General features: G+C 67.3%; 51 protein-coding genes (2 of these 51 cut by a window edge). 19 read left to right on the top strand and 32 right to left on the bottom strand.

Going from position 1 to position 56,439, the window contains the following annotated elements; genetic code table 11:
• A protein-coding gene (locus RCO27_RS03260) for a L,D-transpeptidase family protein (RefSeq protein WP_309001206.1) crosses the window boundary here: on the bottom strand, positions 1–564 show its 5' portion. The gene continues 90 nt to the left of window position 1, outside the view; only the first 564 of its 654 coding nucleotides appear in the window; the start codon lies at positions 562–564; its stop codon lies off the left edge, out of view.
• 321 nt (positions 565–885) lie between these two features.
• Between RCO27_RS03260 and RCO27_RS03255 the strand changes: the two genes are divergently transcribed.
• From RCO27_RS03255 to RCO27_RS03245, 3 genes are all read left to right on the top strand, one after another.
• Positions 886–5,370, top strand: coding sequence for a Calx-beta domain-containing protein (locus RCO27_RS03255; protein ID WP_309001205.1), 4,485 nt, complete (start codon positions 886–888; stop codon positions 5,368–5,370).
• Between the two features lie 215 nt (positions 5,371–5,585).
• On the top strand, positions 5,586–6,836 hold the full coding sequence (locus RCO27_RS03250; protein WP_309001204.1) for a cyclopropane-fatty-acyl-phospholipid synthase family protein: 1,251 nt from the start codon (positions 5,586–5,588) through the stop codon (positions 6,834–6,836).
• A gap of 78 nt (positions 6,837–6,914) precedes the next feature.
• Positions 6,915–8,141 carry an SGNH/GDSL hydrolase family protein gene (locus tag RCO27_RS03245; RefSeq protein WP_309001203.1) on the top strand — a complete coding sequence of 409 codons (1,227 nt, stop codon included), beginning with the start codon at positions 6,915–6,917 and terminating at the stop codon, positions 8,139–8,141.
• On the opposite strand, the gene RCO27_RS03240 is transcribed toward RCO27_RS03245, so the two are convergent.
• The 9 genes from RCO27_RS03240 to RCO27_RS03200 all read right to left on the bottom strand — a co-directional run bounded on the left by RCO27_RS03240 (position 8,138) and on the right by RCO27_RS03200 (position 15,257).
• The gene (locus RCO27_RS03240) at positions 8,138–9,058 is read right to left on the bottom strand and encodes a transposase (RefSeq protein ID WP_309001202.1); all 921 of its coding nucleotides are present in this window, start codon (positions 9,056–9,058) and stop codon (positions 8,138–8,140) included. The two genes, RCO27_RS03245 and RCO27_RS03240, sit on opposite strands and share 4 nt — an antisense overlap.
• Positions 9,058–9,834, bottom strand: coding sequence for a HEAT repeat domain-containing protein (locus RCO27_RS03235; RefSeq protein WP_309001201.1), 777 nt, complete (start codon positions 9,832–9,834; stop codon positions 9,058–9,060). The genes RCO27_RS03240 and RCO27_RS03235 overlap by 1 nt, the downstream gene beginning before the upstream one ends.
• A gap of 318 nt (positions 9,835–10,152) precedes the next feature.
• Complete coding sequence (locus RCO27_RS03230; RefSeq protein WP_309001200.1) at positions 10,153–10,308, bottom strand: hypothetical protein; 156 nt, start codon at positions 10,306–10,308, stop codon at positions 10,153–10,155.
• An 81-nt stretch (positions 10,309–10,389) separates the two neighbouring features.
• Positions 10,390–11,010 (bottom strand): hypothetical protein, encoded by a 621-nt coding sequence (locus RCO27_RS03225; RefSeq protein WP_309001199.1) that lies wholly within the window; start codon positions 11,008–11,010, stop codon positions 10,390–10,392.
• Complete coding sequence (locus RCO27_RS03220; RefSeq protein WP_309001198.1) at positions 11,007–11,528, bottom strand: sigma-70 family RNA polymerase sigma factor; 522 nt, start codon at positions 11,526–11,528, stop codon at positions 11,007–11,009. Before RCO27_RS03220 ends, RCO27_RS03225 begins: the two co-directional genes overlap by 4 nt.
• A 108-nt stretch (positions 11,529–11,636) precedes the next feature.
• Positions 11,637–11,843, bottom strand: a complete 207-nt coding sequence (locus tag RCO27_RS03215; protein WP_309001197.1) for a hypothetical protein — start codon at positions 11,841–11,843, stop codon at positions 11,637–11,639.
• On the bottom strand, positions 11,840–12,124 hold the full coding sequence (locus RCO27_RS03210) for a hypothetical protein (protein WP_309001196.1): 285 nt from the start codon (positions 12,122–12,124) through the stop codon (positions 11,840–11,842). The genes RCO27_RS03215 and RCO27_RS03210 overlap by 4 nt, the downstream gene beginning before the upstream one ends.
• 77 nt (positions 12,125–12,201) lie before the next feature.
• Positions 12,202–14,406 (bottom strand): catalase/peroxidase HPI, encoded by a 2,205-nt coding sequence (katG, locus tag RCO27_RS03205; RefSeq protein WP_309001195.1) that lies wholly within the window; start codon positions 14,404–14,406, stop codon positions 12,202–12,204.
• A 302-nt stretch (positions 14,407–14,708) separates the two neighbouring features.
• Positions 14,709–15,257 carry a hypothetical protein gene (locus tag RCO27_RS03200; protein WP_309001194.1) on the bottom strand — a complete coding sequence of 183 codons (549 nt, stop codon included), beginning with the start codon at positions 15,255–15,257 and terminating at the stop codon, positions 14,709–14,711.
• Between the two features lie 397 nt (positions 15,258–15,654).
• On the opposite strand from RCO27_RS03200, the gene epsC reads away from it, so the two are divergent.
• From epsC to RCO27_RS03185, 3 genes are all read left to right on the top strand, one after another.
• Positions 15,655–16,362 (top strand): serine O-acetyltransferase EpsC, encoded by a 708-nt coding sequence (epsC, locus tag RCO27_RS03195; protein WP_309001193.1) that lies wholly within the window; start codon positions 15,655–15,657, stop codon positions 16,360–16,362.
• Positions 16,362–16,706, top strand: coding sequence for a DUF2794 domain-containing protein (locus RCO27_RS03190; RefSeq protein WP_309001192.1), 345 nt, complete (start codon positions 16,362–16,364; stop codon positions 16,704–16,706). Before epsC ends, RCO27_RS03190 begins: the two co-directional genes overlap by 1 nt.
• 82 nt (positions 16,707–16,788) lie before the next feature.
• Entirely contained in the window at positions 16,789–18,597 is a 1,809-nt protein-coding gene (locus tag RCO27_RS03185; protein ID WP_309001191.1) for a gamma-glutamyltransferase family protein, read from the top strand.
• On the opposite strand, the gene RCO27_RS03180 is transcribed toward RCO27_RS03185, so the two are convergent.
• Complete coding sequence (locus tag RCO27_RS03180) at positions 18,594–19,505, bottom strand: LytTR family DNA-binding domain-containing protein (protein ID WP_309001190.1); 912 nt, start codon at positions 19,503–19,505, stop codon at positions 18,594–18,596. The two genes, RCO27_RS03185 and RCO27_RS03180, sit on opposite strands and share 4 nt — an antisense overlap.
• Before the next feature lie 16 nt (positions 19,506–19,521).
• Here RCO27_RS03180 and RCO27_RS03175 point away from each other — a divergent pair, with 16 nt between their 5' ends.
• Positions 19,522–20,493 carry a dienelactone hydrolase gene (locus tag RCO27_RS03175; RefSeq protein ID WP_309001189.1) on the top strand — a complete coding sequence of 324 codons (972 nt, stop codon included), beginning with the start codon at positions 19,522–19,524 and terminating at the stop codon, positions 20,491–20,493.
• Positions 20,494–20,561: 68 nt separating this feature from the next.
• On the top strand, positions 20,562–21,221 hold the full coding sequence (locus tag RCO27_RS03170; RefSeq protein WP_309001188.1) for an NAD(P)-binding domain-containing protein: 660 nt from the start codon (positions 20,562–20,564) through the stop codon (positions 21,219–21,221).
• A gap of 104 nt (positions 21,222–21,325) precedes the next feature.
• On the opposite strand, the gene clpA is transcribed toward RCO27_RS03170, so the two are convergent.
• On the bottom strand, positions 21,326–23,650 hold the full coding sequence (gene clpA, locus RCO27_RS03165; protein WP_309001187.1) for an ATP-dependent Clp protease ATP-binding subunit ClpA: 2,325 nt from the start codon (positions 23,648–23,650) through the stop codon (positions 21,326–21,328).
• A 127-nt stretch (positions 23,651–23,777) separates the two neighbouring features.
• Positions 23,778–23,978 (bottom strand): DUF1192 domain-containing protein, encoded by a 201-nt coding sequence (locus RCO27_RS03160; protein ID WP_309001186.1) that lies wholly within the window; start codon positions 23,976–23,978, stop codon positions 23,778–23,780.
• A gap of 73 nt (positions 23,979–24,051) precedes the next feature.
• On the opposite strand from RCO27_RS03160, the gene RCO27_RS03155 reads away from it, so the two are divergent.
• A complete protein-coding gene (locus RCO27_RS03155) occupies positions 24,052–25,053 on the top strand; it encodes an NAD(P)H-quinone oxidoreductase (protein WP_309001185.1) in 1,002 nt (333 codons plus the stop codon).
• 87 nt (positions 25,054–25,140) lie between these two features.
• Positions 25,141–25,758: a glutathione S-transferase family protein gene (locus RCO27_RS03150; protein ID WP_309001184.1), complete on the top strand. Its 618-nt coding sequence runs from the start codon at positions 25,141–25,143 to the stop codon at positions 25,756–25,758.
• A gap of 108 nt (positions 25,759–25,866) precedes the next feature.
• Here RCO27_RS03150 and RCO27_RS03145 read toward each other — a convergent pair whose 3' ends face one another.
• From RCO27_RS03145 to RCO27_RS03110, 8 genes are all read right to left on the bottom strand, one after another.
• Positions 25,867–27,450: an AMP-binding protein gene (locus RCO27_RS03145; protein WP_309001183.1), complete on the bottom strand. Its 1,584-nt coding sequence runs from the start codon at positions 27,448–27,450 to the stop codon at positions 25,867–25,869.
• A 115-nt stretch (positions 27,451–27,565) separates the two neighbouring features.
• Positions 27,566–27,958: a RidA family protein gene (locus tag RCO27_RS03140; protein WP_309001182.1), complete on the bottom strand. Its 393-nt coding sequence runs from the start codon at positions 27,956–27,958 to the stop codon at positions 27,566–27,568.
• Complete coding sequence (locus RCO27_RS03135) at positions 27,955–29,121, bottom strand: acyl-CoA dehydrogenase family protein (protein ID WP_309001181.1); 1,167 nt, start codon at positions 29,119–29,121, stop codon at positions 27,955–27,957. The genes RCO27_RS03140 and RCO27_RS03135 overlap by 4 nt, the downstream gene beginning before the upstream one ends.
• Positions 29,118–29,528, bottom strand: a complete 411-nt coding sequence (locus tag RCO27_RS03130; RefSeq protein ID WP_309001180.1) for a DUF559 domain-containing protein — start codon at positions 29,526–29,528, stop codon at positions 29,118–29,120. The genes RCO27_RS03135 and RCO27_RS03130 overlap by 4 nt, the downstream gene beginning before the upstream one ends.
• A gap of 63 nt (positions 29,529–29,591) precedes the next feature.
• A complete protein-coding gene (locus RCO27_RS03125) occupies positions 29,592–30,401 on the bottom strand; it encodes an enoyl-CoA hydratase family protein (protein ID WP_309001179.1) in 810 nt (269 codons plus the stop codon).
• Complete coding sequence (locus RCO27_RS03120; RefSeq protein WP_309001178.1) at positions 30,398–30,895, bottom strand: MarR family transcriptional regulator; 498 nt, start codon at positions 30,893–30,895, stop codon at positions 30,398–30,400. The genes RCO27_RS03125 and RCO27_RS03120 overlap by 4 nt, the downstream gene beginning before the upstream one ends.
• Positions 30,892–31,653, bottom strand: a complete 762-nt coding sequence (locus RCO27_RS03115; protein ID WP_309001177.1) for an SDR family NAD(P)-dependent oxidoreductase — start codon at positions 31,651–31,653, stop codon at positions 30,892–30,894. Before RCO27_RS03115 ends, RCO27_RS03120 begins: the two co-directional genes overlap by 4 nt.
• The gene (locus RCO27_RS03110; RefSeq protein ID WP_309001176.1) at positions 31,650–33,941 is read right to left on the bottom strand and encodes a bifunctional salicylyl-CoA 5-hydroxylase/oxidoreductase; all 2,292 of its coding nucleotides are present in this window, start codon (positions 33,939–33,941) and stop codon (positions 31,650–31,652) included. Before RCO27_RS03110 ends, RCO27_RS03115 begins: the two co-directional genes overlap by 4 nt.
• A gap of 274 nt (positions 33,942–34,215) precedes the next feature.
• On the opposite strand from RCO27_RS03110, the gene phoB reads away from it, so the two are divergent.
• The 4 genes from phoB to RCO27_RS03090 all read left to right on the top strand — a co-directional run bounded on the left by phoB (position 34,216) and on the right by RCO27_RS03090 (position 40,245).
• Positions 34,216–34,911, top strand: a complete 696-nt coding sequence (gene phoB, locus RCO27_RS03105; protein WP_309001175.1) for a phosphate regulon transcriptional regulator PhoB — start codon at positions 34,216–34,218, stop codon at positions 34,909–34,911.
• A gap of 40 nt (positions 34,912–34,951) precedes the next feature.
• The gene (locus RCO27_RS03100; RefSeq protein ID WP_309001174.1) at positions 34,952–35,614 is read left to right on the top strand and encodes a hypothetical protein; all 663 of its coding nucleotides are present in this window, start codon (positions 34,952–34,954) and stop codon (positions 35,612–35,614) included.
• 188 nt (positions 35,615–35,802) lie between these two features.
• The gene (locus RCO27_RS03095) at positions 35,803–37,380 is read left to right on the top strand and encodes a hypothetical protein (protein ID WP_309001173.1); all 1,578 of its coding nucleotides are present in this window, start codon (positions 35,803–35,805) and stop codon (positions 37,378–37,380) included.
• 75 nt (positions 37,381–37,455) lie between these two features.
• Positions 37,456–40,245 (top strand): TonB-dependent receptor domain-containing protein, encoded by a 2,790-nt coding sequence (locus tag RCO27_RS03090; protein WP_309001172.1) that lies wholly within the window; start codon positions 37,456–37,458, stop codon positions 40,243–40,245.
• A 36-nt stretch (positions 40,246–40,281) separates the two neighbouring features.
• Here RCO27_RS03090 and RCO27_RS03085 read toward each other — a convergent pair whose 3' ends face one another.
• On the bottom strand, positions 40,282–41,763 hold the full coding sequence (locus RCO27_RS03085) for a CHAD domain-containing protein (RefSeq protein WP_309001171.1): 1,482 nt from the start codon (positions 41,761–41,763) through the stop codon (positions 40,282–40,284).
• A gap of 80 nt (positions 41,764–41,843) precedes the next feature.
• Here RCO27_RS03085 and RCO27_RS03080 point away from each other — a divergent pair, with 80 nt between their 5' ends.
• Positions 41,844–42,344, top strand: coding sequence for a sterol desaturase family protein (locus RCO27_RS03080; RefSeq protein WP_309001170.1), 501 nt, complete (start codon positions 41,844–41,846; stop codon positions 42,342–42,344).
• Here the strand turns inward: RCO27_RS03080 and RCO27_RS03075 are convergent.
• The 3 genes from RCO27_RS03075 to crtY are packed head-to-tail and all read right to left on the bottom strand — an operon-like array spanning position 42,341 to position 45,796.
• Complete coding sequence (locus tag RCO27_RS03075; protein WP_309001169.1) at positions 42,341–43,246, bottom strand: phytoene/squalene synthase family protein; 906 nt, start codon at positions 43,244–43,246, stop codon at positions 42,341–42,343. The two genes, RCO27_RS03080 and RCO27_RS03075, sit on opposite strands and share 4 nt — an antisense overlap.
• Positions 43,230–44,711 carry a phytoene desaturase gene (locus RCO27_RS03070; protein WP_309001168.1) on the bottom strand — a complete coding sequence of 494 codons (1,482 nt, stop codon included), beginning with the start codon at positions 44,709–44,711 and terminating at the stop codon, positions 43,230–43,232. Before RCO27_RS03070 ends, RCO27_RS03075 begins: the two co-directional genes overlap by 17 nt.
• Positions 44,708–45,796, bottom strand: coding sequence for a lycopene beta-cyclase CrtY (gene crtY, locus RCO27_RS03065; RefSeq protein ID WP_309001167.1), 1,089 nt, complete (start codon positions 45,794–45,796; stop codon positions 44,708–44,710). The genes RCO27_RS03070 and crtY overlap by 4 nt, the downstream gene beginning before the upstream one ends.
• 97 nt (positions 45,797–45,893) lie before the next feature.
• Between crtY and RCO27_RS03060 the strand changes: the two genes are divergently transcribed.
• Together RCO27_RS03060 and RCO27_RS03055 are read left to right on the top strand one after the other, a co-directional pair.
• Positions 45,894–46,637 (top strand): sterol desaturase family protein, encoded by a 744-nt coding sequence (locus tag RCO27_RS03060; protein WP_374990362.1) that lies wholly within the window; start codon positions 45,894–45,896, stop codon positions 46,635–46,637.
• Positions 46,576–46,998, top strand: coding sequence for a DUF2141 domain-containing protein (locus tag RCO27_RS03055; RefSeq protein WP_309001166.1), 423 nt, complete (start codon positions 46,576–46,578; stop codon positions 46,996–46,998). Before RCO27_RS03060 ends, RCO27_RS03055 begins: the two co-directional genes overlap by 62 nt.
• On the opposite strand, the gene RCO27_RS03050 is transcribed toward RCO27_RS03055, so the two are convergent.
• Entirely contained in the window at positions 46,995–47,375 is a 381-nt protein-coding gene (locus RCO27_RS03050) for a YbaN family protein (protein ID WP_309001165.1), read from the bottom strand. The two genes, RCO27_RS03055 and RCO27_RS03050, sit on opposite strands and share 4 nt — an antisense overlap.
• Before the next feature lie 201 nt (positions 47,376–47,576).
• Between RCO27_RS03050 and ispH the strand changes: the two genes are divergently transcribed.
• Positions 47,577–48,566, top strand: coding sequence for a 4-hydroxy-3-methylbut-2-enyl diphosphate reductase (gene ispH / locus RCO27_RS03045; RefSeq protein WP_309001164.1), 990 nt, complete (start codon positions 47,577–47,579; stop codon positions 48,564–48,566).
• Between the two features lie 107 nt (positions 48,567–48,673).
• Here ispH and RCO27_RS03040 read toward each other — a convergent pair whose 3' ends face one another.
• The 3 genes from RCO27_RS03040 to RCO27_RS03030 all read right to left on the bottom strand — a co-directional run bounded on the left by RCO27_RS03040 (position 48,674) and on the right by RCO27_RS03030 (position 51,281).
• Positions 48,674–48,856 carry a hypothetical protein gene (locus tag RCO27_RS03040; RefSeq protein ID WP_309001163.1) on the bottom strand — a complete coding sequence of 61 codons (183 nt, stop codon included), beginning with the start codon at positions 48,854–48,856 and terminating at the stop codon, positions 48,674–48,676.
• A gap of 60 nt (positions 48,857–48,916) precedes the next feature.
• Positions 48,917–49,969, bottom strand: coding sequence for a deoxyhypusine synthase (locus RCO27_RS03035; RefSeq protein ID WP_309001162.1), 1,053 nt, complete (start codon positions 49,967–49,969; stop codon positions 48,917–48,919).
• A gap of 109 nt (positions 49,970–50,078) precedes the next feature.
• On the bottom strand, positions 50,079–51,281 hold the full coding sequence (locus RCO27_RS03030) for a type III PLP-dependent enzyme (protein WP_309001161.1): 1,203 nt from the start codon (positions 51,279–51,281) through the stop codon (positions 50,079–50,081).
• Between the two features lie 138 nt (positions 51,282–51,419).
• Here RCO27_RS03030 and RCO27_RS03025 point away from each other — a divergent pair, with 138 nt between their 5' ends.
• Positions 51,420–52,379, top strand: coding sequence for a pyridoxal-phosphate dependent enzyme (locus RCO27_RS03025; protein WP_309001160.1), 960 nt, complete (start codon positions 51,420–51,422; stop codon positions 52,377–52,379).
• Here RCO27_RS03025 and RCO27_RS03020 read toward each other — a convergent pair.
• The 3 genes from RCO27_RS03020 to RCO27_RS03010 all read right to left on the bottom strand — a co-directional run.
• Positions 52,360–53,736, bottom strand: a complete 1,377-nt coding sequence (locus tag RCO27_RS03020) for a glycoside hydrolase family 27 protein (protein ID WP_309001159.1) — start codon at positions 53,734–53,736, stop codon at positions 52,360–52,362. The two genes, RCO27_RS03025 and RCO27_RS03020, sit on opposite strands and share 20 nt — an antisense overlap.
• Entirely contained in the window at positions 53,733–55,979 is a 2,247-nt protein-coding gene (locus RCO27_RS03015; RefSeq protein WP_309001158.1) for a beta-L-arabinofuranosidase domain-containing protein, read from the bottom strand. Before RCO27_RS03015 ends, RCO27_RS03020 begins: the two co-directional genes overlap by 4 nt.
• Positions 55,980–56,074: 95 nt before the next feature.
• A protein-coding gene (locus RCO27_RS03010; RefSeq protein ID WP_309001157.1) for an alpha-L-arabinofuranosidase C-terminal domain-containing protein crosses the window boundary here: on the bottom strand, positions 56,075–56,439 show its final stretch. It continues 1,207 nt past the right edge of the window; the window shows 365 of its 1,572 coding nt (coding positions 1,208–1,572); its start codon lies beyond the right edge, outside the window — the gene reads right to left on this strand; it ends in the stop codon at positions 56,075–56,077.

Below are 56,439 nucleotides of genomic sequence, written 5' to 3'. Positions count from 1 at the left end.
CCGGGTCACCTGGAACAGCTCCCGGGCGAACGCCATCGGCAGGCGGATGCAGCCGTGCGAGGCGGGGCGGCCGGGGATCTGGCCGGCATGGAGTGCGATCCCGTCCCAGGTCAGCCGCTGCATGAACGGCATCGGCGCGTTGTTGTAGAGGTTGGAATAATGCTCGCGCCGCTTCTCGAGAATGTCGAAGCGGCCGATCGGCGTGGCGTGCCCGGGACGCCCGGTGGACACGGTGGTGACGCCGATCAGGGTACCGCTACGATACACATAGGCGCGCTGGAGCGGGATCGAGACGACGACCTCGACCGCGCCGCTCGGCGCCAGCTCGGGTCGCCAGGCGAACTCGCCCGGATCGAGATCCGATCCGTCGGCGAAGATCACCGGCCGCTGCGCGGTCTCGACGAAGTCCTGCAGCCCCGCGGCCGGGGCGCCCAGTGTCTCGGACAGCGCATGCATCTGGACGGACCGGTCGCCGCTTCCGTCCGCGGCGCTCGACTGAACGGGCGCGGCGCCGAGCAGCAGCGCGGCAACGGTCCCCAACGACAATAACTTTGCGAACTTCATCCCTTTTCTCCCTGAGACGGGGGCCCGGCCTCGCGTCTTCGGAAGCGATCGCTAGTCGTTTCGGCGGGGGATGCAGGCGCCGCGCGGCGAAGGCCGCGGAGTCGTCGTCGAAGCCGCCGCGCAGCGACGAACCGGGCGATTCGCACGATGAACGAAGGTCGCCGAAGCGCCACAAATCGTTAATGCCGCGGTAACCCTCCTATCGCCCGGCAGTCATGCGGGCCCGCTAAGCCTCTTCCCCAGCGGCGGCCGAATCGGCATGCTGGCCCGATGTCCGGCATCCGCCGGGCCTCGCATTTTCGGATCTATCGGGGGGAATCGATGAGCAACGCCTATTTTTCGCTGGCTTCGGGCAATTTCGCGCAGGACTGGTCGGACACCGGTCTGATCACCGCCAATGACCAATGGGCGGCCGTCGCCAGCATCATGGGCTATCTCGGCGACATCAATTCAGGATCGCCCAGCAATGTCGATCCGCGCACGCTCACCCAGCCGGCGCTCGGCGCGCTCGACGTGATCGCCAACCAGACGAACACGACGATCAACAATGGCGGCATCGCCGAATTCCAGATCGCCAATCCGACGATCGCGCTGCAGGGCTCCGGCACCGCCGATGCGCCCAGCCTCGTCCTCTACATGGACGCGAGCGGCCGCTCCGACATCCGCCTGCAGGCGAACCTGCGCGACATCGACGCCACCGCCGGCGAGGACGCGGTGCAGCAGGTCAACGTCCAGTACCGCACCGCCGAGGGCGCGGAGTGGATCAACGTCCCCGGCGGCTATTTCGCCGACGTGACCGGCCCGGGCGCGACGCTGGTGACCGCGCTCGACGTGATCCTGCCGCCCGGCGCGAACGATGCCGCGACGCTGCAGATCCGGATCATGACGACCAATGCCGGCGGCAATGACGAATGGGTCGGCGTCGACGACATTGTGGTCAGCAGCGACCCTCTGTCGGGCGGCGATCCCGGCGTGCTGTCGATCGCGGATGCGAGCATTGTGGAAGACGATGCCGGCGCGCTCACCTTCACCGTGACCCGCAGCGGCGGTGATACCGGCGAGGTTTCGGCGACCTGGACGCTCAACTTTACGGGCAGCGCCGACGCGTCCGACATCGAGAGCGATCCGCCGTTCACGGGCACCATCACCTTCGCCGACGGCGAGACGGAAAGGACGATCGCCATCGAGATCGCCGACGACGCCGATTTCGAGCCGGACGAGACGTTCACGATCACGCTCTCCGCGCCGACCGGCGGCGCGGTGCTCGGCGACGCCGAGGCGACCGGCACGATCCTCAACGACGACACCCCGCCGACGCCCGGCGGCGGCGTCTTTATCAACGAGATCCATTACGACAATGCCGGCACCGATGCGGGCGAGGCGATCGAGATCGCCGCGTCTGCCGGCACCGACCTCGCCGGCTGGACGATCGTGCTCTACAACGGCAGCAACGATCCCGGCGCCGCCGTAAGCTACAACACCAGGGCCCTGAGCGGCATCGTCCCCGACCAGGACGACGGCTATGGGACGATCAGCTTCTCCTATCCGGCCAACGGCATCCAGAACGGCGCGTTCGACGGCTTCGCGCTGGTCGATCCCGAAGGCAATGTCGTCCAGTTCCTGTCGATCGAGGGGACGATCACCGCCGCCAACGGCCCGGCCGCGGGCCTCACCAGCCAGGACATCGGCGTCTCCCAGGGCGGCAGCGACCCGATCGGCTCGTCGCTGCAACTCGTCGGCACCGGCGCGAGCTACGAGGACTTCACCTGGATCGCCTCGAACGACGACAGCTTCGGCGGGGTCAATGCCGGCCAGGACTTCATCAGCCCGACCGGCACCGGCCTGATCAGCGTCGCCGATGCCAGCGTCGTCGAGGGCGACGGCGGCGTGCAGCAGCTCGTCTTTACCGTGCGCCGCGCCGGCGGTACCGACCAGGCCGCCGCCGTCGACTATGTCCTCAACCTCGACGGCAGCGCCGACGTCGCCGACCTTGCGCCGGGCCAGCCGCTGACCGGCACGGTTATTTTCGCGGTCGGCGACACCAGCGCGCAGATCGTCATCGGCATCGCCGGCGACACGGTCGGCGAGGGCAACGAAACCTTCAACCTCCTGCTCGCGAATCCGCAGGGCAATATCGCCATCATCGACGGCGCGGCGACGGGCACGATCGTCAACGACGACCCGATCACCCTCAAGACCTACGAGATCCAGGGCGAGGGCCATCGCTCTGGCTATGAGGGCCAAGTGGTGACCACCGGGGGCATTGTCACTGCGGTCGCCACGAATGGCTTCTACCTCCAGGACGCGACCGGCGACGGCAACGCCCGCACGTCCGACGCCCTGTTCGTTTTCACCGGCGCAGCGCCGGGCGTGCTGATCGGCGACGCGGTGTCGGTGAACGGCACAGTCGCCGAGTTCCTGCCGGGCGGCGACACCACCAACCTCACCGTGACGCAGGTGACCGCGGCAGCGGTGACGCTGCAATCGACCGGCAATGCGCTGCCGGCGGCGACGGTGATCGGCGCGGGCGGCGTACTGCCGCCGAGCCAGGTGATCGATGACGACGGCTTCGCCAGCTACGATCCGGCGAGCGACGGCATCGACTTCTACGAATCGCTTGAAGGCATGCGGGTCACCATCGATCAGCCGCTGGTCGTCGCCGAGACCAATAGCTTCGGCGAGACCTTCGTCGTCGCCTCGGGCGGTGCCGGCGCCTCCGGAGTCAACGACCGTGGCGGCATCACCGTCTCGGACGGCGACTTCAACCCGGAGCGGATCCAGATCGACCAGACCCCGGCGCTGTTCCCCGGCTATGATCCGGCGCACAGCCAGGGCGACCGGCTGTCCGACGTGACCGGCATCGTCTCCTACAGCTTCAACAGCTACGAGGTGCTGGTCACCGGCCCGGTGACGGTGACCGAGGACGTGACCGTTTCGCGCGAGACCACCAACCTGGCCGGCGACGCGAACCATCTCACCGTCGCCAGCTACAATGTCGAGAATCTCGATCCCGGCGACGGCCCGGCCAAGTTCAACCTGCTCGCCAGCGACATCGTCTACAGCCTTGCCGCGCCGGACATCATCGGCCTGCAGGAAGTCCAGGACGCCAACGGACTCAACGGCAGCGATCCGCTGTCGGGCACCGAGACCGCGCAGCTGCTGATCGACGCGATCGCGGCGCTCGGCGGCCCCAATTACGTCTATGTCGAGATCGCGCCGACGAGCGCGGGCTCGACCGGGGGCGAGCCGGGCGGCAACATCCGCAATGGCTTCCTCTTCAATGCCGACCGGGTCGACTATGTCGAGGGCAGCGCCGAGCTGATCGAGGGGCCGGCGTTCAACGGCAGCCGCCGGCCGCTTGTCGCCGACTTCACCTTCAACGGCGAGACGGTGACTCTGATCAACGTCCATTCCACCTCGCGCCTCGGCAGCGATCCGTTGTTCGGTTCGACCCAGCCGCCGGCCGATGCGGGCGATGCCCAGCGCACCGCCCAGGCCAATGCAGTCCGCGCCTATGTCAACGACGCGCTCGCGACCGATCCGTCGCTGAAACTCGGCGTGCTCGGCGACTTCAACGGCTTCTGGTTCGAGGACGCGATCGGCGCGCTCGAGGCGGGCGGGGTGATGACCGACCTGCACCGGCTGCTGCCGGAGGCGGAGCGCTACTCCTACCTGTTCGAGGGCAACCTGCAGGCGCTCGACCATATCGTCGTGACCGGCGGGCTGGCCTCCGGCGCCCAGTTCGACGCGGTTCACATCAACGCCGAGCAGGCCAGCGGCACGCCGCGCGCCACCGATCACGATCCCGTCCTCGGCCGCTTCTTCATCCCGGCGCCGAATGCCGCGCCGGTCGCGAGGGACGATGCGATTGCGGTGGCGGAGGACGCCACCAGCGACAACCTCTGGGGCCTGCTGCTCGGCAATGACAGCGATCCGGATGCCGGTGACACGCTGGCGATCGTCGGTGTGGACGCGACCGGCACGCTCGGCAGCCTCGTCTTCGATCCGGCCACCGGCACGTTGCGCTATGTCGCGAACGGTGAGGTCATCAACGAGCTCGGTGCCGGCGAGACGTTGGTCGACCGCTTTGCCTACACGGTCAGCGATGGCCGCGGCGGCAGCGATACCGCGACGGTCGAGGTCACCGTCTCGGGCGCCAGCGACCCGGGCGTGACCCGCAATGGGGGCAACGGCAACGACCAGATCGACGGGACGGCGGGCGCCGACACCTTGTCGGGCGGAAATGGCAGCGACGTGCTCTACGGCTTTGGCGACGCCGATACGCTTTCGGGCGGCAACGGCGCCGACGTGATCGACGGCGGGCGCGGCAACGACTGGATCAGCGGCGGCAATGACGACGACATCCTGCTCGGCGGGCTCGGCAACGACGTCCTCGACGGTGGCAACGGCAATGACTGGCTGTTCGGCGGGGAGGGCGCCGACACGCTCAGCGGCGGCAATGGCAACGACCTGATCGACGGCGGCGCCGGCGATGATCTGCTGACCGGCGGCAACGGCAACGACGTCTTCCGCGTCAGCGAGATCGGCGGCGACGACCGGATCGCCGATTTCCGCCGCGGCCAGGACAAGGTCGACGTCAGCGGCCTCGACGCGATCGAGGGCGGCGGCCATGACGGCTTCGCCTGGATCGGCGGCGCGGCGTTCAGCGGCGCGGCGGGTCAGCTGCGCGCCTACACGTCCGGCGGATCCTCCTATCTGGCCGGCGATGTCGACGGTGACGGCGCCGCCGACTTCACGATCCAGACCGGGGTGCTGCTGACCAGCGCCGACGTGATCTTCGCCTGAGCTTTCTCACAGTCACCGATCGTCATTGCGAGCGAAGCGAAGCAATCCAGGGCTGCCTCCGCTGGATTGCTTCGTCGCTCCACTCCTCGCAATGACAGCCGGTCGCGGTTGTTCGACCGTCGCTGGCCTCCCACCCGGAACCGATGCCGGATTGAAACGCTTCTGTCATGGAGGCAGAAGGGATCGGTTGATGCCGTGGAGACGAGGGAGGGGCGATGTTCCTTCTTGACCGGATGCTGCGCGCGCTCGTGAAAACCGGGCCGCTGACGGTCGTCGATCCGTCCGGCAAGGCACACAGCTACGGCGCGCCGCGCGAAGGCGTTCGGCCGGTGACGGTGCGCCTGTTCGGGCGCGCGACGCCCTGGTGGATCGCGCGCGATCCCGCACTCGGCGCGGGCGAGGCCTATATGGACGGGCGACTGGTCGTCGAGGACGGCGACGTCCGCGACTTCATCGATCTCGTCGGCTACAACGGACGCTGGGATGCCGACAATCGGACGCGGCGCATCCTCAAGCGCCATCAAGGCGTCGCGGCCTGGTTCGACACCTGGAACTGGCGGCGTCGCGCCAGGCGCAATGTCGCCCATCACTACGACCTGTCCGGCCGGCTCTACGACCTCTTCCTCGACCGCGACCGGCAGTATAGCTGCGCCTATTTCGCAGGGCCGGACGTTGGGCTCGATCAGGCGCAGCTCGACAAGAAGGCCCATATCGCCGCCAAGCTCCGGCTCGAGCGCGGCCAGCGGGTGCTCGACATCGGCTGCGGTTGGGGCGGGCTCGCCCTCTATCTCAACCGCGTCGCCGACGTGGACGTGCTCGGCATCACTCTCTCGGAGGAACAGCTCAGGGTTGCGCGCCGGCGGGCCGAGGAAGCGGGTGTCGCCGACCGGGTGAAGTTCGAGCTGATCGACTATCGCGACGTTGCGGGACAATTCGACCGGATCGTCTCGGTCGGCATGTTCGAGCATGTCGGGCCGCCCTATTACGGCGCTTTCTTCGACCATTGCCGCGAGCTGCTGACGCCCGAGGGGGTGATGCTGCTCCATACGATCGGTCGCGCCGACGGGCCCGGCGCCACCGACGGCTGGACCACAAAATATATCTTCCCCGGCGGCTATGTGCCGTCGCTCAGCCAGGTGATGCCGGCGGTGGAGAAGTCCTGGCTGTGGCTCACCGACCTCGAGGTGCTGCGCCTCCATTATGCCCGCACGCTCGAACACTGGTACGATCGCAGCGTCGCGGCACGGGACGAGATCGTCTCGCTCTACGACGAGCGCTTCTACCGGATGTGGCTCTTCTACCTCGCCGGTTCGCGCAGCGCCTTCGTCCATGACGGCCACGTCGTCTTCCAGTTTCAGCTGACCCGCAAGCGGGACGCGGCGCCGCTGACCCGCGACTATCTGTTCGAGGAGGAGCGGCGGCTGCGCGGATTGGAGACGGTCCGGTCGAGCTCGATCGCGGCCTGATCCGCCATCGTTCGACCCTATTGCGATTGCCGTGCCGACGTTTCATGTTAGCGCTAACGAAACTTCGGCGGGGGAGGCATGATGCGCTGGTGGTTGTCACGGTTGACGGCGGTCCTGCTGGCGGCATCGCTCGGTGCAACGCCTGCCGCCGCGCAGCGCTGGGTCGGGAGCTGGGCGACCTCGCAGCAAATACCCGAGCCGCACAACATGCTTCCCGACGACCAGCTGCGCGACATGACGTTGCGCCAGGTGGTGCGCCTGACGCTGGGCGGCGAGAGCATCCGGGTCCGCCTGTCCAACGCCTTCGGAACCGAACCCCTGGCGGTCGACAACGTACATGTCGCCCTGAGCGACGGCGGCGGCGCGCGGATCGTCGCCGGGACGGGGCGGGCGGTGACTTTTGCCGGCCATCGCACGGTCGTGATCCCGGCGGGTGCCGACTATCTCTCCGATCCCGTCGACCTCGCCGTGCCTGCGCTGACCAGCCTCGCGGTGACGATGCACCTGCCCGAGCCGCCGGCGCGGCAGACCGGCCATCCGGGCTCGCGCATCGACTCCTGGCTGCTGCGCGGCGTGCACAGCGACGCGGTCGACCTGCCGGGCGCCGCGAAGATCGACCACTGGTATCAGCTTGGCGGCATCGACGTCGAAGCGCGAGGTCGGGAGGCGGCGATCGTGCTGTTCGGCGATTCGATCACCGACGGCTATGGCGTGACCGGCGGGGCCAACAACCGCTGGCCGGATTTCCTCGCCCAGCGGCTCCAGGCCGCCCCGCAGACGCGGCATCTGTCGGTGCTCAACCATGGCATCAGCGGCAACCGGATGCTGCGCGACGGGCTCGGCCCCAGCGCGCTGGCCCGCTTCGACCGCGACGTGCTCTCGCAGGCCGGCGTGCGCTACCTCGTGATCCTCGAAGGCGTGAACGATCTCGGCGTGCTGACCCGAGGCGCGCCGGCGACGCCCGAGCAGCACGAGGCGCTCGTGCGGGGCGTCGTCGGCGCCTATGCCCAGATGGTCCGAAGGGCGCGCGAGCGCGGCATCCGGGTGATCGGCGCGACGATCCTGCCGTTCGCCGGGTCCGATTATTATCATCCCGGCCCGCCGACCGAGGCGAGCCGGCAGGCGATCAACGCCTGGATCCGGACGCCTGGCAATTTCGACGCGGTGATCGATTTCGATGCGGCGATGCGCGATCCGGACCGGCCGGACCGGATACGGCCGGACTATGACCTGGACGGACTGCACCCATCGATCGCCGGTTACCGGGCGATGGCCGACGCGGTGCCGCTGGAGCTGTTCCGCTAGCGCTCGAGCCAGCCGCGGCCGGCCTGGACGCGGGCAATCTCCCGCACGCTCATCGCCGCGATGAAAGGGCTCGGCGAGGCCGCGCCGCGATCCAGCACGGCGAGACCCTCATCGACGCCGGGCGCGGCCGCAGCGAGCTCGCGCAGGGCGGCGAACCGGATGCGCTCGGACGGATGGTGCGCCGCGAAGCTTTCGACCAGGTCGCGGGCATTGCCGCCCGTCTGGGTGGCGGCGATCGCCAGCAGGGCTTCCGTCGCCGTCCGGTTCAGGATCTCGGCGATCTCGCATCGTTTCACGTCGAAGCGGTACTGGTCGAGGAACGGCTGGCGCGGCGAGGCCTCCATGATGTTGATCGAGATCGACATCTCGTCGGCGGGGAGCTGGTCGTGCACGTCGCGATGGGCGCGGTAGAGCATGACCTTGCCCAGATCGAGCTTCGCCTTTTCGACGAAGCGCAGGTTCACCTTCTCGCCGGGAACGCCGACCACGCCCTCCCGGTCATATTCGTAATAGTCGCTCCAATAGCCCGGTCCCAGATAGCCGACGGTCAGGAACGAGAAATTGTGGTCGTGCGGCACGTGGTAGAAGAAGGGCGAGGTGCCGCTGGCCTTGAACAGGCTGTCGCGCGGGCTCGGCCAGAAATTGGCGCGGATGAAATATTTCTCGCTGGCGCGGTGCAGCATGATGACCTGCGAGCTGTACTTGTTCTCCCGGGTCTGACGCACGCAGCGGTCCTTGAGCTCGGCGACCGCGATGTCGGCGAGGAACTGTCGATTGGCAGCCAGCCCCTTGAGCAGCACCCCGGCCGCCGCGAAGCTGTCCTCGTCAGCGGGATCGAAGGCCGGATCGTTGAGTGCGGCGATGACATCGCCGAGCTCGAGAGGGGCCGTTTCCGGGCAATCGATGATCCGGGGCATCAGGCGGCCTTCCGGTCGCCGACGACCTGCTCGAGATGCGCCAGCGTCGCGCCCGCCGTCGCGCGAACATCGTCATGCGGGTCGAGTGCAGCCATGGTGCGCAGGTGAGGCAGCGCGGCGCGGGCATCGATGCCGATCAGCTCGCGCATCACATGCCAGCGCACGAAGAAGTCCGGATGGTCGAGAAGCGCGGCCATGACGGGGAAGGCCGCGCTGCAATCGAGCTTGCGCAGCAACGTCGCCATCATCTGGATGCGCGATGCGCCGTCGTCATTCGCATTGCAGCCGACATAGGACAGGCTCCCGGAATCATATTCGACGCCCACCGGCGCCTGATCGCGCGCGATCTCCGCCTGAAGCAGCAGGATGTTCGCGCGGGCCTGTTCGATCACATAGGCCTGCCGGCGCCCGTCGACGACGAGCACGTCGCCATCGGCCAGCCGGCGCTCGCCGGTCCGGACGCAGCGGCCGGCCGATGTCGCGGAGAAGCCGGCGCCGATCGGCGGCGCTTCCCAGAACGACAGCAGCGCATCGCCCGCATCGACGAACTTGAGGACCGACATCCGGCCGGTGAAGCCGATCGAGGTTGCGCCGCGGTGCGCGCTCTTCTTGGCGGCAAGCTGGGCGATGTTGATGGCGCCGATCGCAAGCGAAACGTCCGGACTCTCGTAGACCATGAGTCCTTTATGGATGTCGCTGTAGATCGCGGGGAAGGGCGGTTCCGCAAACGGATCGCTCCTGAGCATGTCGGCGAGACCGACGATCAAACTATCCAACCAATCACCCTCAAGTAGCGATCGGACGGCCTCGGCGGTCACCTCCGCGCTCCGATCGGGCGCCGTCGCGAAGGCCGCGTCCAAACGTCGATGCAAACCGCCGCTTCGCCAGTCGGTTGCGAACGCGTCGACTGTCTGTTGCGTCTGGCGCTGGGCTTCGCGGTCTGCGAGCCAGGCCAGCGACTTTGCGCGATCCGCGGGCGCGGGCGCTCCAGTTCGATTGGCTTCACTGGTCACGCGTATGACGCTCCGGCCTTGACTTGCCGGCGACCACCACGGGGGCAGAGCGCCTCCGTACGTGCCGCCGGCAGATTTGCTTCAAGCTGCTATGTAGATGGCAAGGCCGGCTGCAACGCCGAGACAAGCCGCACCGCCAACCTCTTGCTGCTTTGCCGCGCCCGCGACAGCCACCTGTGTGCAGAGCTCCGGAAGAGCTTCCACTTCGAACCGGATCGTTTCAAATTCTTTGGCCATTTTTGCCTCCCATCTTAGCTTTTAGGGAGGTGGCTTGTCGCACCGATTGATTTATACTTTGCTAAACGGAATTCCATTTGATCAGTCGGACGCGGGCTCTCCATCTTCTCGCCGATACGCGTCACGCAAGACGGTCAGGCTTTTGAGCTCGCGCCGGCTGCGCCGCATCATGACGAAAAGATAGATGTAAAGCGCGGCGACGATGATCACCAGATGGACGGCCACCGAATGCGGCCCCGCGAGCCTCTCCCCGATGTCCGCGAGAATACCGTCGACCGAGCCGCTCTCGAGGGCGGCGCCAAAGGCCAGGCCCAGGATCACGCCCGGCAAGCCGCCGAGCAGTCCCGTACGGACCCGTTTCAGCGTCGCATGGGCGCGGGCGATGGATTGGTCGAGCATCTGCTCGGCCGTGCCTGTGAGCGATTTTAGCTCGAGCGCACGCAATTTGCGTTGGCGAATGCTGCTTCCCAGCATCAGCGCGATGGCAGCGCCGCCGATCAGCAAGGTCGCCGGCCTCGGATTGGAAATGGCGAGTATCAGCACGACGATCGAAACGAGGATGGCGAATGCCGCATCGGCAAACTGGGCGCGTCGCGCATGTCGTGCGACCCGGTCGGCGGTCCGGCGGAGCTTTTCGATCTCCGCCGGATCGGGATCCTGGCGCCACATGTCGCCGAGGCGTTCGAGATCGAAATCTGTCATCGCCCCCTCTCCAGCATAGATTTGAGCGCCGCCTTCGCCCGTGAAAGCCTCAACGCCAAAGCATTGGGCGCGATTCCCAACATTTCGGCGATTTCCGCATAGCTGAAACCTTCGAGAACCAAAACGATAACTTCACGTTGTGGTACTGGAAGGCGACGTGTTGCTTCAATCAACGCGCGCCGCTCGCTTGCGTCAATTGCGCTTTGTTCCGGATCTGGGTCACCGGCTTCGAGTTTTTCAGGAATTTCCGCAGTCGGCAGCTGGCGTACTTGCTTGGCAACAAAGGAAATAGCCCGATTCTGGGCGATCCGCGCGATGAAGGTCTTCAGCGAGGCGTCGGCGCGAAAGCTCGGCAGCGCCTGCCAGACGGCGAGGAGGATCTGCTGGACCAGGTCTTCGCGCAGGGCGGGGTCGGCTTCATAGGACATGGCGATGCGCGTGATGAGTGCGCCGTGTTCGGCGACGATGCGCTCGAACGGCGGCGTCTCATCTCCAGCCATGCCGGTTGCTGTGGCCATAAGCGGCCGACTCCCCACTCACTGTTTCTCGCACGAAACGGCGAACAATCACATGGGTCTGAAGACGGGGTAAACGCTCGCGACCCGAGCGCGTCAATGTGGATACGATCAGGCGGCCCGGCGGGTCATCCATCTGATCTCCGTGCAACGCGAGCAGCGGTGGTGGATGCGCTGAAATCCGATCACCTTGCCCAGCATCGCGGCAGCCCAATGGACGCGGCGGGTCGGCAACGCGAGATCCGCCGCGATGCATGCGTCGCAGAGGCCATCACGCCGCGCGCGGATAAGTCGAGCGACGTCCTCCGTCCCGCTCATCCCTCGATCCCCAGCAGCCAATGGGCGAGGCTGACCGGCGCGACGTTCGCATCGGGGGCGGTCCGCACCAGCGCGGTGCGATGGGCCATGATCCATTGCAGGCAGTCGATGCGGTTCTCGAACAGAGGATAATTGTCGCGCGCCGGCCGGAGCGACTCCTCGTCGATCAGGAAGCGCGCACCACGCCGGCAGCCGGGCATGCCCGCCCAGTCGCGCATCGGTGCGGTCACCGCCGGCACCCACCAGGTCCTTGCGCCGTCGAGTGTGTCGACGTCGGACATCTGCATCGGCCCCGTCCTCTCCTCGGACATTGTCGAAGCCGGCGCGGGGAAGGGGCGGCCCCGCGCCGGCGAGATCGTCACTTCAAATCGAAACGATCAGCATTCATCACCTTGGTCCAGGCCGCGACAAAATCGCGGACGAACTTCTCGCCCGCATCGGCCGCGGCATAGACCTCGGAAAGCGCCCGGAGCTGCGAGTTCGAACCGAAGACAAGATCGGTTCGCGTCGCCGTCCACTTCTGCCGGTCGGTCTTGCGATCTGTGCCGGCGAACACCTCGTCGCCTGCCGGATCGAGTTCCTTCCACGCCGTGCCCATGTCGAGCAGGTTGACGAAGAAGTCATTGGTGAGCTGGCCCGGCCGGTCGGTGAACACGCCATGCTGCGACCCGCCATGGTTGGCGCCGAGCACGCGCAGGCCGCCGACCAGCACCGTCATCTCCGGCGCGCTGAGGCCGAGCAGCTGCGAGCGGTCGATCAGCAGCTCCTCGGTCGGCACGCTGAAACGGACCGCGAGATAATTGCGGAAGCCTTCCGCCCGCGGCTCGAGCGGCTCGAAGCTGTGCGCGTCGGTCTGCTCCTGCGACGCGTCGCCGCGGCCGGAGGAGAAGGGCACGGTGACACTATGCCCCGCATCCTTCGCCGCCTTCTCGACGCCGACATTGCCACCGAGCACGATCAGATCGGCGATGCTGACCTTGCCGCCGAAATCGGCCTGAATGCCCTCATAGACCTTGAGCGCCTTGGCGAGCTCGGCGGGCTCGTTGACCGCCCAGTCCTTCTGCGGCGCGAGCCGGATGCGCGCGCCGTTGGCGCCGCCGCGCTTGTCGGAATCGCGGAAGGTCGAGGCCGAGGCCCAGGCGGTCTTGACCAGCTGGCTGACGCTGAGGCCGGAGTCCGCGATCTTGCCCTTGAGCGTCGCGACGTCGCCGTCGCTGAGCTTCGGGCCGGCCGGGATCGGATCCTGCCAGATCAGATCCTCCGCCGGCACTTCCGGGCCGAGATAACGGGCCTTGGGCCCCATGTCGCGGTGGGTGAGCTTGAACCAGGCGCGGGCGAAGGCGTCGGCGAACTGGTCTGGATTCCGGTAGAAGCGCTCGGAGATTTCCCGGTATTTGGGATCCATCTTGAACGCCATGTCGGCGGTGGTCATCATCGTCGGCAGACGCCGGTCCGGACTGTGCGCGCCGGGCGCCATGTCCTCCGGCTTCTGGTTCACCGGCTGCCATTGCGGCGCACCGGCCGGGCTCTTCACCAGCTCGTATTCATAGTCCATCAGCATGCGGAAATAGTTGTGCGTCCACTGGACCGGCGTCGGCGTCCAGGCGCCTTCGAGGCCGCTGGTGATGGTGTGATCGCCGACGCCGCTCTCGTGGCCGCTTTGCCAGCCGAGGCCCTGCTGGGCGATGTCAGCGCCCTCCGGCTCCGCGCCGACCTTGGACGCATCGCCCGCGCCGTGGCACTTGCCGAACGTGTGGCCGCCGGCGGTGAGCGCGACAGTCTCCTCGTCGTTCATCGCCATCCGCGCGAACGTCTCGCGGATGTCCCGGGCCGACAACAGGGGATCGGGATTGCCGCCCGGGCCGGTCGGATTGACGTAGATCAGGCCCATCTGGATCGCCGCGAGCGGCTCCTCCAGCACCATCTGCTCCTCGGGCCGGATGCGGGTCTGATTCTTTTCGTGCCCGACCCAGTACTCCTCGGTGCCCCAGTAGACGTCCTTCTGCGGCTCGTAGATGTCCTCGCGGCCACCCCCGAAGCCGAACACCGGGCCGCCCATCGATTCGATCGCGACGTTGCCGGTGAGGATCAGCAGATCCGCCCAGGAGAGCTTGCGGCCATATTTCTGCTTGATGGGCCAGAGCAGCCGGCGCGCCTTGTCGAGATTGGCATTGTCGGGCCAGGAGTTGAGCGGCGCAAAGCGCTGGTCGCCCGAGGAGGCGCCACCGCGGCCATCCCCCGTTCGATAGGTGCCGGCCGCGTGCCATGCCATGCGGATGAAGAAGGGGCCGTAATGGCCGTAGTCGGCCGGCCACCAGGGCTGGCTGTCGGTCATCAGCGCGGTAAGGTCGGCCTTCAGCTGCTGATAGTCGATCGACTGGAATTCCTTCGCATAGTCGAAGTCGTCCCCCATCGGATTGCCGTGCCGGCCATGCTGATGGAGAATGTCGAGGCTGAGCTGGTTCGGCCACCAGTCGCGGTTGGTGCGGCCCAGCAGGGACCGCAACGCCGCGGGTTCCTTCGCGGGATCGCTGAGGGGGCTGCCACTGGTCTTTGCGTCCATTGTCTCTCTCCGATGTCTAGTTCGCGTTTCGAGTCGGCCGGCCCACTGCGGCGTCCAGGACGACGGCATTCGTGACGAACTCGAGGGGGTTCGTGGCAGCCATGATGCTCCCTTCTGCGACGGGTAAGCAACATGACCCTACGACCGGAGAGCGAAAGTCAAAAACGATTAAAAGCGGTAAGACTGATCGAGCAGGGCGATGTTATTGCGGTGCAAAAGTCGCCAGACGACTGGTCCGGCCCGGCCGGGGCATGAAAAAAGGGGAGGGCGGTTCGTGCCTCCCCTCCCCTCCCTGAGAACCTCTAATTGTGTCGACCGCGTCCGCAACGCGCCGGATCGGCCCAACTGCCGCTGTCGCTGTCGGTGAGGCCACTGCAGCGATTGCCGCGCCGGCCGCGCCCATTGCCCGCCGGATCCGCGTTGCCGCCGGAATCGCCGTCGGTCAGGCCGGTCCGCCCGCGCCCGCGCCGGCCGCCGCGCCCATTGCCGGCGGGATCGGCATAGCGACCGGTGTCGTTGTCGGTGATGCCGCTGCGTCCGCGCCGGCCACGGCCGTCACCGGCCGGATCGGCATTGGGACCCGTGTCATTGTCGGTGATTCCCGAACGCCCGCCGCGCCGGCCGCGGCCGTTGCCCGCCGGATCGGCGTTGGGACCAGTGTCGTTGTCGGTGATTCCGGAGCGGCCGCGCCCACGGCCGACCGGGTCCGCATTCGGGCCGGTATCATTGTCGGTCACCTGGAACGCCTCGGCACGTCCGCCGAGAATGGTCAGTGCCGCGCCCCCCGCGATCGCACCCCCCGCCACACGTCCCAGAAAGGACCGGCGGGTCAGTTTTCTTGTGGTTTTCATGCAATCACCCCTTCCACATGCCCCGGGGGCCGGGCAGACCTTTCGGTGCCGCCGGTCCGCAAAAGGCGGATACGCGGTTCTGTGCCGGGTTGGATGCGTGGGAAAGGCGCGCCGACATGCGCCGAAGAGATCGGCGCGCACCGGCGGTGCATGGACAGCAGGAGCCCAAAGGCCGGGCGCAAGGTCAATGTGCGATTCCTCGTGCAGCCATGTCCGCGAAAGGGGCAACAGGCCCATTCCCCGGACAACTCAGAACGCAATGATGTGCATAGCTTAAAGAGGAGCGTCCTCCAAGCAGTCGCGTGGTGATCGCCGCGTCCGTGCGATCGCGCCGTGCGCACTGGAAATCCGCGTGCGGCCGGACTATTTCTGGCGCTGCAACGAACAAGGGCACGCCATGGCTTCCGGCCTCCTGGCCTATCTGGATTCGATCAAGGCGCGCGATCCGGCGCCGCGATCGCGGTGGGAAATCCTGCTTTATCCCGGCGTGTGGGCGGTCGGCTTCCACCGAATCGCCCATTGGCTGTTCAACGGCGAGCTCTTCTTCCTCGCCCGGCTGGTCAATCACATCTCGCGGATGCTGACCGCGATCGACATCCATCCGGGCGCCGAGATCGGCCGGAACTTCTTCATCGATCACGGCTTCGTCGTGATCGGCGAGACAGCGACGATCGGCGACGACGTCACAATCTACCAGCAGGTGACTCTGGGCGGCACCAACCCGACCAACGGCATCGCCGGCAAGCGCCATCCGTCCATCCGGGACGGCGTCATCATCGGGTCCGGCGCGCAGATTCTGGGGCCGATCATCGTCGGCCCGCACGCCCGGATCGGCGCCAACAGCGTCGTCACCAAGGACGTGCCCGAAGGGGCCACCATGATCGGCATTCCGGCGCGTTCGACGCTGGTCGACGCGCAGGAGAGCGCCCGGGCGCGCTTCCTGCCCTATGGCACGCCCTGCTCGGAGACGTTCGATCCGGCGACGCAGAAGCTCGAGATCCTCCAGTGCGAGATCGAGTTGCTGCGCAAGCGCCTCGCCGAGCTCATCGAGGAGCGGGATCACGCCGCCGGGGAGCTGCCCGTCAAAGAGCAGGGCCGCGCCTGATGGGGACGGTCCTGCAGTTTCCAGGACCGGACTCCAAAGCGCAGGTGGGTTTCGACAGGTTCGAATTGAACCGGATCGTGGACCTCTACGGTCGCATGGTCGCCGCCGGCCTGTGGAAGGACTATGCGATCGAGTTCCGCCCCGATGCGGCAAGCTTCTGGGCCTTCCGCCGCGCCGCCGAGCGGCCCGAATACCGCATCGAGAAGCGCCCGGCGCTGCGCGGCAGGCAGGGGCAGTGGGCGCTGATCGGCGAGGCCGGGCAGGTGCTGAAGCGCGGCCATGAGCTCGGGCCGGTGCTGGCCTCGATCGAGCGGCGGCTGCTGAAGCTGGTCGGCGATCTGTAAGCGCTGCGGCGCATCTCCCAAGGTTGCCAAACCGGCCCGTCCGCTTAGGGTTCGGCGAAACCGGAATTCAGGGGAGATTCGCATGCGCCGCCGCACCTTCCTCGCTGCCGCCCCGTTTGCTGCAGCAGGCCTTGCCGTCCGGACGGAAGCGCAGGCGCGGCCGACTTCGATTCCCGGGTTCCAGCCCGCGGGCGAGGAGACCTATGCACGCCCCGACCTACGCGCCGGGGATCGCCCGGTCGGGGCCAGCTTCGCCTCGCGCTCGGCCGTGTACGGGCGTTCGGGCGCGGCCGGGACGGCGCACCCGCTGGCGACGCAGGCGGGGATCGAGATCCTCAAGGCCGGCGGCTCGGCCGTGGACGCGGCGATCGCGATCAATGCCTGCCTCGGCTTCCTCGAGCCGACGGCCTGCGGGATCGGCGGCGACGTCTATGCGATGCTGTGGGACCCGGCGCGGCGCAAGGTCGTCGGCCTGGCCGGCTCCGGCCGCTCGCCGCGCGGCCTCAGCCTCGAAACGGTCCGGTCCCGCGCCCGGAACGGCGTGCTGCCGCCTTATGGCGCGGTCACGGTCTCGGTGCCGGGGGCGGTCGACGGCTGGTGGGCCCTGCACCAGCGTTACGGCCGGCTGCCCTGGCGCGATCTGTTCGCTCCGGCGATCGCGCTGGCCAGCGAGGGCGCACCGGTGCCGGAGATCATCAGTCACTACATGCGCCGGTCCATGGCGAACTTCGCCCGCCGGGCGAGCGAGATGGAGGAGGCCGCCAATGCCCGCGCCGTCTGGGGCGAGGGGCCGGGGGTCGGCGAGGTCTTCCGCAATCCCGATCTCGCCCGCACCTACCGGATGATCGCCGAGGGCGGCCGCGACGCTTATTATGATGGGCCGATCGCCGACACGATCGAGCGCTATTTCCGCCGGATCGGCGGCTGGATGACGCGCGCGGATCTTGCCGCCCATCGTGCCGAATGGTCCGAGCCGTTCGCCACCGATTATCGCGGCGTCACCGTCCACGCGCTCGGCGCCAACACGCAAGGCGTCGCGACGCTGCAGATGCTCAACATGATCGAGCGGTTCGACATGCGCGCGGCCGGCTTCCAGTCGGCGCGGGCGATCCACATCGCCGCCGAGGCCAAGCGCCTCGCCTACGAGGACCGCGCCCGCTATTACGCCGACCCGGCCTTCTCGCGCGTGCCGTTCGAATGGCTGGTCTCCAAGGACTATGCCGCCGAGCGGGCCCGGCTGATCCGGCCGGACCGAGTCAACCCGAGCGTGCAGCCCGGCACCGCGCCGAGCCGTGGCGACACCACCTATTTCACCGCGTCGGATCGCTGGGGGATGATGGTCTCGATGATCCAGTCCAACTTCCGCGGCATGGGCTCAGGCCTCGTCGCGGACGGCCTGGGCTTCATGTTCCAGGACCGCGGCCAGCTCTTCGCGCTCGAGGACGGCCATCCCAATGTCTACGCGCCGGGCAAGCGGCCCTTCCAGACGATCATCCCGGGCTTCGCGACGAAGGACGGCGGGCCCTGGCTCTCGTTCGGCGTGATGGGCGGCGACATGCAGCCGCAGGGCCAGTCGCAGATCGTCATGAACTGCGTGGATTTCGGCCTCGACATCCAGGCGGCTGGCGATTCCCCGCGCTGGCACCATGAAGGGTCGTCGCAGCGCATGGGCGAGGATTCACCCGATCTCGGGCCGACCGGCGTGCTGCGGCTGGAGAGCGGCGTTCCGGCTGCCACCCGGCAGGCGCTGGTCGACCTGGGCTGGCGGATCGGCGAGAGCGATGGTGGCTTCGGCCGCTACCAGTGCATCGAGCAGCGCATGAGTGGGGATCAGCGCGTCTATGCCGGCGCCAGCGAGATGCGCGCCGATGGCTGCGCGCTGGCCTATTAGGCCGCGGCCTGGCCGCCGATCTCGTCGCGCGACGGCAGCCAGCCGGCGGCGCGCAGGCGCGACACATTGGCCCGCGAGACGGGCGCCTCGATTCCGTTCATCAGCCTGAGGCGGACGTTGCGGCCGTCTTCGACCACCGCCGTCACTGCGCGGCGTGCCACCCACCAGGATCGGTGGATCTGCATGCCCTCGACCCCGTCGAGCCGCGCGATCGCCTGGCCGAGCGGCATCAGCACCAGATCGGAGCCCTGCCGGGTGTGCACCCGCACATAATGATCCTCCATCTGGAGGCAGATCAGGTCGCGTCCGAGCCTGAGCGGCAGGTGGAGCGGCAGCCCGGCGTCCTCGTTGCGATGCGGGTTCTGCGTGGCATGCAGCCCGAGGACGACGTAGGTGACGGTGCAGAAGGTGCTGATCAGCAGCGACTGGCCGTACCATTCGATCCAGCCGATCCGGACGAGGAACGGCCACAGGGCGACCGCAAGGGTGCGGGTTGCGAGGGCAAGCGGGATCGTGGCGAGCAGGACGATTCCCGCCATCCACATCCAGGTGGGCCAACTCCTCCGCGTCGCATGGGCCCGCGACCACCGGATCAGCAGGTCGAAGCCGATGCACCCCATCAGGGTGCTGGCGGTCCAATAGGCGATGCGGGTCGGCGCCGAATCGTTGAAATAGCTTCCGAACGGGCCGGCCAGGCCCATGAAGACGCCAAGCGCGCCATAGATGGCGAGGCGGATTGCCCATCCTCGTATATCGCGCCCCAGCATCGTCGTGGCGAACATGACGACGTCATAGCGGGCGAGGCGGTCCCCGAAAACCGTTCGCCTGCCGGCGAACCCGTTCGCCCGTTCACGAATAGGGCGGTGAAGCCCGGCGCCGGCGAGGCCAGAAGCACCCGGTTTCACCACGAAATCGGGAGAATATATGGCGATCCGGATTTCCACTGTCCTGCTGGCGCTCTGCCTGCTGGTCGGCCAGCCGGCATGGGCGGGCGTTGGTTTTGAAACGCTCACAATTCCCGACCCTCAGGGCGGGTCGATCGAGGTCGGAATATGGTATCCGGCCGCGTCGCATATGCAGCCCGCTGCGGGCGACCCGGCGCCGGTCGTCGGAGAGGGATTGCCGCTCGTCGTCCTTTCGCACGGCAATGGCGGCCATTTCGGCGGTCATTCGGATACCGCGATCGCCCTCGCCGAAGCGGGCTTCGTGGCGGCGGCGCTCACCCATGGCGGCGACAACCATCTGGACCAGAGCCTGGCGACCGACATGCCGAACCGGCCGCGACAGCTCAGCATACTGATCGACTATCTGCTTCAGGATTGGCGGGGACGCGCCCATATCGATCCCCGCCGGATCGGCGCGTTCGGCTTCTCGTCCGGTGGTTTCACGGTATTGGCCGCCATCGGCGCCCGGCCCGATCCGGCCGCGGTCATCGACCATTGCCGCCACCGCAACGATTTCTCCGACTGCCGCCTCCGCGCAGCGCATCCCACCGCGTCTCCCGAGACATGGCGCTGGCGGCCCGACGCACGGATCAGGGCAGTGGTCTCGGCCGCGCCGGCGCTCGGCTATTCCTTCACCGCCGAAAGCCTGGCCGGTATCCGCATTCCGGTCCAGCTCTGGCAGGCAGAGCATGACGAGATCCTGCCGTCACCGCATTATGTCGAGCCGGTGCGCGCACGGTTGTCGTCGCCCGAATATCATCTGGTGCAGGGGGCAGGGCACTTCGACTTCCTCAAGCCCTGCTCGGCCGAGCTGGCGCGCGCGGTGCCCGAAATCTGCACGTCGCGGCCGGGCTTCGACCGCACCGCCTTCCATGCGACCTTCAACCGCGAGGTCGTCCGCTTCTTCCGGGACAATCTTGCCGCGGCGACTGATGTTGCAGCAGCCGAATAGACATTCTTCCGCAATGAAAGACAGCGTATAGTACGAGTAGTACTACATGCTGCCTTTGGAGGAAGCGAATGCGGATCGGGATTCTTGGGACGGGTATGGTCGGTGAGGCCCTGGCCGGGAAATGCGTGGAACGGGGTCACGAGGTCATGATGGGATCGCGCTCGGCGAACTCGGAAAGCGTGACGCGATGGGCGGAAAGGAGCGGCGGTCGGGCTGGCGCATTCGCGGAAGCCGCCCGGTTCGGCGAGATGGTCTTCAGCTGCCTCAATGGGGCGAGGGCGCTTGAAACCCTTCAGGTGATCGATGCGGAGGCGGTTGCCGGCAAGATCGTGATCGACGTGTCCAATCCTCTCGTCCCGCTGGCCGGCTCGGCTCTCCCGTCCCTCAAATACGGGGTCGACAATTCGCTGGGCGAGCAGGTTCAGGCCGCCCTTCCCGGGGCGCGCGTGGTCAAGGCCTTAAACACGTTGAACTGCCAGGTGATGGTCGATCCCGGTCGCGTGCCGGGCATGCATCACCTGTTCATTGCCGGAAATGACCCGGATGCGAAGACGGAGGTGGCCGGCTTCCTGGAACGGGAATTCGGCTGGAGCGCGGACCGGATCATCGATGTCGGCGACATCACCTCGGCGCGGGCGACCGAACTGCTCATGCCGCTCTGGATGCGGCTGTGGCAGGCGGCCGGCCATGCCGATTTCAACTGGCATATCGCGGGATACCGGCCGTGATCGTCGAAGATACGCTATCCGATCGGCGCGCGCGGGCCGATTGACATCACCATGAGGTCGCCGCCGTCGCCGGATCCCGAGGACCAGGCGACGGCGTCGGCCGTTCAGGCCTGCTGATCCTGCTCCTTCGCCTTGCCGGCAGGCCTGCTCTTCTTCTTCGAAGCCTTGGGCGGGGCGGGGATGATCTCGAACGACGGGGCATTGTCTTTGATCCGGACTTTGACCTCGCCGCCATGGACCAGCTTGCCGAAGAGCAGTTCCTCGGCGAGCGGCTGCTTGATCTTCTCCTGGACCAGCCGGCCCATCGGCCGGGCACCATAGAGCTTGTCGTAGCCGCGCGCGGTCAGCCATTCGCGCGCCTCGTCGTCCAGTTCGATGTGGACGTTGCGGTCGGCGAGCTGGAGCTCGAGTTGCAGGATGAACTTGTCCACCACTCGCGCAACGACCTCGGTCGGCAGGTAGCCGAACGGGACGATCGCATCGAGGCGGTTGCGGAACTCCGGCGAGAACATCCGCTTCACCGCCTCGTCGCTCGCATCTTCCTTGGAGATGTTGCCGAAACCGATCCCCTCGCTCGCCATGTCCTGCGCACCGGCATTGGTGGTCATGATCAGGATGACGTTGCGGAAATCGACCGTCTTGCCGTGATGGTCGGTGAGCCGGCCATTGTCCATGATCTGGAGCAGGATGTTGAACAGGTCCGGATGCGCCTTCTCGATCTCGTCGAGGAGGAGCACCGAGTGCGGATGCTGGTCGACCGCGTCGGTCAGGAGGCCGCCCTGGTCATAGCCGACATAGCCCGGCGGGGCGCCGATCAGGCGGCTGACGCTGTGCCGCTCCATATATTCCGACATGTCGAAGCGCTGCAGCGGGATGCCCATGATCGAGGCGAGCTGGCGCGCCACCTCGGTCTTGCCGACGCCGGTCGGGCCGGAGAAGAGGTAGGAACCGATCGGCTTGTCGGGATCGCGCAGGCCGGCACGGCTGAGCTTGATCGCCGAAGCCAGCCGGCTGATTGCGTCGTCCTGGCCGAACACTACCCGCTTCAGGTCCTTGTCGAGATGCTCGAGCGCCTTCTTGTCGTCGCTCGACACGCTCTTGGCCGGGATGCGCGCCATGGTCGAGATGACCGCCTCGATCTCCTTCACCGTGATCGTCTTCTTGCGCTTCGACGGCGGCACCAGCATCTGCATGGCGCCGACCTCGTCGATCACGTCGATCGCCTTGTCGGGCAGCTTGCGGTCGTTGATGTAGCGCGCGGAGAGCTCGACCGCCGCCTTGATCGCGTCCGGCGTGTACTTGACGCTGTGATGCTCCTCGAAGGCCGAGCGGAGGCCCGCGAGGATCTTGATCGTGTCCTCCAAGGTCGGCTCGTTGACGTCGATCTTCTGGAAGCGCCGGAGCAGCGCCCGGTCCTTCTCGAAATGGTTGCGGAACTCCTTGTAGGTGGTCGAGCCGATGCACCGGATCGTCCCGCCCGACAGCGCGGGCTTGAGCAGGTTCGACGCGTCCATCGCGCCGCCGGATGTCGCGCCGGCGCCGATCACGGTGTGGATCTCGTCGATGAACAGGATGGCGTCGGGCAGCTTCTCCAGCTCGTTCACCACCGCCTTCAGCCGCTCCTCGAAGTCGCCGCGATAGCGGGTGCCGGCGAGCAGCGCGCCCATGTCGAGCGAGTAGATGACGGCGGGCTTCAGCACGTCCGGCACGTCGCCCTCGACGATCTTGCGCGCGAGACCTTCCGCGATCGCGGTCTTGCCGACCCCCGGATCGCCCACATAGAGCGGGTTGTTCTTGCTGCGGCGGCAGAGGATCTGAACGGTGCGGTCGACCTCCGGGCCCCGCCCGATCAGTGGGTCGACGCGGCCCTCCTGCGCCTTCTCGTTGAGATTGACGGTGAACTGCTTGAGCGCCGATTCGGGCTTCTTCTTGCCTTCTTCCTGCTTCGTCTCCTCGGCGCCCTTGGTCTCGGCCGGCTGGGCGGGCGTCTCGCCCTTGCCAACGCCATGCGAGATGTAGGTCACCGCGTCGAGGCGGCTCATGTCCTGCTGCTGCAGGAAATAGACCGCGTAGCTTTCCCGCTCGGAGAACAAAGCGACCAGCACGTTGGCGCCGGTCACCTCGTCGCGACCGGAGGACTGGACGTGGAGGATCGCGCGCTGGACGACGCGCTGGAAGCCGCTGGTGGGGGAGGGGTCGGTGTCGGCCTGGACCTTGAGCGCCTCGAGTTCGCTGTCGAGATAGTGGCGGACCTGGTCCTTCAATTCGCCGAGATTGACGCCGCACGCCTCCATCACCCGCCCGGCATGGACGTCTTCGGTGAGGGCGAGCAGCAGATGCTCGAGGGTCGCATATTCGTGCCGGCGGCCGCTCGCCTCGGCGAGGGCGTTGTGGAGCGTTTGCTCGAGTTCGCGGGCAAAGGACGGCATGGGTTACTCCTGACCGGCCCGCAGCCGAATCCGCGGGCCACTTGTCCCCAATGTCGGGCTTCGCTTTCCCTTCATCAAGCCGCGGGGCGAAATCACTGGGGAAAACTCGCTGCCGCTGCGCCTGTCCCTAGGTTTTCTTGAATAGCTCGTCCGCACTTGCGCGGAAGTTAACCGAGCTTGCCAGCTTGGCCTTCACGCGGGCGATCTCCGCCTCGAGGATGGCGATCCGTGCCTCCAGCTCGTGCACCGAGAAGGGATCGAGATCCTGCTTCGTCAGCAGGGTCAGCGGATCGTCGGGCTTGTCCGGGAAAAGCTCGTCGAGGTCCATGGCGCCAGCGTTGACCAGCGCGCCGCCCAAGTCAATAAATCCGCGGCCTTTCCACCTTTGATTCGGGCGCGACATGACCCGCTTGCCGGACGAGATGAATGCAATCGACCCGGCCGGACCCGGCGGCCCGGAAGTGCTGGCGCTGGTCCGCCGCCCGGTGCCGCGGCCCGGCCCCGGCGAAGTGCTGATCAAGGTCGTCGCCGCCGGCGTGAACCGGCCAGACATCGTCCAGCGCCTTGGCGCCTATCCACCGCCGCCCGGCGCGCCCTCGATCCCGGGATTGGAGGTGGCGGGCGAGATTGCGGCGGTGGGCGAGGGCGTCGACTTGGCTGCCGGCGAGCTGGTTTGCGCGCTCGTTGCCGGCGGCGGCTATGCCGAATATGCACTTGCGCCGGTCGGCCAGTGCCTGCCCGTTCCCGACGCTCTGACCCTCATCGAGGCCGCGGCGCTCCCCGAAACCCTCTTCACCGTCTGGTCCAACCTCTTCGAGCGCGCCTATGCCCGCGACGGCGAAACGGCGCTCGTCCATGGCGGCACGAGCGGGATCGGCACCATGGCGATCGCGCTCGGCAGGCTCTTCGGCCTGAAGATCATCGTCACCTGCGGCAGCGACGAAAAATGCCGGCGAGCGGAAGCGCTCGGCGCGGCACATGCCATCAACTATCGGACGCAGGATTTCGTTGCCGAAGCGCATCGCCTGACGGGCGGGAGCGGCGTCGACATCGTCCTCGATATGGTCGGCGGCGACTATCTGCCGCGGAATCTCGATTGCCTTGCCGAGGAGGGGCGCCACGTCTCGATCGCTGTCCAGCGCGGGGCAAAGGCCGAGCTCAACATCGTCAAGGTGATGCAGCGCCGCCTCGTCCTCACCGGCGCGTTCCTCCGTTCGCGTTCCGTCGAATTCAAGACGCTGGTCGCCGAAGAATTGCTGCGCAATGTGTGGCCCTTCGTCGAGGACGGCCGCCTGAAGCCGGTGATCGACAAGACCTTCCCGCTGGCCGAGGCGGCCGACGCGCACCGGCGGATGGAGGCGGGCGATCATGTCGGCAAGATCGTCCTGACGGTCGGTCGATAAGCCGGGCTTATCAGCGCGCGCGTCGAATTGGTTTCCGGTTCGGGGCGCAGTCCGGAAAAGAGCGGGCCGTCAGCAAGGGAGGGACGCGTGACGAATTTGGTGCTGCACGAATATGCCCAGTCGGGCAATTGCTACAAGATCCGCCTGACCGCGGCCTTGCTCGGCCTCGCGATCGAACGGCGTGAATATGACATCATGAAGGGCGAGACGCGGACGGGCGATTTCCTCGCCAACGTTAATGCCAATGGCCGGATCCCGGTCCTGCAGGTCGGCGACCGTTTCATCCCGGAGAGCAACGCTGCCTGCTTCTACCTTGCGGAAGGTTCGCCGCTCATCCCCGAAGGCCGGCTTGATCGCGCCGACATGCTGCGCTGGATGTTCTGGGAACAGTATAATCACGAGCCCAACGTCGCGACGCTCCGTTTCTGGTACGGCTGGATCGGCGAGGCGAACTGGACCGAGGCGCAGCGCAACCAGTTCCCCGGCAAGCGCGCCGCCGGCGAGGCCGCGCTCAAGCTGATGGACGAGCATCTGGCGCGGCACAGCTTCCTCGTCGGGGACCGCCTCAGCCTCGCCGACATCGCGCTCTACGCCTACACCCATGTTGCGGAAGGCGGTGGCTTCCAACTCGCCGACTATCCGAACGTGCAGGCCTGGCTCGACCGCGTCGCGGCGACGCCCGGCTACATCCCGATCGACGCCTGACGATCCCTCGGCATGGATCGTCACCCCGGCGCAGGCCGGGGTCCAGTCCTCGTCAATATTTGAGGCCAAGGTCTGGATACCGGCCTTCGCCGGTATGACGGGTAGGGCCTAGCGGTCCCTGAGCGCGAAACGCTGGAGCTTGCCGGTCGCGGTCTTGGGGAGCGCGTCGACGAAGGCGATCTCGCGCGGATATTTGTAGGGCGCGATCTCGGTCTTCACATGGTCCTGGAGCAGCGCGACCGTGCCGGCGTCGGGCGCGTAGCCGGGCGCGAGGACGACGAACGCCTTCACCTTCTGGCCGCGCTCGGGGCACGGCGCGCCGATCACCGCGCATTCCTGCACCGCCGCGTGGGAGTAGAGCGCGTTCTCCACTTCGGGCGCGGCGATGTTGTAGCCCGAGGAGATGATCATGTCGTCGGAGCGGGCGAGGTACCAGAAGTAGCCGTCCTCGTCCTTGCGATAGGTGTCGCCGGTGACGTTCCAGGCGCCCACCACATAGTTCGCCTGGCGCGGATCGTCGAAATAGCGGCAGCCGGTCGGGCCCTTGATCGCGAGGCGCCCGGTGCCGCTCGCCATCGGCCGGTTCTCCTCGTCCAGCACGGTCGCGACATAGCCGGGTACGGCCTTGCCGGTCGCGCCCGGGCGAATGTCGTCGCCCGATGCCGAGATGAAGATGTGCATCATCTCGGTCGCGCCGATCCCGTCGACGATGCGGATGCCCGTCGCTTCGTGCCAGGCGTGCCAGGTCGCCGCCGGCAGATGTTCGCCAGCCGAGACGCAGGTGCGCAGCGACGAGATGTCGCTCTCGCCGACCATACCGAGGATCGCCTTGTAGGCGGTCGGCGCGGTCGCCAGTGTCGTCACCTTGTGCCGGGCGATCGCCTCCAGCAGCGGCTTCGGCCCCGGCGTCTCGATCGTCACCGCGGTGCCGCCGAACCGCCAGGGGAAGATCAGGATCATGCCGAGCCCGAAGGTGAAGGCCATCGGCGCCGAGCAGGTCCAACGGTCGCCCGGCTGCGGCTTCAGGATGGAGCGGGCGAAGCTGTCGGCCGAGGCGAGGATGTCGCGATGATAGTGGACGCAGCCCTTGGGGTTGCCGGTCGTGCCCGAGGTGAAGGCGACGAGGGCGACGTCGTCGCGGTGCGTGTCGACCGACGTGAAGCCCGGCGTGACGGTTTCGAGCCTTCGTTCCAGTTCGCCAGTACCGCTGTCGCCGTCATAGGTCAGCAGCGAGCCGACCCCGCCGCTCGCCTCGAAATCGGCGAGGAAACGGGAATCGACGATGGCATGGCTGATCTGCGCCCGCTCCAGGATCGTTGCGATCTCCCCCGGGCGTAGCAGCGGCATGGTCGCGACGACCACCCCACCAGCCTTGAGCACGCCGAGCCAGGCGGCGAACAGCATCGCGTTGTTCGGCCCGCGCAGGAATACGCGGTTGCCGGGGATCAGCCCCTCCTCCTCGACCAGCAGGCGCGCAATGCGATCGGAGAGGTCCGTCATCCGGCCGTAGGTCCAGGCGCCGGCGTCATTCAGCACCGCCAGCGCGTCAGGGTCGCCCCTGTCGATCAGTTCCACAGCGGCGTTGAGGCGCTCGGGATATTGAAGCTCGGGTAGGTCGAAGAGGAATTCGGGCTGCGCATCTGGGGACGGCAAGCGATCGCGGATGAAGGTGTCCATGTGGGTTGTCGTCATGCGCAGCGCTCCAGTCGTCATTGCGAGCGAAGCGAAGCAATCCAGCGTAGCTTCAGAGGCCCGCTGGATTGCCGCGTCGCTACGCTCCTCGCAATGACGATGTGTCTCGATCCGATCATTCGGGCACCACCGCCATCGTCTCGATCTCGATCTTCGCCATCGGCTCGACCAGTTCGGTCACCCCGACCACGGCCATCGTCGGGAAGTTCTTGCCGATCAGCTCCTTGTAGGCGGCGCCGATCTCCTTGAGGCTGGCGCGATATTCCGGGATGCCGGTCACATACCAGGTCATCCGCACGATATGCTCGGGCCCGGCGCCGTCCTCGGCGAGGATGGCGCGGATGTTCAGCAGCGCCTGCCGGAACTGACCGGCGAGATCGTCATGCTCGAACTGCTCGTCGGCGTTCCAGCCCACCACGCCCGCGGTGACGATGAGGCGGCCTCGCGCGGAGATGCCGTTGGCATAGCCCTTCGGCCGCGGCCAGCCGGGCGGCAGCAGCGCCCTCATTGCGCGAACTCCGCCAGATGGTTGCGGGCGATCACCACCTTCTGCACCTCCGAAGCTCCCTCATAGATCCTGAGCGCGCGGATTTCGCGGTAGAGCCGCTCGACCGGCACGCCGACGGTGACGCCGAGCCCGCCGAAAATCTGCACTGCCTTGTCGATCACGGCTTGAGCGCTGTCGGTCGCATGCAGCTTGGCGAGCGCCGCCTCGCGGCTGTTGCGCTGGCCCTTCACGTCGCGCAGCCAGGCGGCGCGGTAGATGAGCAGCGCCGAGGCATCGACGTCGAGCACCATCTCGGCCAGCATCGACTGGACGATCGCGTTGTCGGCCAGCGTTCCCGTTCCCAGCTTGCGCGCCATCGCCCGCACTGTGGCTTCGTCGAGCGCGCGGCGGGCGAAGCCGAGCGCTGCCGCGCCGACGGTGGTGCGGAACACGTCGAGCGTCGCCATGGCCTGGGCGAACCCCCGCCCCCGCTCCCCGAGCAGGGCAGAATGGGGCAGAGGAGTCTGATCGAAGCGCAGCGTCGCCAGCGGATGCGGGGCGATGACCTCGATCCGCTCGCTGGCGTCGAAACCGGGCACATCGGCATCGACGATGAAGGCGGAGATGCCCTTCGATCCGGGCGCCTCGCCCGTACGCGCGAACAGCACATAGAAATCGGCGATGCCGCCATTGGAGATATAGGTCTTCGCGCCGTCGACCGTATAACCCTCCCGATCCTGCACCGCGCCGGTCGCGAGATTGGCGACGTCCGATCCGGTGCCGGGCTCGGTGAGTGCGAAGGCCGCGATCTTCTCGCCGCGCGCGACCGCCGGCAGATAGTCCCGCTTCTGGTCGTCGGAGCCGAACAGGCTGATCGCTCCCGATCCCAGCCCCTGCATGGCGAAGGCGAAGTCGGCGAGCCCGTCATGCCGCGCCAGCGTCTCGCGGATCAGCGCCAGCGAGCGCACGTCCAGCGTCTCGTGCACGCCGCCCCATGCGGCCGGCACGCAGTAGCGTAGCCAGCCGCCGTCGCCGAGCTCGCGGACCAGCGCGCGGCAGGCGGCGTCGGTGTCCGAGTGATCGACATCGGCGAGGTTGGCGACGCACCAGGTCTCCAGATCATCCGCCAGCCGGCGATGATGGTCGTCGAAGAACGGCCAGTCGAGGAAGGTCCGGTCGCTCATCTGCCCCTCTCCCTGGAGGGGAGAGGGAGGGGCCCACCCGGCGAAGCCGGGCGGGAGGGTGAGGGCAATGCGGCCCCGATCGCGATCAGTACTCCCTCCAAGTCCTCCACAATCTCATTGTTCCAGAATCGCAGCGTTCGCCACCCGAGGCGGGTGAAGGCGGCTCCCCGTTCTTCGTCATAGTCGGCTGCGTTGATATGCTGGCTGCCGTCGGCCTCCATCACCAGCCTTGCCTCCGTGCAGGCGAAGTCCGCAACATAACCGGCGAGCCACATCTGCCGGCGAAATTTGAAGCCCTCGAACCTGCGACCGCGCAAATGACGCCAGAGGATTTCTTCCTGCGGCGTCATCTCGCGGCGTAATCGACGGGAGCGGGCGAGCATCTCCTTGCCAGGCGGACGCTTCATGCCCTCACCCTCCCACGATGCTGCGCATCGCGGGCCCCTCCCTCTCCCCTGAAGGGAGAGGGGTCAGTCACCTTGGAACTCCGGCATCTGCTTGGCCGCGAACGCCTCGAAGGCGCGGCGGAAATCCTGGGTCGCCATGCAGATTGCCTGCGCCTGTGCCTCCATCTCGATCGCGGTCTCCAGGCTCACCGCCCATTCGGTGTTGAGCTGGGTCTTGGTGATGCCGTGCGCGAAGGTCGGGCCGGTTGCAAGACTGCGCGCCAGCGACTGCGCCTCAGGGAGCAGGTCTTCCGCGGCGACCAGACGGTTGTGGAAACCCCAGCGCTCGCCTTCCTCGGCGGTCATCACCCGGCCGGTGAACAGCAGCTCCGACGCGCGGCCCTGGCCGATGATCCGTGGCAGGATCGCGCAGGCGCCCATATCGCAGCCGGCGAGGCCGACGCGGGTGAAGAGGAAGGCCGTCTTCGTTTCCGGCGTCGCGATCCGCAGGTCGGAGGCCATCGCCATGATCGCGCCCGCGCCGACACACACCCCGTCCAACGCCGCGACGATCGGCTGCGGACAGCCGCGCATCGCCTTGACGAGGTCGCCGGTCATCCGGGTGAAGTCGAGCAGCTCGGGCATCGCCATTTCGGTCAGCGGCCCGATGATCTCGTGCACGTCGCCGCCCGAGCTGAAATTGCCGCCGGCGCCGGCGACGACCACCGCCTTCACGTCCTTGGCATAAACCAGCGCGCGAAAGGTATCGCGCAGCTCCGCATAGGACTCGAAGGTGAGCGGATTCTTCCGCTCCGGCCGATTCAGCGTCACCGTTGCGACGCCGTCAGCGTAGTCCCATTTGAAATGGGTGGGCGCGAAGCTTTCCGGGTTCATCGCGCCTTCCTCCCTTGCGATGCGCGGGCGATCGAAATCTTCATCGTGCCCAGCGCCACATAGAGCCGCTCGCGCTGCGTGAAGTCGAGGCCGGCGAGCATCTGGTCGATCCAGTCGTTGTGGGCGCGGGCGAGCTTGTGGAATTGCTGCCGCCCCTCGTCGGTCAGCTTCACGATCGAGGTCCGCCGGTCCGTGGGCAGGGGCGTTACCGCGATCAGCCCGTCGCGCTTCAGCTTCTGGGCGAGCTGGGTGACGTTGCCGTTGGTGACGAGCAGCGCCTGCGAGAGCGCGCCCATCGTCATGCCGTCCGGGCAGCGATCGAGCGCGGCGAGCACGTCGAAGCGGGGCAGGGTCATGCCCCGTTCGGCGAAGCGGCGCTGGATCTCCTTCTCGATCGCCATGGTGCAGGACAGGAGGCGCAGCCAGACACGGGTGTTCGACCGGTCGCCGAGCTTGCCGTCATGCTTCTCGGGAATGGGCACGACATGCTTCACATCACTTCTCCCCCGGCCACGGCGATCGCCTGGCCGTTCATCGATCGGCTTTCCGGCAGACAAAGCCAGAGGACGGCGGACGCCACTTCCTCCGGCGTGACCAGCCGCCCCTGCGGATTGAAGCTTTCGAAGCGGGCCCGCACCTCGGCCGCGCTGCGGCCGGTCCGGCCCTGCAAGGCTGCGACCGCCTCGGTGATGATCTCCGTCTCGGTGAAGCCCGGGCAGACGGCATTGGCGGTCGCGTGCGTGCCGGCGAGCTCGACCGCCAGCGCGCGCATCAGGCCAACGGCGCCGTGCTTCGCCGCGACATAGGCGCTGCTGTAATTGTAGCCCTTGAGACCCGCGGTCGAGGCAATCGTGACGATCCGTCCGTTCGCCGCAGCGGAGATGTCGCCGAAGGCTGCCTGGGAGCAGTGGAAGACCGCGTCGAGGTTGACCGACATCATCGCCCGCCAGCTTTCGGCGGTGGCACGCGCGAAGGGCGCGTTCTCGACGGCGCCGGCATTGTTGACGAGGATGGTGATCGGCCCGTGGGTCTGTCGGGCGAGGTCGAAGCAGGCATCGACGGCCGCGCGGTCGGTCACGTCGGCGGGCGCGATCAGTGCCTCGCCAAGCGATCCCGCGACCGCCTCCAGCTTGTCGCGCCGGCGCCCGACCAGTGTCAGCTTCGCGCCTTCGGCGGCCAGGGCGCGGGCGATGGCGGCGCCGATGCCGGTGCCGCCGCCGGTCACGATCGCATGATGTCCGGCGAGCCTCATGCCTTCATCTCCGCCTCGCGGGCGAGGTTGCGCGCGAGCTGGGCCATGCCGCCGAGATAGGGCAGCGGGACGGCGACATCGAGATAGTCCTGCTGCGCTGCCGCCCGCAGCGTCCACATCGGATCGATCAGGTGCGGCCGGGCGAGCGCGACGAGATCGGCGCGGCCGGCGGCGAGGATCGAGTTCACATGGTCGGGCTCATAGATGTTGCCGACCGCCATCGTGGTCAGCCGACCTTCGTTGCGGATCTGGTCGGCGAAGGGCGTCTGGAACATGCGGCCGTAGATCGGCTTGCAGTCGGCCCAGGTCTGGCCCGCCGACACGTCGATCAGGTCCGCACCCGCCTCGGCGAATGCCCGGCCGATCTCCACGGCCTCGTCGGGCGTGACGCCGAGATCGCCCATCCAGTCGTTCGCCGAGATGCGCACCGACATCGGCTTCGCCTCCGGCCAGGCCGCGCGCATCGCCCGGAATATCTCGAGCGGGAAGCGCAGCCGGCTGGCGAGACTGCCGCCATAATCGTCCGTCCGCCGGTTGGTGAGCGGCGTAATGAAGCTGGAGAGGAGATAACCGTGCGCTGCGTGGAGCTCGATCATGTCGAACCCGGCTTCGAGGCCGCGACGCACCGCGACGACGAATTCGCCGATCACCTGATCCATATCGGCTCGGGTCATCGGGCGTGGCACCTGATTGTCCGGACTCCAAGGCACGTCCGAGGCGGCCATGATCGGCCAGTTGCCGCTCGCGAGCGGCACGTCATAGCCCTCCCAGCCGACCCGTGTGGACCCCTTCGGTCCGGAATGCCCGAGCTGCAGGCAGAATTTGGCGCGGCTGTTGGCGTGGACGAAGTCGACGATCCGCTGCCAGGCTGCGACCTGCGCATCGGTGTAGATGCCGGCGCAGCCCGGCGTGATCCGCCCTTCGGACGAGACGCAGGTCATCTCGGTATAGACGAGGCCGGCGCCGCCCGCGGCGCGCGCGCCATAATGGACGAGATGGAAATCGTTCGGATCACCATCCGCCGCCGAATAGGTCGCCATGGGCGAGACGACGATGCGGTTGACCACCTCCATGTCGCGCAGGCGGAACGGCGCGAACATCGGGGGCGCCGGATCGTTGACAGGTTTTCCCGCGGCTTTCGACTGGAACCAGCGTTCGACGCCCTCCAGCCAGTCCTTGTCCCGCAGGCGCAGATTCTCGTGACTGACCCGCTGCGAGCGGGTGAGCAGCGAGTAGGCGAACTGGATCGGCTCGAAATGGAGGTAGCGGTCCAAGGTCTCGAACCATTCGGTCGAGTTGCGCGCGCTGTTCTGGAGCTTCAGCACCTCGAGATTGCGCTCGGCCTGATATTCGGCCAGCGCCGCCCCACGGGTCAGCCCGGGGCGATTCAGCACCTCGGCGAGCTTGATCGCGTCCTCGAGCGCCAGCTTGGTGCCCGACCCGATCGAGAAATGGGCGGTATGCGCCGCATCGCCGAGCAGGATCAGGTTCCCGTGCGACCAGGTGTCGCAGACGATCCGCCGGAAATTGAGCCACGCCTGCGGCCCCGGCAGGTGCGTGGCGTTGGACATGAGCGCGTGGCCGTCGAGATATTCGGCGAACAGGCCTTCGCACAGGGCGATCGCCGCCGGCTGGTCCATCCGGTCGAGTCCGAGCCCCGCCCAGGTCTCCGGGTCCATCTCGACGATGAAGGTCGAAAGATCGTCGTCGAACCGGTAGGCGTGCGCCCAGACCCAGCCCGCCTCGGTCTTCTCGAAGGCGAAGGTGAAGGCGTCGAAGGTCTTGGCCGTACCGAACCAGAAGAACTTGTTGCGCCGGACCTGGATGTCGACGCCGAAATGCTCTTCGTAGCGGGTGCGGATCCGGCTGTTCGCCCCATCGGCGGCGATGACCAGATCGTAGCCACCCCAGTCCGCCAGATCGGCGCTGGCCTCATGCTCGAAATGGAGGTTCACCCCGAGGTCGCGCGCCCGTTGCTGCAGGATATTGAGCAACCGCTTGCGGCCGATACCGATGAAGCCGTGGCCGGAGGAGCGGATCGATTGCCCATGGATATGGACGTCGATATTGTCCCAATGGGCGAACTCGCCGGCGATGATCGCACCCGAGACGGGATCGTTCGCCATCAGATTCTCGACCGTCTGGTCGGAGAAGACGACGCCCCAGCCGAACGTGTCGTCCGGCCGGTTGCGCTCGAACAGGTCGATCTCGTGCGCCGGATCGCGCAGCTTCATCGATATCGCGAAGTAGAGCCCGGCCGGTCCCCCGCCCAGGCACGCGATCCGCATGTTCGCCTCCCAGATGCTTTAAGGCTAAACTATCTCCGCAACGGCCGACGTCAAGCCGATTTGCGCGAAGCCTGTCCGAAGCGGGGCCATTTGCGAGGAGTGGGGCGGCCGCTCCGTTTTCGCGGCCGTCATTGAACTGTCATTCTTCTGTCACGGATATTGCCTCAAATCGGGCTAGCCAGACCGCGCACCCAATCGCGGGAGGAGAGAAGGTGGCCAGATTTGTGATCGCGTCGTCGGAGGCCCGCCAGCCCTTGTCCGCAACCGGGCCGGCGTGGTGAAGCCGCGCCTCCTCCTGGTCGAGGACGACCCCGCGCTCGCCGATCTCCTGCAATGGCATTTTCAGCGCGAGGATTTCGAGGTCGATCACACGCCCGACGGCGACGAGGCGATGACGCTCGCGACCGAGAGCACGCCGGACATCATCCTGCTCGACTGGATGATCGAGGGAATTTCCGGGATCGAGGTCTGCCGCAGGCTGCGCCGGTCGCCGGGCACCGCCAACGTGCCGATCATCATGCTCACCGGCCGCGGCGAGGAGGCGGACCGGGTCCGCGGCCTCGAGACCGGCGCCGACGACTATGTCACCAAGCCCTTTTCCCCGCGCGAGCTGATCGCCCGGGTCCGGGCCGTGCTGCGCCGCGTCCGTCCGGCGCTCGCCGGCGATCAGCTCCGGCTCGGCGATCTCGAAATGGACCTCGTGCGCCACCGCGTCCGCCGCGCCGGTCGTGCGATCGCGCTCGGGCCGACCGAATTCCGGCTGCTGCGCCACTTCCTCGAACATCCGGCCCGCGTCTTCTCGCGCGAGCGGCTGCTCGACGCTGTCTGGGGCCGCGAGCGCGACATCGAGCCGCGCACCGTCGACGTCCATATCCGCCGCCTGAGGCAGGCGATCAATATCGAGGGCAGGCCGGAGCTGATCCGCACGGTGCGGTCGGCCGGCTATGCGCTCGACGACGATGCCGGCTGAACGACGCCTCCTGATTCTTGGAGGGATTGCCGGGCTGCTTGTGCTGGTCCTGGCCTATCTGCTGCTGGCCGGCGGAGACGAACCGCCGCCTGCGCCCACGCCACCGCCGCCCGCCCCGGCTGCTGTACCCACGCCCCCGTCGGCTCCGGCTCCGCCCCTCGCGCCAGTCTCCTCTCCCGAAGGGCTCCGTCTGTTCGGCGTTACCGGCGCCGGCGCGATCATCGGTGGCGCCGACGGCCGTCAGCGGCTGATTCGCCTCGGCCGCGATGTGCTGCCCGGCTTGCGACTGGAGGCCGTGCGGGTCGATCATGCCCTGCTCAAATCGGCGGCCGGCGGGTTCCGGCTCGATTTCACCGGCGTGACGGCGACGGCGCCGGCGGCAGCGCCGTCCGCGGCGCCCGGCGCGGTCGACGAAGCCGCGGTCCGCGCCGATGTCCAGCGCTATCTGCTCGCCTTCGAGCCGCGCCGCGTCGGTACCCGGGTCACCAGCCATGCCCTCAAGGCCGGCCAGACTCTGCCGGTACTCCAGCGTGCCGGCCTGCGCGCCGGTGACGTGGTCCTGCGCGTCAACGACAGCGAGTTCGATCAGGAACGGCTGATGGATCTCGCCTGGACGATCGCCAATTCGGATCGGGTCGTCTTCGAGGTCGAGCGCGGCGGCCAGCGGATGAGCCTTGCCGCCGAAGGTGCCCAGTCTCGCTGATTGTGACATTTATGTTTCTGAATGACTTTAAAAGTAAGTCATATTGGTTTCCAATAAAAGTCAAAGAAATTGCGAAGTTATTACTTCGATAGATGTAATATAAACATCACATTAGCCCCCTAGCTGCGCCTTCGAGGCCAGCTCGTTTCCCGTGAGTCGCCTGTTTTGTTTCCACCAAGGGGGTTTCCATGTCCAAGATTCGCACCCTTCTTCTCGTCACCACCCTGATCCCGCTCGCCGCCTGTGGCGCCGACGACGTGGCCTCGCCCGGTGATGGTGTGATCGTCATCCCGACGCCGACTCCGACGCCGACCCCCACGCCGACTCCGACACCCACCCCCACGCCGCCGGGGACCCCGGCTGCGAGCTGCCCGGCCGGCACCACCGATCGCGGCCTCATCGGCACCGCCCGCCGCGCCTGCGAGCTGCCGGCGCGCTTCACTACGGACACGACGATCCAGAACCTGCCGGGCGTCGCCTATCAGATCAGCAACCCGGTCAATGTCGGCACCGATGTCGGCGGTGACGGCGCCGCTGCCGGCGGCCAGGCCGTCACGCTCACCATCCAGCCCGGCACGGTGCTGTTCGGCACCGGCAACACCAGCTATCTCGTCGTCAACCGCGGCTCGCGCCTCAACGCGATCGGCACGGCGGCGAACCCGATCATCTTCACCCACTCGTCGAATCTGACCGGCACGGCCACCGACACCAGCCAGGGCCTGTGGGGCGGCGTCATCCTGCTCGGCCGCGCACCGATCAGCAATTGCGACGTCACCGGCACGCCCGGTGGCTCTGTCAACTGCCAGAACGTGATCGAGGGCACGACGAGTTCGCGCTACGGCGGCGCGGTTGCGGCCGACAACAGCGGCACGGTGCAGTATGTCCAGATCCGCTATTCCGGTGTCGTCATCGCGCCGGGCAACGAGCTGCAGGGCCTGACCACCGGCGGCGTCGGCTCCAACACCACGATCGATCACGTCCAGGTGCACAACAGCTCGGACGACGGCGTCGAATTCTTCGGCGGCCGCCAGAACGTGAAGTATCTCGCCGTCACCGGTTCGGACGACGACTCGATCGACCTCGACGTCGGTTACCGCGGCACCATCCAATTCGCCGTGGCGGTCCAGCGGGACGCTTCCAACGGCGACTCGATCTTCGAGATCGACTCGGAAGGCAATGAGGACGCGCTGCCGCGGACCTATGCCCGAATCTCGAACGGCACCTTCATCAAGCGCAGCACCGTCCAGGGCGGCAACACCATCCTGATCCGCGGCGGCGCCGATTATGCGCTGCTCAACAGCGTCGTGGTCGGCACCCAGAACTGCCTCGACATCGACGAGACCGGCGGCACCACCACCCGCGCGGCCGATACGGCGCTGCAGGATCTCGGCCCGCCGGTGTTCAGGTCGGTCCAGTTGGCCTGCCCGACCGCCTTCCGCGACGAAGCCAATGTTCCGGCCGCGACGATCGCGACGATCTTCGGGACCGGCACGAACAACAACAACAACGCCTTCACGCCCACACTCACCGCGACCATCGTCAATGGCGCGAACGAGGCGGCCGTGCTCCCGACCGATCCGCTGCCGTTCAACACGGACACGTTCGGCAGCGCCGCCGGGCCGAATGCGTTCACCGCGGTGACCTTCATCGGCGCGGTCCGGGACACCGCCGATCTCACCGCCAACTGGCAGGGCTGGACCTGCAATTCGGGCTACGTGAGCTTCGGCGGCACCAGCGGGTCGTGCACCGCAATCCCGACGACCTGATCGCCGCCACCTGATTGTCCGGGGCGGCGGCCATGTGTCGCCGCCCCTCGTCGTAGAGATTCGGGGGAAACCTCCATGAAGAAGTCGATCATCGCCGGCGGCCTGCTCGTTTCGACCGCCCTGGTGGCGCCCTCGGCGGCCCTTGCGCAGGCCGCAGGCCAGCCCAGTCCCGCTCAGAACGAAGCGCCGCCCGCGGACAGCGCGGCCACGGCCCAGGATCCTGCCGCGACGGCCCAGCCGCCCGAGGAACAGGAGCCGGAGATCGAGGTCTCCGTCCCGGGCATGGAGCCGACGCAGGAAACCGACATCGTCATCACCGGCACCCGGCGCGGCAACATCATGCGGCGCACGCCGCAGGTGATCTCGCTCCTGTCGAGCGAGGACATCGCCCGGACGGGCGAGGGCGACATCGCCGGCGCGCTCACCCGCGTCACCGGCCTGTCGGTCGTCGGCAGCGGCTTCGTCTACGTGCGCGGTCTCGGCGATCGCTATTCGCTCGCGCTGCTCAACGGCTCGCCGCTGCCCAGCCCCGAGCCGCTGCGGCGCGTCGTCCCGCTCGACATCTTCCCGACCTCGGTCATCGCCAGCTCGCTCGTCCAGAAGAGCTATTCGGTAAACTATCCGGGCGAGTTCGGCGGCGGCGTGATCAATCTCACCTCGCGCGCGATCCCGCGCGATCCCTTCCTGCAGATCGGCGTGTCCGGCAGCATCGATACCGAGACGACCGGCCAGCTCGGCTACACCTATTTCGGCAGCGACCTCGACCGGTTCGGCTTCGACGACGGCACGCGGACCTTCCCGTCGGCGATTCGCAGCGCGATCTCGTCGGGAAACTACGGCGCCACGACCTCCGCCCAGCGCATCGAGTTCGCCGCGGGCCTGGTCAACGCGGAAACGACGCTGCTTCGTCGCAACAACGACGTCCCCGCCAATTTCTCGGCGGAGGTGTCGAGCGGCACGTCCTTCGATCTGGGCGGCACCCGAATCGGCCTCATCGCCGCGGCCTCGTACAGCAGCACGTGGCGCACCCGCGACATTCTCCAGCAGACCTCGGCGGACGCCGAGCTCGATCCGGTGCAGACCAGCTTCCGCAGCGTGATCACCGACAATCGCGTGCTGGTGAACGGCCTGTTCGGCCTCGGCATCGAGTTCGACGAGCATGCGATCCGCTGGACCAACCTGTTCATCCGCGACACGCTGAAGCAGGGCCGTCTCGCGGCGGGCTTCAACGTCAACGTCGCGCCACAGGATCCGAACCTGCCGCCGTCGATCATCGAGCAGAACACCTACTGGTTCGAGCGTCAGCTGATCGACACGCAGCTGGTCGGCGAGTTCCAGTTCGGCGATTTCAGCCTCGACCTGCGCGGCACCTATGCGAACACCCGCCGCAATTCGCCCTACGAGCGCGACTTCAGCTACGTCTATCTCGGTGACGGCGATCCGACGACCAAGAGCACCGGGGATGTCGACGACTATGTTAACAACCTCTCCTCCGCCGGCCAGAACGCCTATATCGCGTTCAGCGAGCTGACCGAGGATCTCTGGAGCGGCGGCCTGGATCTGTCCTACCGCATCCCGAACGACATCATCGATACGACGCTGTCGGCGGGCTATGCCTATACGCTGACCGAGCGCAACGCCTTCCGCTTCCAGTTCCAATATACCCGGCCGTTCGGCGGCGCGCTGCCGATCGGCCCGTCGCAAATGCGGCCGGATTTCCTTCTGTCGCAGCAGTCGATCCGCGCCTGGGGCATCGAGCTCACCGACGTGTCGGGCGCGGAAGGCGCGCCGGCCTATGACGCCGAGCTGGAAATCCACGGCGGCTATGCGCAGGCGGAGTTCAGCGACGACGAACATGGCCTGCGCGCCACCGTCGGCGTTCGCTACGAGCAGGCCGATCAGTCGGTTCTGCCGATCAGCACCAACCCGGTCTTCGCCACCCAGACCAACCTCAGCAACGACTATTTCCTGCCGGCGGGGACGGTCACCTGGAACTTCCGGCCGGACATGCAGCTGCGGTTCCACGTCTCCAAGACGATCGCCCGCCCGCAGTTCCGCGAGCTCGCGCAGCAGATCTACCAGGACTACGAGTCCGATCGCGAGTTCACCGGCAATCCGCTGCTGGTCGACAGCGAGCTGTTCAACATGGAAGGCCGCTACGAATGGTATTTCCGCCGTGACGAGCGGATCACCCTCGCCGGCTTCTACAAGCGGATCGACAATCCGATCGAGGCGGTGGCCTCGCTCGCCGGCGGCGATCAGCTGCGCACCACCTTCGCCAATGCACCGCGCGCGGAGCTGTACGGCGTCGAGGCGGAGCTCCAGACCTATATTCCGCTCCGGGACCTCGGCGACATGTTCTCGACCCGCCGGATCCTGCTGATCGGCAACTACACCTGGTCGCAGTCGGAGCTTCAGGTCAGCAACCGCTGCACCGCGCTGCCCGGCGTCAGCGTCGCCCCCTGCCAGAACGGCCTGCCGGCCAATCTGCTGTTCGAGGACGGTGCGCCGATGACCGGCCAGTCGGAGCATCTCGTCAATATCCAGATCGGCCTCGAGGACACCGACCGGCTCTCGCAATATACCTTCCTGTTCAACTATGCGAGCGACCGGGTCACCAACCGCGGGCCGATCACAAGCGGCGTGCGCCAGCCCGACATCATCGAGCGGCCGGGCCTGCGGGTCGATTTCGTCGCGCGCGAGGGCGTCAATTTCCTCGGCCGCGAGGTCGAGCTGAAGTTCGAGGCGCGCAACATCTTCGGCCGGGACTATGAGGAGTTCCAGGAGTTCGGCGACAACCGGATCGACATCAACAGCTACCGCGTCGGCCGGACGTTCTCCCTCGGCATGACGATGAACTTCTGATCCGGCCGGGCGGCCGCTGGATGGCGGACGCCCGGCCTACCCGGCCCAGAAACCGGCGGCTGCGTGCGCCTTGTGCAACGCGTTCCCGGCTGATCGCAGCGCCTTCTGCTGATCCGGCACGGGATGGAGCTTCCGGATGGCCGGGCGCAGGGGTTCAGGGAGACTCTCGGCCAGCGCCTCGGCCGTCCAGGCGTCGTTGAGGTCGCCGAGTCGTTCCTGCAGTATCTTGAGTGCATCGAGGAAGTCGTCGCGCCGGCCCGAACGCGGCTTTTCGGCATAGAGGCTGGCGAGGAACTCGGTCGCGTAGCGCAGTTTCTTGATCCGGATGCGCAGGCGGTGCCGTGCTTCGGCATCGAGACCGGCCACATCTTCGCCGTCCCGCGCAATCCGTCGCCACTGCCGCCCAAGTCGCTTGCCGGCGAGCGCTGCCAGGTCGCGGTCGGCCTGCCTGCCCTGCCGCCACGACCCAAGCTCCAGCCACTCGACGAACTTCAGCATCAGTCCGCGCCCGCGTTCCGCTCGAAAGGTCGACTCGACGTGGGCATAGGCTTCCTTGCGCAGCGACCGGAGCGCTGAGCTGAGTTCTGCGTCCTGCTCGGCATGGCCGATCAGGACGTCGAGGTTACGCGCATCGCTGAGCTGGCGGCCGAGCCAGCGCAGTTCCGCGTTGAAATGCCGTTGTTCGCTGCCTTCGATCATCGGCCGGAACAGTGACAGGGCCGAGCGCAGCCGGCGGATCGCGACTCGCGCCTGGTGCAGCGCTTCGGCATTGCGCGTGCCGAGCAGGGCCGTTTCGTTCAACCGGAAATGGCGGATGCACGACTGCGTGACCGCCAGGAAGGCATCGCCGGCGCTGAGCGACGGCGTGAGGTCCACCGGCTCCGCCTTCGCGGCCCCGCCAAGCTTGCCGTCGGCAAGCGCATAGCCGCGCTCGATCTTGCTGAGCACGCCGAGCCGGAGCGGCGCCGTTGCGGCGATTTCCTCAGCCAGGTCGAACACGGCGTCGGGCACGCCGTTGAGCAGTTCCAGCTCCAGCTCGCTGACCGGCGCCCTGGTCCGACCGCTGGTCACCGAGCCTTCGTCCAGTGCCACCTCGATCCAGCTGTCGTTGTGCCGCACCTGCCAGGCCGTGCGGCTGACTCGCGTACGGACAAGGGGGACCAGCTTCTCGCTTGACGCGGCGCCGAGCCCCTGCCGCAACGGCAGCATGTCAAGCACCGACAGATCGGGCGTGAAGCTCGGCACCTCGCTTTCCCATTCCTGCCGAACGAACAGGCCAGCGCGGTTGCCGCCGTCCCGCTTCACCGTCTGGACGAAACAGCGTCCGGACCGTCGCACCCGGAGCGACAATCCGGCGTGCCGCAAAGCCCCGTCGGCCGTGTCGTAATAGATACTGTCCTGCCGCTTCGGCCGAACCCTCCGGGGTCCGAACAGGCCGGCGCGACGGATCGCCGCGCCGCCCTCCGGGTCAATGTCGAATTTGAGCTCGACTTCCTGTGCCAAGGTACGTCGTCCCACCAGGAAGGGACCGGCATACCCTATGATAGCGCAAACGCAAACCTAGGCATGGGCGCCTGTCGAGGCGTATAGAGCCGCGCATGAGCTGGATCGCCGGCCCCCTGCTGTTCCTTGGCACAGTGATCGCGATGGAGGCTGTCGCTTATGCGGCACACCGCTGGGTCATGCACGGCCCGGGCTGGTTCCTCCACGCCAGCCATCACCGCCCGCGCACCGGCAACTGGGAGGCGAACGATCTCTACGCGGTGATCTTCGCCATCCCGTCGATCACGCTGATCTTCGGCGGCGTGAATCTCGCCTGGGGCAGCTGGGCGATCTGGGTCGGCGCCGGCATCGCCGCCTATGGCGCGATCTATTTCGGTTTCCACGACGTGATCGTGCACAAGCGGCTCGATCACCGCTACGTGCCGCGCTCGACGTACATGAAGCGCATCGTTCAGGCCCACCGCCTTCATCACGCGGTCGAGACGAAGCGGGGTACGGTGAGCTTCGGTTTCCTCTGGGCCCCCCCGCCCGAGGTGCTGAAGGCCGAATTGAAGCGTCGCGAGCGGGCAGGGGTCAGGGCGCCGGCCGGACGCTAGCGCGGCCGCGTCCAGAGGCCGGTGCGGTCCACCGGCGTGGGTCGGTCGCCGCATTCGACCAGCGCGTTGATCACCATCATCAGCTTCTCGGGCTTGTGCACGACGGTGCGGCTGTCCCAGGCATGAGTGCCGCGCGCGACCACCTTAAGGGCGATACCGCCATAGATCGCGGCCGCCGAAAGCACCGCCCAGCGCGCCCGGAAGGGCAGGCGCGCCGCGCCCACCCGCGCCGAGGCCTCGTAGGCGGCGACCAGCCCGGCCAGCCGCTCGGCCATTGCGGCCAGGCTCCGGCGGTCTGTCGGATCGACGGGGCCCCAGTCCGCGGGGATGTAGATCCGACCGACGCCATGATCCTCGACGATGTCGCGGGCGATGTTGGAGAGCTGGAAGGCGAGGCCGAGGTCGCAGGCGCGGTCGAGCGTGTCCTCATCGTCCGGCGCGACACCCATCAGCACGGCCATCATGCAGCCGACCGCGCCGGCGACATGGTAGCAATAGCGCAGCAGATCGTCCTCGCTCGCGGGCCGCCAGCCCTCGGCATCCAGCGCGAAGCCGGCAAGATGATCCTCCATGAAGCGCCGCGGGATCGCGCATTCCGCCGCGACGACCCGCAGCGCGTCGAATGGCGCGACCCCCACCGTCTCGCCGGCCAGTGCCCGGTCGGTCGTCTCGCGGATGAAGGCGATACGGCGCCCGGGATCGGCCGGTGCGGTGGCGCCATGCCCCAACGTCTGGCCATCGGCGAGATCATCGCAGGCGCGGCACCAGCTGTAGAGCAGCCATGCCCGCTCGCGGGTCGGCTGATCGAAAAGATTGCTGGCGAAGCGGAACGACTTTGAACCTTCGCGGATGATCCGCTCCGCTTCCGCGACCAGCGAGGCTCGTTCAGCTGCGGAGGTCATCGATCATCAGTCCCGCGGTCGCCTTGGCGCTGCCGACCACGCCGGGAATGCCCGCGCCCGGATGGGTTCCGGCCCCGACGAAATAGAGGTTGGGGATCACGTCGTCGCGATTGTGCACTCGGAACCAGGCGCTCTGGGTGAGCAACGGCTCGAGGCTGAACGCCGAGCCCAGATGCGCACCGAGATCGTGGGCGAAATCCTGCGGCGTATAGTGGAACACCGTGGTCAGGTTCGCACGCAGGCCGGGCACGAGCCGCTGCTCGACCAGTTCGAGAATGCGGTCGCGATAGCGCGGACCCTCGACCGACCAGTCCACATCGAGCTTGCCCAGGTGCGGCACCGGTGCGAGCGCGTAGAAGGTCGAATGCCCAGGCGGCGCCATATCCGGATCGGTCAGGCTGGGATGGTGGATGTAGAGCGACGGATCGTCCGCCAGCCGGCCGCGGCTGTAGATGTCGCCGAGCAGCCCCTTGTAGCGCGGCCCGAACAGGATCGAATGGTGACGGACCTCGGGACAGGTGCCTTTGACCCCGAAATGCACGACGAAGAGGGACGGCGAGAAACGCTTGCGGCGCAGCTTGCGTGCGGCGGCGGCGCCGCGCTTGTGACCCTTCACGAGGTCGTAGCTGTGGACCACGTCGCCGTTCGAGGCGACCGCGTCAAACTGGGCGTGCCAGCCGCTCTTCGTCAGTACGCCGGTGGCACGGGTTCCGTCGGTGATGACCTCCGCGACCGGATCGCCGAGCCTCAATGTCCCCCCGATACGTTCGAAATGCCGCACCATCCCGCGGATCAGCGCGTTGGTCCCGCCTCTGGCAAACCAGACCCCGCCATCGCGTTCCAGCTTGTGGATCAGCGCGTAGATCGAGCTGGTCGTCATCGGGTTGCCGCCGACGAGCAGCGTGTGGAAGGAGAGGGCCTCGCGCAGCTTCTCGTTCTTCACATAGCCGGAGACGATCGAATAGACCGAACGCCACGCCTGGTAGCGCATAAGGCTGGGCCCCGCCTTCAGCATCGACGCAAAGTCGAGGAAGGGCACGGCGCCGAGCTTCTCGTAGCCCTCGCGAAAGACGCCCGCCGAATAGGCCAGGAACTTGCGATACCCCTCGACATCCTCGGGCCGCAGCGCCGCAATCTGCTTCTCCAGCAGCGTATCGTCATTGGTGTAGTCGAACACCGTTCCGTCGGGCCAGGTCAGCCGGTAGAAGGGGGTGACCGGCACCAACTCCACGTCCTCGGCGATGTCGGCGCCGCCGAGCGCCCACAGCTCCTTCAGGCAATCGGGATCGGTGATGACGGTCGGCCCGGCATCGAAGACGTGGCCGTCCTTCTCCCAGAAATAGGCCCGCCCGCCCGGCTTGTCGCGCGCCTCGATCACGGTGGTCGCGATGCCGGCCGATTGCAGCCGGATGGCGAGCGCGAGGCCGCCGAAGCCGGCGCCGATGATCGCGGCCGATTTCGTCATGCGACGAGCGCCTTCAGCGCGCGGCCGATCGGCACCGGCGGCTTCCCGGACAGAATCCGTGCCTTGTCCGCCAGCGTCGACTGCGCCGCATAGAAGCGTTCCACCACGTCCGGCGGCAGGCGGTAGAAATGCTCAAGCACCCGATAGCGCTCGGCGGGCGGCGCGGCGCGGAACAGCATCTTGTCGAGCAGCCGGTAGAAGCCCCGCGCCGTCCACAGCCGTTTCGCCTCGGCCCTGAGCAGCGTCGGAAGACTCGAGAAATCCCCCTGCCGCGCGATCAGCAGTGCAATCCTCACCGCATCGGGAAGGGAATAGCCTGTCGTCGGATGGAAGAAGGCGCCGCGCAGCCCGATCCGCGCCGTCCAATCGCCTTCGGGCCAGAAGGCGTCGAAATCACCGCCCATCGCCACCGGTAGCACGCCGGCCTCCTCCTTCTCGAGCGCGGCAGGGCGCCAGCCCCGCGAATCGGCATAGGCCTCGATGCGCGCGCCGATCTCCGCCCGGTCCAGTGCCGGATCGGTGGAATAATAAGTATCCTCGATCAGGAGACGATCCTCGGCGAACGGCAGGCAGTAGACGAAGCGATAGCCGTCCGCCTGATCGACGCAAGCGTCCATGACGATCGGGCGATCGAGGCCGTGCGGGCGATCGAGCCGGTATTCGCGCCCGACGAACTTCTGCCAGCCGAGGTCGAGCGCATCGAGATTGGCCGCCCCCCGCGCGTCGATGTCGATTCGGTCGGCCGTCGCGCCCAGCCGGTACTGATCCGGCCGCAATCGCTCGCGCACCAAGCGGCCGAGCAGGTTGGATCGGGTGCTGTTGTAGCGGGTCGGAAGCGTGCGCGCCCGCGCCGGGAAGCGCACATCATAGCTGTCCCAGCTTTTGGCGATCATCGGCTCGACCAACCAGCGGTCCTCGGTCGCCACATCCGCATCGAAGAAGGACCAGATATGGTTGCCGCCGAACGTCTCGCCCTGCTCGACCAGCAGGAACGGCACCTCAGGCCGGAGCTTCGCTAGCGCCAGCGCGGTGAGGCACCCGGCGAGGCCGCCGCCCGCGATCACAAGAGGTTCCCGCCCCGACACGAGGCCTCCTTAACGAGGCCGGTCGCACATCGCCACCGGCTGTTGTAAGGAGCGCGTCGTGAGCCTGCTCCTCGCCATCTCCGCGTCGATTCTGGCGATGACTGTCATTGTCGGCCTGCGTTACCTCGCGGTGAGCGGCGGCTTCGCCTTGCTGACCCGGGCCCGATTTCCCGGACTCTATGCCGGCCTCGATCCCCAGATCCGGCGCGAGATCGGTTGGTCGCTGGCCAGCGCCTTCATCTACGGCGCCCCGGCCGGGCTGCTCGCCTGGGGCTGGCAGGAACATGGCTGGACCCGCGTCTACACGAACGTCTCGGAGTATCCGCTGTGGTGGCTGCCCGGATCGGTGCTCGTCTACCTCCTCCTTCACGACGCCTGGTTCTACTGGACGCATCGCTGGATGCACCGGCCGACGCCGTTCCGCATCGCTCACGCCGTCCACCATGCCAGCCGCCCGCCGACCGCCTGGGCGGCGATGAGCTTCCATCCCTGGGAGGCGCTGACCGGCGCCGTCGTCATCCCCGCGCTCGTCCTCGCCATCCCGATCCATGTCGCGGCGCTGGGCGTGGTGCTGACCGTGATGACGGTGATGGGCGTCACCAATCATATGGGCTGGGAGATGTTCCCGCGCCGGCTCGTCCAGGGCCGGGCAGGGGATTGGCTGATCACCGCCAGCCACCATCAGCGCCACCACCAGCAATATGGATGCAATTATGGGCTCTATTTCCGTTTCTGGGATCGTCTCTGCGGCACCGACAGGGGACTGGGCACGTTCCGCCGTGCGGACGGCGCTGGCACCGGTCCTGTTCGCGCTGCTGACCGCGCAGGCGTCGCCGGCTGAGCTCAATCTCAGCATCCAAGGATTGAGGAACACGAACGGCATCGTGCGCCTCTGCCTGACGCGCAATCCCGCGCATTTTCCCGATTGCAACGCCGACCCTGCCGCGGTGAAGCGTTCGCTCCCCGCCGCCCGCGCCGCCGCCATCCATCTCGGCGGCCTGGCGCCCGGCACTTATGCGCTTTCCGTCATCCATGACGAAAACTCGAACGGCCGGCTCGACCGGATGATGGCGATCCCGCGCGAGGGCTTTGGCTTCTCCCGCAACCCCCGCATCCGCATGGGCCCGCCCCGCTACGAGGACGTCCGCTTCGAGATTGCGGGGCGCGCCCGGCAGACGGTGGTGATGAAATATCTGCTCTAGGAGCCTCGGCGCTCATCCGCCGGTGCGGGTCGGGTGAGGATGAACGCTGCACAGGTGGCAAGGGCGACGGCGACGGCGATGTCCACCATCAGGCTCGGCCGGACGCTCCACCAGAAGAGGCCGTAACCGATCGCGATCCCGATGCAGGCCGCGATCTTCCCGCGCCGCGGAATCGCACCCTCGGCCCGCCAGGCCCGCAGGCTCGGCCCGAAGCGCCGATGCGCCAGCAGCCAGGCCTCCAGCCGCGGCGACGACCGCGCGAAGCACCCGGCGGCAAGGATGATGAAGATCGTGGTCGGCAGCAGCGGCAGCAGCGCCCCGACGACGCCCAGCCCGACGAACAGCCAACCCGCCCCGAACCACGCCCACCGCGTCATCCGCGACCGGGCCGGACGCGGATAAGGCGCATCATTTGTCGGCTCCGGAACGCGGTCCATCGCACAACCATCGCACAAGCCCGCCGGTGCTTCGACCACATTCATTTGGGAATGCGATCTTGAAATCCCCGTCACCGGGATCCGGCATTGTCGATCTTTCCCTGCACCCGCTTTGCCTGCATAAGATGCGTAGGGGGGAAGATGGACCAGCACCACCAGTCCCTGGCTGTCCAGCCGCGCGTCGAGGACATCGTCGTGCGGCCGAAGCTGCGCGTCCTCCTCGCTGCTCCACGCGGCTTCTGCGCCGGCGTTCGCCGCGCCATCGACGGCGTCGAGGCGGCGTTGGAGCGCTACGGTGCTCCCGTCTATGTCCGCCGCCCGATCGTTCACAACCTCGCCGTGGTGCGTGCCTTGGAGGCCAAGGGCGCCATCTTTGTCGAGGAGCTGGAGGAAGTCCCGGACGGCAGCGTCGTGATCATGTCGGCGCACGGCATCCCCCGACATGTTGCCGCTGAGGCGGATGGCCGTGCGCTGACCTGGTTCGACGCGGTCTGCCCGCTCGTTGCCAAGGTTCATCGCGAGGTGGCGCGCCATCACGGCGAGGGCCGCCATGTCATCCTGATCGGCCATCGGGGTCATCCCGAGATCGCCGGCACGCTCGGCCAGCTCCCCGCCGGCGCGGCGACTGTCGTCAGTTCAGCCGCGGAAGTGGCGGCGCTCGATTTCGCCGCGGACCGGCCGATCGCCTACGCCGTCCAGACCACCTATTCGGTCGACGAGGCGGCCGGCATCATCGCGGCGGTGACCGCGCGCTTCGGCGACGTCGCCGCGCCGCCGCGCAGCGACATCTGCTATGCCACCACCAACCGCCAGGCGGCGCTTCGGGCGATCGCGGCCGAGGTCGACGCGGTGATCGTCGCCGGCGCGCATTTCTCCTCCAACGCCTGCCGCCTCGCCGAGGTCGCGCGCGCCGCCGGCTGCCCCTCCGTCCAGTTCGTCGCCGGTCCGGCCGAACTCGACTTCACGATGCTGCGGGAATCGCGCAGCCTGGGCGTGTCGGCGGCCGCCTCGACCCCCGAGGCGAGCGTCTCGGACATCCTTGCCGCCCTCGCCGTCCATTTCGACCTGGAGATCGACGAAGCCGCGCAGATCTCCGAGCAGACGGTGTTCAAGCCGCTGCGGATCGCCTAGCCGAAAAAGGCGAGCGCCGCGCGGATCGTCAGCGCGTAAAGGCACAGCGAGGCGGTCAGGAAAGCGCGGGAACGCCATCGCACGACGTTGACCGTCGCCTGGATCCTCTAGCCGGAATCCGAGTCGCTGTCTGACGATTCAGATTCACGCGACGATGCACCGTTGTTCCCGCTCGGATCGCTGCTGCCCTGCTGGCCGGAATCGGAGCAGGCGGCGAGCGCCAGCCCGCTGGCACCGGCCACGGCGGCGAGGAAGGAACGGCGGACGGTCTTGCGGCGCTTGGTCATCATGGGCTCCCGATTCGCGAACAATTCTCAATAAGTCGCAAAAGCGGGCGGGCCCGACAAGGCCTAGGCGAACAGCTTCGCCCAGGCGCGCTTGGCGCGGGTCTTCCAGTGGCCGCGATGATAGGCGTCGCTGGCGAGGAGCGGCATCACGCTGCCGGCTTCGGCGAACACCATCTGCTCGATGCCCGTGTTGACCTTGCCCCAGCTCGCCGCCTCCTGCAGCGTCGAGGAGGAGCAGGCGCCGTCGCGCACGTCGGCAACGGTGATCTGCACCGCGTACTTATGCACCTCGACATCGTCGTGGCCGAGGATTTCGGCGCACACGACCGTGTCCTGGATGAAGTTCTTCGGCACGCCGCCGCCGATCATCAGCAGGCCGGTGGTGCCGGCCTTGATCTTGATGTCGGTCAGCTCGCGGAAGTCGGCGATCGCATCGAGCACCAGATAGGGCTTGCCGGCCTTCACCGCGTCGACCTGATGCTTGACGAGGCCGAAGCCCGCCGACGAGTCGACGAAGGCCGGGCAGAAGATCGGCACGTCATGCTCGTAGGCGAGCTTGACGAGGCTGTTGTCCTTCTTGCCATTGGCGACGAGATACTTGCCCATCTCGCGGATGAACGCACGGCTCGAATAGGGCCGGGGCTCCAGCGTCTCGGCGATCTCGAAGATCGTGTGATCGACGTGCTGGAGCGCTTCCTCGTCGATATAGGTGTCATAGATGCGGTCGATGTAGAGCGAGCGCAGGGTGTCGTCGTCCGGCACTTCAAGCGCCTGATAATGCTTGTGGCCGAGCCCTTCGAAGAAATCCATGTCGACGATGGTCGCGCCGGTCGCGACGACGCAATCGACCATGTTGTTGCGGATCAGCTCGGCGTAGAGATCCATGCAGCCGCCGGCCGACGTGGAGCCGGCGATAACCAGCACGATCGTGCAGTCCGGATCGGCCAGCATCTGGTTGTAGATTTCCGTCGCCCGGCCGAGATCGCGGCTGGTGAAGCTCATCTTCTTCATCGCATCGACGATGGGGCGCGCGTCGAAGCTCTTGATGTCGATATGCTCGACCACGGTCGACAGCAGCTCCGCCTTGCGGGTGTCGTTCACGGGGGCGTCGGTCATTCTTGAATCTCCATGCATTGTCATTGCGAGGAGCGCAGCGACGAAGCAATCCAGCCGGCATCAGCGCCGCGCTGGATTGCTTCGCTACGCTCGCAATGACGTGAAGGGGTTACAGCGTTACGACGTTCGACGGAACCGCCCGTTCCTCAGCTTCGCCCAGGTAGAGCGACGCCATCGGCTCGTCCTCGGCGACGACCTTCAGGTCCGCGCCGAAGCCGTTGAACTGGGTCCGCATCGCGCAGCCATAGGCGCCGAGCATGCCGATCTCGATATAGTCGCCGGCAGCGACGTCGGCGGGCAGATGGAACGGCCCGGCCATGTGATCGAGATCGTCGCAGGTCGGCCCGTAGAAGCTGAACGCCATGTCCTTCGTCTCGGACTCAGGCTCGCGCAGCAGCTTCACCGGGAAGCGCCAGCCGACATGCGCCGCATCGAACAGCGCGCCATAGGCGCCGTCGTTGATGTAGAGCGTGTCGCCACGGCGCTTCTCCACCCGGACCAGCAGGCTCGCATATTCTGCGCACAGCGCCCGGCCCGGCTCGCACCACAGTTCCGCCGAATAGGAGATCGGCAGATCCTCGAACGACCGGTGGATCGTCTCGAAATAGAGCTCCAGCGGTGGCGGCTCCATGCCCGGGTAGGTCGACGGAAAGCCGCCGCCGACATCGACGATGTCGACCGTGACGGCCGCCGCGACGATCGCCGCGCGCACCCGCTCCATCGCCTCCGCATAGGCGCGCGGTGTCATCGCCTGGCTGCCGACATGGAAGCAGATGCCGAGCGCGTCCGCCGCCTGGCGGGTCGCCATCAGGAGGGCCCTCATCTCGTCGGGCTCGGCGCCGAACTTCGACGCGAGGCTGAGCTTCGAATGATCGGAGGACACGCGGATGCGCACCAGCAGGTTGAGGTCGCTCGCCGCGACGCCGTCAGTGGCGGTCGCGCGGACGATCTTCTCCAGCTCGTCCTCGGTGTCGAGGCTGAAGGTGCGCACGCCGTAGCCGTGATAGGCTTCGGCGATCGCCTCCTCGGCCTTGACCGGGTGCATGAAGCAGAGCGTCGCTTCCGGCAGCGTCTCCGCGACGAGCTTGACCTCGGCGATCGAGGCCACGTCGTAATGCGTGACGCCGCTGTCCCCCAGGACCTCGAGCAGGTCGGGCGAGGGATTGGCCTTCACGGCATAGAGCGAACGGCCCGGAAACTTCTCGACGAAGAATCGGGCGGCGCGCCGGGCGGCGTGCGGACGAATGAGCGTGACCGGCTGGACCGGCCGAAGGGCAGTCGCTAGCCCCAGCGCGCTATGATGCTTGTGCAACTCAAGGGACCTCCAACGGGTAGTTGACTAAGAGCTGCCTTGCGGTTGGAAGTCCCATGGGGCAGCGGACGGGCGATATATGAGCGTTGGACCCCCATGTAAAGACCTGCATTTTCCCCCTTGTTCCCAGAGGTTTGAATGACGAATCGAAGGCCATCGACGAACGGTGTCCGAGAAGCGGCGGCCCGCATCGCCGGCGCGGTGACCATTACCTCGTTGCTTCCCCTCGACTGGGAGGGTCGCCGCATCTGGATAAAGCCGGAATGTTTGCAGCAGAGCGGCGCCTTCAAGTTGCGGGGCGCGACCAATCGGCTGCGCCGGCTGGACGAGGCCGCCCGCGTCCGCGGCGTCGTCGCCTTTTCCTCGGGAAATCACGCCCAGGGCATCGCCGTCGCGGCGCAGCGCATGGGCATCACCGCAACGATCGTGATGCCGGCCGACGCGCCGGGCGTGAAGGTCGAGGCGACTCGCGCAGCGGGCGCGGAGATCATCTTCTTCGACCGCGCGACCGAAAGCCGCGAAGAGATCGGCGCCCGACTCGCCGCCGAGCGCGGCGCGACGCTCGTGCCGTCATTCGACGATGTCGACGTGATCGAAGGGCAGGGGACGATCGGCGTCGAGATCGAGGAACAGCTCGGGGGTCCTCCGCCGCTGGTCATCATCCCGTGCGGCGGTGGCGGCCTTTCCGGCGGCATCGCGCTGGCGTTGCCCGACAGCGACATCCTGATTGCCGAGCCCGAAGGCTGGGACGACATGACCCGCTCGCTCGCGCTCGGCCACATCGTACCGGTCGAGCAGCCGGCGCCGCCGACCCGCTGCGACGCGCTGCAGACCACGCTCGTCTCCCCGCTGACCTTCGGCGCCCTGCATGAGGCCGGCGCGCGGGGCGTCGCAGTCAGCGAGGCCGAGGTTGCCGCCGCCATGGCCTTCGCTTTCCGCCATCTCAGAATCGTCGCCGAACCCGGCGGCGCGGTCGCCCTTGCGGCCCTGCTGGCCGGCAAGGCGGGCGAGGTGCCGGACGGCAGCGTGGTCGTGGTCTCCGGCGGCAATATCGATCCGCACCTGTTCGCCGAGATACTCACGGGTTCTGGACAGTGACCACAGCATCGCGCTCATTGCCCAGCCGATAGAACGCAGCGCCATGCGGCGCGAGCGTGACATCGATCCTGTCTGCCGCCAGGCCGATATCGCGCTGGGCCCACAGATCGCGGACGTGTGCGCCTTCCACCGCGCCGAGCGCATCTCGACGAACCGAAACTATTGCCTCGGTCTCGCCGAGGTTGAACAGGGCGACATACGGATCGCCGGTCCGGGAATCGCGTGCGATCCAGATCGCCTCGGTCCCGGTCCGACGCAGCTCGCGGCCGCCGGTGCCGTGCTGATTGACCGCAAGCACTTCGTCGTTGGTGAGCAGGGCGAGGGCCGCATCGTCGAGCGCGGTCAGGTCGCCGCCCATGATCAGCGGCGAGCGCGCGATCGACCAGAGAGTCATCATCGTGCGCTGCTCGGCAGGAGTGAAGCGGGTGCGGCGCGCGCCCATGGCGAGCAGGCCGAGCGGCAGCATGTCGGCATCGGGCCAGGTACCGGCGCGCACGTGCGGCGCCCAGTTCGCCAGCCGCCGGAATTGCGACAGCAGCAGCGGCCATTCGTCCCAGAAATCGTCGCTGATCCGCCACATGTTCGCGTGGGTGCCGGCATGGGCGGCGGCGCTGAGCGGCGTCTCGCCGGGTGAGAGGCTGAGGACCATCGGGCGGCCGGAACCGTCGATCGCCCGCCGCACCGCTGCGATCTCGGGCTCGTTGCGATGATAAGGGCGGCTGATGTCGTCGACCTTCACGAAATCGACGCCCCATTCGGCAAGCAAACGGAAGACGCTGTCATAATAAGCCTGGGCGCCCGGCTTCGACATGTCGATGCCGTACATGTCGGGATTCCAGGGACAGATGTTCACCCGGTCAGCGATCGCGCCGCAGCGGTGAGGCGTGCCCAGGATCGGCAGGTTGCGGTCGGCGGCCCCGCGCGGCACGCCGCGCATCAGGTGCACGCCGAATCTGAGGCCGAGCGCATGGATATGGTCGGCGAGCGGCTTGAAGCCCAGGCCGCCGCGTGCCGAGGGAAAGCGGTTCCCGGCCGGAAGCAGCCGGCCCCAGCCGTCCATCGTCAGTTCGGCGCCGACGCGATACTGGAAGCCGGTGGCGCCGGATTCGTACCACTGGATGTCGATGGTGAAGACATCGTAGCCATGCGGCAGCAGCTTCTCGGCCATCACCGCCGCATTGGCGCGCGCCTGCGCCTCGTTGATCGTCGTGGCGAAGCAATCCCAGCTGTTCCATCCCATCGGCGGGCGCGGCGCGAGTGCGCGGAAGCTTGTATCGTGCGGCGTTGCCATCGCCTTCACGGCGAGCGGTGCAGAGGCCAGCGCGCCGATCGCGGCACGCCTCGTCAGGCGGATCATCCGTTCGTTCCCTCCAGCATCCGGCATTCGTAGACCGGGGCGTCGCTGCCCCGCGTCTCGAAGCGCACACGCACCCTGTCCCGACCGCGGGTCAGCGCCTCGGGGATCGGATATTCGGCCGAGACGAAGCGCTCCACCGGCGCGCCCGCACGACGCTCGTTGGCAATGCGGATGCCCTCGACCAGGATGTCGAAATTCTTGTTCGTCTCCTCGCCCCAATAGAGGGCGGAAAGCGTCATCGGGCCGGGCCGCACCGCCAGGGTGAACTCGATATAATTGCCGTCGCCCCACCAGGCTTGGCGCCCGCTGCGCCCGCCCCAGCTCAGGAGATCGGCATGATTGGCGGCGAAATCGTGATCGCGTTCGGGCTGCATTTCGCCCAGATGGATCACGTCCACCGTCCGCGCCTCGAGCGCCGCTCTCGCACGCTGCGCCTCCCGCCATTCGGCTTCCTCGGCCTGCCACTGCGCGCCGGTGAAGACCGGGAAGTAGACCGCGGTGCGGCGGTCATATTGGTTGAAGAACGGACGCAGGGTGAGCTCCTGCGGAACCGCGCCTGCGGTCCGGAAGACGTGGGGCGCGCCCTCGACCGGTCGGAGCGCGTGGGCGGCATCGGCCGAGACCAAAGCCGGCGGCAGCGCCTCGAACGGAGCGCCGGCCGGCCCGAGATCGGCGGCGAGGACGAGCGGCCCGGAGAGGAAGGCGAGCAGGCGCGGATCGTCGGGCGTCGCCTCGGGTCGAAGCGCCATCGGGAGGTCGAGGTGGAGGCTGTCGCCGGCCTGCCAGCGGCGGGCGAGCACGGCATAACCCTGCCGGCGCTCGAACGATGCCGGCCGGCCGTTCAGCGTCACCACGGGGCTTGCGCACCAGCCCGGCAGGCGCAGCGCGATCGACAAGGGCTCGTCCGTGCCTTCGGTCACCCGCAGCGTCACTTGCTCGGAAAAGGGATAGGCAGTCTCGAGTTCGAATCGACCGCGCCCCGGCCAGTCGAGCATCGAGGGGATGAAGAGGTTCACATAGAGGGTGCGACCGTCCTCCCAGTAGATGGACTCGCCATGCTTGGCGTGGCTCTCCATGCCGGAGCCGACGCAGCACCAGAAGCTGTCCTCCGGCGTTGAATAGGTCCGCCGACCGCCCGCGCTCAGTGGCGTGAAATAGACGAACATGCCGGTTTCCGGGTGTTGGTGCGCGAGGATGTGGTTGAGATGGGCGCGCTCGTAATCGTCGAACAGCGACGCATCCGGCTCCCAGGCATAGAGGTGCCGGGTGAGCTTCAGCATGTTGTAGGTGTTGCACGCCTCGCAAGTCCGGTCGGTGATGGCGGGCGCGAGGACGCGGGGTGGTCCGAAATGCTCGCGCTCCGAATTGCCGCCGATGACGTAGCTGTGGTCCTCCACAACCGTCCGGTGGAAGAAGCGTGCTGCCGCCGCGTGCCGCGGTTCGCCGGTCAGTTCATAGAGGCGGGCGAGACCGATGATCTTCGGGATCTGGGTATTGGCGTGGAGGCCCGGCAGGACGTTGCGGCCTCGCGTCAGCGGGTCGAGCACCCGACGGTCGCGGATGCGCTCGGCAAGAGCGAGGTAGCGCCGGTTGCCGGTCCGCGCATAGGTCTCGGCATAACTGTCGTTGAGGCCGCCATATTCGGCCGCGAGCAGCCTCTGCAGCTGCGCGTCGTCGAGCCCTTCGAGGATGGCGGCGAGATAGTCGGCCATGCCGAGCATGACGCGGAGCGCGCCAGGGTCGTCGGCGAGGCGGTGGGCGTCGATCAGACCCGCATGGACCTTGTGCCAGGTGTAGAGCGGGACCCAGCCGCCGTTGATGTCGAAGCCGCTGGTGCGGATCTCGCCGCGGCGAATCTCCTCGAAGACGATCTTGCCGTCGAGGACTTGGCCGTCGCGCTCGACCGTGGTGCCGCCGATATAGCCGTCGCCATGCGCCGCCTGGATGCGCGCCAGCTCGGCCACGATGTTGTGCACCCGTTCCCGCATTTCGGTATCGCCGGTTTGGGCGAACATCAGCGCGCAGGCGGAGAGATAGTGGCCGAGCGTGTGGCCGGCGATACCGCGCGCCTCCCATCCGCCATAGCGCGCGCCCTTGGCCGGCAGGCCGGCGCTCTCGTGGAAGTTGTGCAGCAGCCGGTCGGGCTCGAGCGACAGCAGGTAGCGCCGGTTCGCCGCCACCGCATCGGCATAGATGGATGGTGTGAGCCGGACGGCGGAGAGGGGGAGGGGCCGAGCCTTCACGCGCTGTGCTTCGCCTCTTGCCGCAGAAGCGGGGCCGGCCAGCGCCAGTGCGCTCGCGGACAGCAGGAACGACCGGCGCGAGAGCATCGCTACGCCTATTCGACCGCGACGACGGCGACCGACTTGGCCGGCAGGTCTAGCACCAGCCGGCCGCCCTCCACCCGGCCGCTATATGCCGCCGGCTGGATCCGGTCCGGCTGGTCGAAGCTATTGTGCGTGTCGAGCGCCGGCCCGGTCAGCAGCCGCCCGCGCGCGCCGCGCACGGTCATGCCGGTGACATTGGTGACGACGCGCGCCGGCCGGTTGGGATCGAGATTCACCAGCGCGAGATGGAGCCGCCCCGACGTGTCGCGCGCCGCCGAGACATCCACCCGCGGCAGGCTGATGTCTCCGAACCGGTATTCCGGCGCCTCGACGGTGGCGGCGAGCGGGGTCGCTCCCTGGAACGGCACGTACATCT

This window comes from Sphingosinicella sp. LHD-64, assembly GCF_031157375.1.
Classification (GTDB): Bacteria; Pseudomonadota; Alphaproteobacteria; order Sphingomonadales; family Sphingomonadaceae; genus Allosphingosinicella.
The sequence above is the reverse complement of the archived record's forward strand: the minus strand, read 5'-3'. Positions and strand labels throughout refer to the sequence as shown.

What these genes read in the sequence shown, in the direction of transcription:
- RCO27_RS03255 (WP_309001205.1), top strand. Translation starts at nt 886, where the DNA reads ATGAGCAACGCCTATTTTTCGCTGGCTTCGGGCAATTTCGCGCAGGAC.
- RCO27_RS03250 (WP_309001204.1), top strand. Translation starts at nt 5,586, where the DNA reads ATGTTCCTTCTTGACCGGATGCTGCGCGCGCTCGTGAAAACCGGGCCG.
- RCO27_RS03245 (WP_309001203.1), top strand. Translation starts at nt 6,915, where the DNA reads ATGATGCGCTGGTGGTTGTCACGGTTGACGGCGGTCCTGCTGGCGGCA.
- RCO27_RS03240 (WP_309001202.1), bottom strand. Translation starts at nt 9,058, where the DNA reads ATGCCCCGGATCATCGATTGCCCGGAAACGGCCCCTCTCGAGCTCGGC.
- RCO27_RS03230 (WP_309001200.1), bottom strand. Translation starts at nt 10,308, where the DNA reads ATGGCCAAAGAATTTGAAACGATCCGGTTCGAAGTGGAAGCTCTTCCG.
- RCO27_RS03225 (WP_309001199.1), bottom strand. Translation starts at nt 11,010, where the DNA reads ATGACAGATTTCGATCTCGAACGCCTCGGCGACATGTGGCGCCAGGAT.
- RCO27_RS03220 (WP_309001198.1), bottom strand. Translation starts at nt 11,528, where the DNA reads ATGGCCACAGCAACCGGCATGGCTGGAGATGAGACGCCGCCGTTCGAG.
- RCO27_RS03215 (WP_309001197.1), bottom strand. Translation starts at nt 11,843, where the DNA reads ATGAGCGGGACGGAGGACGTCGCTCGACTTATCCGCGCGCGGCGTGAT.
- RCO27_RS03210 (WP_309001196.1), bottom strand. Translation starts at nt 12,124, where the DNA reads ATGTCCGACGTCGACACACTCGACGGCGCAAGGACCTGGTGGGTGCCG.
- katG (WP_309001195.1), bottom strand. Translation starts at nt 14,406, where the DNA reads ATGGACGCAAAGACCAGTGGCAGCCCCCTCAGCGATCCCGCGAAGGAA.
- RCO27_RS03200 (WP_309001194.1), bottom strand. Translation starts at nt 15,257, where the DNA reads ATGAAAACCACAAGAAAACTGACCCGCCGGTCCTTTCTGGGACGTGTG.
- epsC (WP_309001193.1), top strand. Translation starts at nt 15,655, where the DNA reads ATGGCTTCCGGCCTCCTGGCCTATCTGGATTCGATCAAGGCGCGCGAT.
- RCO27_RS03190 (WP_309001192.1), top strand. Translation starts at nt 16,362, where the DNA reads ATGGGGACGGTCCTGCAGTTTCCAGGACCGGACTCCAAAGCGCAGGTG.
- RCO27_RS03185 (WP_309001191.1), top strand. Translation starts at nt 16,789, where the DNA reads ATGCGCCGCCGCACCTTCCTCGCTGCCGCCCCGTTTGCTGCAGCAGGC.
- RCO27_RS03175 (WP_309001189.1), top strand. Translation starts at nt 19,522, where the DNA reads ATGGCGATCCGGATTTCCACTGTCCTGCTGGCGCTCTGCCTGCTGGTC.
- RCO27_RS03170 (WP_309001188.1), top strand. Translation starts at nt 20,562, where the DNA reads ATGCGGATCGGGATTCTTGGGACGGGTATGGTCGGTGAGGCCCTGGCC.
- clpA (WP_309001187.1), bottom strand. Translation starts at nt 23,650, where the DNA reads ATGCCGTCCTTTGCCCGCGAACTCGAGCAAACGCTCCACAACGCCCTC.
- RCO27_RS03160 (WP_309001186.1), bottom strand. Translation starts at nt 23,978, where the DNA reads ATGGACCTCGACGAGCTTTTCCCGGACAAGCCCGACGATCCGCTGACC.
- RCO27_RS03155 (WP_309001185.1), top strand. Translation starts at nt 24,052, where the DNA reads ATGACCCGCTTGCCGGACGAGATGAATGCAATCGACCCGGCCGGACCC.
- RCO27_RS03145 (WP_309001183.1), bottom strand. Translation starts at nt 27,450, where the DNA reads ATGACGACAACCCACATGGACACCTTCATCCGCGATCGCTTGCCGTCC.
- RCO27_RS03140 (WP_309001182.1), bottom strand. Translation starts at nt 27,958, where the DNA reads ATGAGGGCGCTGCTGCCGCCCGGCTGGCCGCGGCCGAAGGGCTATGCC.
- RCO27_RS03135 (WP_309001181.1), bottom strand. Translation starts at nt 29,121, where the DNA reads ATGAGCGACCGGACCTTCCTCGACTGGCCGTTCTTCGACGACCATCAT.
- RCO27_RS03130 (WP_309001180.1), bottom strand. Translation starts at nt 29,528, where the DNA reads ATGAAGCGTCCGCCTGGCAAGGAGATGCTCGCCCGCTCCCGTCGATTA.
- RCO27_RS03125 (WP_309001179.1), bottom strand. Translation starts at nt 30,401, where the DNA reads ATGAACCCGGAAAGCTTCGCGCCCACCCATTTCAAATGGGACTACGCT.
- RCO27_RS03115 (WP_309001177.1), bottom strand. Translation starts at nt 31,653, where the DNA reads ATGAGGCTCGCCGGACATCATGCGATCGTGACCGGCGGCGGCACCGGC.
- RCO27_RS03110 (WP_309001176.1), bottom strand. Translation starts at nt 33,941, where the DNA reads ATGCGGATCGCGTGCCTGGGCGGGGGACCGGCCGGGCTCTACTTCGCG.
- RCO27_RS03095 (WP_309001173.1), top strand. Translation starts at nt 35,803, where the DNA reads ATGTCCAAGATTCGCACCCTTCTTCTCGTCACCACCCTGATCCCGCTC.
- RCO27_RS03090 (WP_309001172.1), top strand. Translation starts at nt 37,456, where the DNA reads ATGAAGAAGTCGATCATCGCCGGCGGCCTGCTCGTTTCGACCGCCCTG.
- RCO27_RS03080 (WP_309001170.1), top strand. Translation starts at nt 41,844, where the DNA reads ATGAGCTGGATCGCCGGCCCCCTGCTGTTCCTTGGCACAGTGATCGCG.
- RCO27_RS03075 (WP_309001169.1), bottom strand. Translation starts at nt 43,246, where the DNA reads ATGACCTCCGCAGCTGAACGAGCCTCGCTGGTCGCGGAAGCGGAGCGG.
- RCO27_RS03070 (WP_309001168.1), bottom strand. Translation starts at nt 44,711, where the DNA reads ATGACGAAATCGGCCGCGATCATCGGCGCCGGCTTCGGCGGCCTCGCG.
- RCO27_RS03060 (WP_374990362.1), top strand. Translation starts at nt 45,894, where the DNA reads ATGACTGTCATTGTCGGCCTGCGTTACCTCGCGGTGAGCGGCGGCTTC.
- RCO27_RS03050 (WP_309001165.1), bottom strand. Translation starts at nt 47,375, where the DNA reads ATGACGCGGTGGGCGTGGTTCGGGGCGGGTTGGCTGTTCGTCGGGCTG.
- ispH (WP_309001164.1), top strand. Translation starts at nt 47,577, where the DNA reads ATGGACCAGCACCACCAGTCCCTGGCTGTCCAGCCGCGCGTCGAGGAC.
- RCO27_RS03040 (WP_309001163.1), bottom strand. Translation starts at nt 48,856, where the DNA reads ATGATGACCAAGCGCCGCAAGACCGTCCGCCGTTCCTTCCTCGCCGCC.
- RCO27_RS03035 (WP_309001162.1), bottom strand. Translation starts at nt 49,969, where the DNA reads ATGACCGACGCCCCCGTGAACGACACCCGCAAGGCGGAGCTGCTGTCG.
- RCO27_RS03025 (WP_309001160.1), top strand. Translation starts at nt 51,420, where the DNA reads ATGACGAATCGAAGGCCATCGACGAACGGTGTCCGAGAAGCGGCGGCC.
- RCO27_RS03020 (WP_309001159.1), bottom strand. Translation starts at nt 53,736, where the DNA reads ATGATCCGCCTGACGAGGCGTGCCGCGATCGGCGCGCTGGCCTCTGCA.